General features: G+C 65.6%; 51 protein-coding genes, 1 tRNA gene and 1 pseudogene (1 of these 53 only partly in view). 20 read left to right on the top strand and 33 right to left on the bottom strand.

Features of this window, described 5'->3' with window-relative positions; genetic code table 11:
• A pseudogene (istA, locus tag AC2YJX_RS25250) lies at positions 1 to 672 on the top strand (IS21 family transposase) (it extends 854 nt beyond the left edge of the window).
• Positions 662 to 1465 carry an IS21-like element ISThsp10 family helper ATPase IstB gene (gene istB, locus AC2YJX_RS25245; RefSeq protein WP_116750439.1) on the top strand — a complete coding sequence of 268 codons (804 nt, stop codon included), beginning with the start codon at positions 662 to 664 and terminating at the stop codon, positions 1463 to 1465. Before istA ends, istB begins: the two are co-directional and overlap by 11 nt.
• A gap of 523 nt (positions 1466 to 1988) precedes the next feature.
• Here istB and AC2YJX_RS25240 read toward each other — a convergent pair.
• Positions 1989 to 2073 (bottom strand) — tRNA-Leu (locus AC2YJX_RS25240).
• A gap of 40 nt (positions 2074 to 2113) precedes the next feature.
• Here AC2YJX_RS25240 and cysM point away from each other — a divergent pair.
• From cysM to AC2YJX_RS25220, 4 genes are all read left to right on the top strand, one after another.
• A complete protein-coding gene (gene cysM, locus AC2YJX_RS25235) occupies positions 2114 to 3016 on the top strand; it encodes a cysteine synthase CysM (RefSeq protein WP_055401636.1) in 903 nt (300 codons plus the stop codon).
• A 98-nt stretch (positions 3017 to 3114) separates the two neighbouring features.
• A complete protein-coding gene (locus AC2YJX_RS25230) occupies positions 3115 to 3693 on the top strand; it encodes an NUDIX domain-containing protein (protein ID WP_055401638.1) in 579 nt (192 codons plus the stop codon).
• 5 nt (positions 3694 to 3698) lie between these two features.
• Positions 3699 to 3926, top strand: a complete 228-nt coding sequence (locus tag AC2YJX_RS25225; protein WP_010459874.1) for a sulfurtransferase TusA family protein — start codon at positions 3699 to 3701, stop codon at positions 3924 to 3926.
• Positions 3927 to 3956: 30 nt separating this feature from the next.
• Entirely contained in the window at positions 3957 to 4280 is a 324-nt protein-coding gene (locus AC2YJX_RS25220; protein WP_487257626.1) for a hypothetical protein, read from the top strand.
• 65 nt (positions 4281 to 4345) lie between these two features.
• On the opposite strand, the gene galU is transcribed toward AC2YJX_RS25220, so the two are convergent.
• Positions 4346 to 5233 (bottom strand): UTP--glucose-1-phosphate uridylyltransferase GalU, encoded by an 888-nt coding sequence (gene galU, locus AC2YJX_RS25215; protein ID WP_055401640.1) that lies wholly within the window; start codon positions 5231 to 5233, stop codon positions 4346 to 4348.
• A gap of 97 nt (positions 5234 to 5330) precedes the next feature.
• A complete protein-coding gene (locus AC2YJX_RS25210) occupies positions 5331 to 8228 on the bottom strand; it encodes a valine--tRNA ligase (protein ID WP_487257625.1) in 2898 nt (965 codons plus the stop codon).
• Positions 8229 to 8505: 277 nt separating this feature from the next.
• Between AC2YJX_RS25210 and AC2YJX_RS25205 the strand changes: the two genes are divergently transcribed.
• Positions 8506 to 10371, top strand: a complete 1866-nt coding sequence (locus tag AC2YJX_RS25205) for a M48 family metalloprotease (RefSeq protein ID WP_487257624.1) — start codon at positions 8506 to 8508, stop codon at positions 10369 to 10371.
• A 153-nt stretch (positions 10372 to 10524) separates the two neighbouring features.
• Here the strand turns inward: AC2YJX_RS25205 and AC2YJX_RS25200 are convergent, their stop codons facing one another.
• Positions 10525 to 11145 (bottom strand): VOC family protein, encoded by a 621-nt coding sequence (locus AC2YJX_RS25200; RefSeq protein WP_487257623.1) that lies wholly within the window; start codon positions 11143 to 11145, stop codon positions 10525 to 10527.
• A gap of 216 nt (positions 11146 to 11361) precedes the next feature.
• Here AC2YJX_RS25200 and AC2YJX_RS25195 point away from each other — a divergent pair, with 216 nt between their 5' ends.
• Positions 11362 to 13113 (top strand): ABC-F family ATP-binding cassette domain-containing protein, encoded by a 1752-nt coding sequence (locus AC2YJX_RS25195; protein ID WP_487257622.1) that lies wholly within the window; start codon positions 11362 to 11364, stop codon positions 13111 to 13113.
• Between the two features lie 126 nt (positions 13114 to 13239).
• Here the strand turns inward: AC2YJX_RS25195 and AC2YJX_RS25190 are convergent, their stop codons facing one another.
• The 7 genes from AC2YJX_RS25190 to hemC all read right to left on the bottom strand — a co-directional run bounded on the left by AC2YJX_RS25190 (position 13240) and on the right by hemC (position 19662).
• Positions 13240 to 13818, bottom strand: a complete 579-nt coding sequence (locus tag AC2YJX_RS25190) for a YceI family protein (protein ID WP_176888767.1) — start codon at positions 13816 to 13818, stop codon at positions 13240 to 13242.
• A gap of 84 nt (positions 13819 to 13902) precedes the next feature.
• A complete protein-coding gene (locus AC2YJX_RS25185; RefSeq protein WP_487257621.1) occupies positions 13903 to 14478 on the bottom strand; it encodes a YceI family protein in 576 nt (191 codons plus the stop codon).
• A 95-nt stretch (positions 14479 to 14573) separates the two neighbouring features.
• Positions 14574 to 15158: a cytochrome b gene (locus AC2YJX_RS25180; protein ID WP_228899929.1), complete on the bottom strand. Its 585-nt coding sequence runs from the start codon at positions 15156 to 15158 to the stop codon at positions 14574 to 14576.
• A gap of 338 nt (positions 15159 to 15496) precedes the next feature.
• Positions 15497 to 16774 carry a heme biosynthesis protein HemY gene (locus tag AC2YJX_RS25175; protein WP_431152271.1) on the bottom strand — a complete coding sequence of 426 codons (1278 nt, stop codon included), beginning with the start codon at positions 16772 to 16774 and terminating at the stop codon, positions 15497 to 15499.
• 13 nt (positions 16775 to 16787) lie between these two features.
• The gene (locus tag AC2YJX_RS25170) at positions 16788 to 17903 is read right to left on the bottom strand and encodes a uroporphyrinogen-III C-methyltransferase (RefSeq protein ID WP_487257620.1); all 1116 of its coding nucleotides are present in this window, start codon (positions 17901 to 17903) and stop codon (positions 16788 to 16790) included.
• On the bottom strand, positions 17900 to 18712 hold the full coding sequence (locus AC2YJX_RS25165) for a uroporphyrinogen-III synthase (RefSeq protein ID WP_487257619.1): 813 nt from the start codon (positions 18710 to 18712) through the stop codon (positions 17900 to 17902). Before AC2YJX_RS25165 ends, AC2YJX_RS25170 begins: the two co-directional genes overlap by 4 nt.
• Positions 18713 to 18723: 11 nt before the next feature.
• Complete coding sequence (gene hemC, locus AC2YJX_RS25160; protein WP_487257618.1) at positions 18724 to 19662, bottom strand: hydroxymethylbilane synthase; 939 nt, start codon at positions 19660 to 19662, stop codon at positions 18724 to 18726.
• A 133-nt stretch (positions 19663 to 19795) separates the two neighbouring features.
• Between hemC and ppc the strand changes: the two genes are divergently transcribed.
• On the top strand, positions 19796 to 22585 hold the full coding sequence (ppc, locus tag AC2YJX_RS25155; protein ID WP_487257617.1) for a phosphoenolpyruvate carboxylase: 2790 nt from the start codon (positions 19796 to 19798) through the stop codon (positions 22583 to 22585).
• 220 nt (positions 22586 to 22805) lie between these two features.
• Here ppc and AC2YJX_RS25150 read toward each other — a convergent pair whose 3' ends face one another.
• The 3 genes from AC2YJX_RS25150 to AC2YJX_RS25140 form a co-directional block, all read right to left on the bottom strand.
• On the bottom strand, positions 22806 to 23099 hold the full coding sequence (locus AC2YJX_RS25150) for a hypothetical protein (RefSeq protein WP_057271535.1): 294 nt from the start codon (positions 23097 to 23099) through the stop codon (positions 22806 to 22808).
• Positions 23100 to 23425: 326 nt separating this feature from the next.
• Positions 23426 to 24781 carry an AI-2E family transporter gene (locus AC2YJX_RS25145; RefSeq protein ID WP_487257616.1) on the bottom strand — a complete coding sequence of 452 codons (1356 nt, stop codon included), beginning with the start codon at positions 24779 to 24781 and terminating at the stop codon, positions 23426 to 23428.
• 165 nt (positions 24782 to 24946) lie between these two features.
• The gene (locus AC2YJX_RS25140) at positions 24947 to 26182 is read right to left on the bottom strand and encodes a spherulation-specific family 4 protein (RefSeq protein ID WP_487257615.1); all 1236 of its coding nucleotides are present in this window, start codon (positions 26180 to 26182) and stop codon (positions 24947 to 24949) included.
• Positions 26183 to 26324: 142 nt separating this feature from the next.
• On the opposite strand from AC2YJX_RS25140, the gene AC2YJX_RS25135 reads away from it, so the two are divergent.
• Entirely contained in the window at positions 26325 to 27062 is a 738-nt protein-coding gene (locus tag AC2YJX_RS25135; RefSeq protein WP_228899943.1) for a hypothetical protein, read from the top strand.
• Positions 27059 to 27655: a FlgO family outer membrane protein gene (locus AC2YJX_RS25130; protein WP_304505073.1), complete on the top strand. Its 597-nt coding sequence runs from the start codon at positions 27059 to 27061 to the stop codon at positions 27653 to 27655. Before AC2YJX_RS25135 ends, AC2YJX_RS25130 begins: the two co-directional genes overlap by 4 nt.
• Before the next feature lie 197 nt (positions 27656 to 27852).
• Here AC2YJX_RS25130 and flhC read toward each other — a convergent pair whose 3' ends face one another.
• The 5 genes from flhC to AC2YJX_RS25105 form a co-directional block, all read right to left on the bottom strand.
• Positions 27853 to 28413: a flagellar transcriptional regulator FlhC gene (flhC, locus tag AC2YJX_RS25125; RefSeq protein ID WP_487257614.1), complete on the bottom strand. Its 561-nt coding sequence runs from the start codon at positions 28411 to 28413 to the stop codon at positions 27853 to 27855.
• Positions 28414 to 28461: 48 nt separating this feature from the next.
• Positions 28462 to 28788: a flagellar transcriptional regulator FlhD gene (flhD, locus tag AC2YJX_RS25120; RefSeq protein ID WP_055400499.1), complete on the bottom strand. Its 327-nt coding sequence runs from the start codon at positions 28786 to 28788 to the stop codon at positions 28462 to 28464.
• Between the two features lie 317 nt (positions 28789 to 29105).
• The gene (locus AC2YJX_RS25115; protein ID WP_436130577.1) at positions 29106 to 30008 is read right to left on the bottom strand and encodes a sulfurtransferase; all 903 of its coding nucleotides are present in this window, start codon (positions 30006 to 30008) and stop codon (positions 29106 to 29108) included.
• Between the two features lie 102 nt (positions 30009 to 30110).
• Entirely contained in the window at positions 30111 to 31022 is a 912-nt protein-coding gene (locus AC2YJX_RS25110) for a DMT family transporter (protein WP_487257613.1), read from the bottom strand.
• 322 nt (positions 31023 to 31344) lie between these two features.
• On the bottom strand, positions 31345 to 32475 hold the full coding sequence (locus AC2YJX_RS25105) for an aromatic ring-hydroxylating oxygenase subunit alpha (RefSeq protein ID WP_228899947.1): 1131 nt from the start codon (positions 32473 to 32475) through the stop codon (positions 31345 to 31347).
• A gap of 277 nt (positions 32476 to 32752) precedes the next feature.
• Here AC2YJX_RS25105 and AC2YJX_RS25100 point away from each other — a divergent pair, with 277 nt between their 5' ends.
• The 4 genes from AC2YJX_RS25100 to AC2YJX_RS25085 all read left to right on the top strand — a co-directional run bounded on the left by AC2YJX_RS25100 (position 32753) and on the right by AC2YJX_RS25085 (position 37292).
• The gene (locus AC2YJX_RS25100; protein ID WP_055400508.1) at positions 32753 to 32995 is read left to right on the top strand and encodes an exodeoxyribonuclease VII small subunit; all 243 of its coding nucleotides are present in this window, start codon (positions 32753 to 32755) and stop codon (positions 32993 to 32995) included.
• A complete protein-coding gene (locus AC2YJX_RS25095; protein WP_487257612.1) occupies positions 32992 to 33957 on the top strand; it encodes a polyprenyl synthetase family protein in 966 nt (321 codons plus the stop codon). The genes AC2YJX_RS25100 and AC2YJX_RS25095 overlap by 4 nt, the downstream gene beginning before the upstream one ends.
• Before the next feature lie 115 nt (positions 33958 to 34072).
• Positions 34073 to 35977 carry a 1-deoxy-D-xylulose-5-phosphate synthase gene (gene dxs / locus AC2YJX_RS25090; protein ID WP_487257611.1) on the top strand — a complete coding sequence of 635 codons (1905 nt, stop codon included), beginning with the start codon at positions 34073 to 34075 and terminating at the stop codon, positions 35975 to 35977.
• A 232-nt stretch (positions 35978 to 36209) separates the two neighbouring features.
• Positions 36210 to 37292 (top strand): TRAP transporter substrate-binding protein, encoded by a 1083-nt coding sequence (locus AC2YJX_RS25085; protein ID WP_121419321.1) that lies wholly within the window; start codon positions 36210 to 36212, stop codon positions 37290 to 37292.
• 521 nt (positions 37293 to 37813) lie between these two features.
• On the opposite strand, the gene AC2YJX_RS25080 is transcribed toward AC2YJX_RS25085, so the two are convergent.
• From AC2YJX_RS25080 to AC2YJX_RS25070, 3 genes are all read right to left on the bottom strand, one after another.
• The gene (locus tag AC2YJX_RS25080; protein ID WP_228899951.1) at positions 37814 to 39586 is read right to left on the bottom strand and encodes a TRAP transporter large permease; all 1773 of its coding nucleotides are present in this window, start codon (positions 39584 to 39586) and stop codon (positions 37814 to 37816) included.
• 14 nt (positions 39587 to 39600) lie between these two features.
• The gene (locus AC2YJX_RS25075; RefSeq protein WP_218299121.1) at positions 39601 to 40221 is read right to left on the bottom strand and encodes a TRAP transporter small permease subunit; all 621 of its coding nucleotides are present in this window, start codon (positions 40219 to 40221) and stop codon (positions 39601 to 39603) included.
• Between the two features lie 181 nt (positions 40222 to 40402).
• Positions 40403 to 41530: a substrate-binding domain-containing protein gene (locus AC2YJX_RS25070; RefSeq protein WP_436130578.1), complete on the bottom strand. Its 1128-nt coding sequence runs from the start codon at positions 41528 to 41530 to the stop codon at positions 40403 to 40405.
• A 64-nt stretch (positions 41531 to 41594) separates the two neighbouring features.
• Here AC2YJX_RS25070 and AC2YJX_RS25065 point away from each other — a divergent pair, with 64 nt between their 5' ends.
• The 4 genes from AC2YJX_RS25065 (at position 41595) to AC2YJX_RS25050 (ending at position 44817) form a co-directional block, all read left to right on the top strand.
• On the top strand, positions 41595 to 42332 hold the full coding sequence (locus tag AC2YJX_RS25065; RefSeq protein WP_487257610.1) for an ABC transporter permease: 738 nt from the start codon (positions 41595 to 41597) through the stop codon (positions 42330 to 42332).
• Positions 42329 to 43057, top strand: a complete 729-nt coding sequence (locus AC2YJX_RS25060) for an ABC transporter ATP-binding protein (protein WP_436130580.1) — start codon at positions 42329 to 42331, stop codon at positions 43055 to 43057. The genes AC2YJX_RS25065 and AC2YJX_RS25060 overlap by 4 nt, the downstream gene beginning before the upstream one ends.
• 80 nt (positions 43058 to 43137) lie before the next feature.
• On the top strand, positions 43138 to 43974 hold the full coding sequence (locus AC2YJX_RS25055; protein WP_487257665.1) for an ABC transporter substrate-binding protein: 837 nt from the start codon (positions 43138 to 43140) through the stop codon (positions 43972 to 43974).
• A 9-nt stretch (positions 43975 to 43983) separates the two neighbouring features.
• Positions 43984 to 44817: a molybdate ABC transporter substrate-binding protein gene (locus tag AC2YJX_RS25050; protein ID WP_487257609.1), complete on the top strand. Its 834-nt coding sequence runs from the start codon at positions 43984 to 43986 to the stop codon at positions 44815 to 44817.
• A gap of 87 nt (positions 44818 to 44904) precedes the next feature.
• Here AC2YJX_RS25050 and AC2YJX_RS25045 read toward each other — a convergent pair whose 3' ends face one another.
• The 11 genes from AC2YJX_RS25045 to AC2YJX_RS24995 all read right to left on the bottom strand — a co-directional run bounded on the left by AC2YJX_RS25045 (position 44905) and on the right by AC2YJX_RS24995 (position 54423).
• Positions 44905 to 46602 carry an ABC1 kinase family protein gene (locus tag AC2YJX_RS25045; protein WP_487257608.1) on the bottom strand — a complete coding sequence of 566 codons (1698 nt, stop codon included), beginning with the start codon at positions 46600 to 46602 and terminating at the stop codon, positions 44905 to 44907.
• Positions 46603 to 46617: 15 nt separating this feature from the next.
• Entirely contained in the window at positions 46618 to 47112 is a 495-nt protein-coding gene (locus AC2YJX_RS25040) for a DUF2269 family protein (protein WP_487257607.1), read from the bottom strand.
• Positions 47109 to 47498, bottom strand: a complete 390-nt coding sequence (locus AC2YJX_RS25035; protein WP_436130583.1) for a DoxX-like family protein — start codon at positions 47496 to 47498, stop codon at positions 47109 to 47111. Before AC2YJX_RS25035 ends, AC2YJX_RS25040 begins: the two co-directional genes overlap by 4 nt.
• Positions 47495 to 48622 (bottom strand): saccharopine dehydrogenase family protein, encoded by a 1128-nt coding sequence (locus tag AC2YJX_RS25030; RefSeq protein WP_487257606.1) that lies wholly within the window; start codon positions 48620 to 48622, stop codon positions 47495 to 47497. Before AC2YJX_RS25030 ends, AC2YJX_RS25035 begins: the two co-directional genes overlap by 4 nt.
• Before the next feature lie 4 nt (positions 48623 to 48626).
• Positions 48627 to 50297 carry an EAL domain-containing protein gene (locus AC2YJX_RS25025; protein ID WP_487257605.1) on the bottom strand — a complete coding sequence of 557 codons (1671 nt, stop codon included), beginning with the start codon at positions 50295 to 50297 and terminating at the stop codon, positions 48627 to 48629.
• Positions 50298 to 50416: 119 nt separating this feature from the next.
• Positions 50417 to 51514, bottom strand: coding sequence for a molybdenum ABC transporter ATP-binding protein (gene modC / locus AC2YJX_RS25020; RefSeq protein ID WP_487257604.1), 1098 nt, complete (start codon positions 51512 to 51514; stop codon positions 50417 to 50419).
• Complete coding sequence (gene modB, locus AC2YJX_RS25015; RefSeq protein WP_487257603.1) at positions 51514 to 52197, bottom strand: molybdate ABC transporter permease subunit; 684 nt, start codon at positions 52195 to 52197, stop codon at positions 51514 to 51516. Before modB ends, modC begins: the two co-directional genes overlap by 1 nt.
• Positions 52198 to 52232: 35 nt before the next feature.
• Positions 52233 to 52979: a molybdate ABC transporter substrate-binding protein gene (gene modA, locus AC2YJX_RS25010; protein ID WP_487257602.1), complete on the bottom strand. Its 747-nt coding sequence runs from the start codon at positions 52977 to 52979 to the stop codon at positions 52233 to 52235.
• 103 nt (positions 52980 to 53082) lie between these two features.
• Positions 53083 to 53313 carry a DUF2798 domain-containing protein gene (locus AC2YJX_RS25005; RefSeq protein WP_218299129.1) on the bottom strand — a complete coding sequence of 77 codons (231 nt, stop codon included), beginning with the start codon at positions 53311 to 53313 and terminating at the stop codon, positions 53083 to 53085.
• Positions 53310 to 53909: a flavodoxin family protein gene (locus AC2YJX_RS25000; protein WP_487257601.1), complete on the bottom strand. Its 600-nt coding sequence runs from the start codon at positions 53907 to 53909 to the stop codon at positions 53310 to 53312. Before AC2YJX_RS25000 ends, AC2YJX_RS25005 begins: the two co-directional genes overlap by 4 nt.
• A 49-nt stretch (positions 53910 to 53958) precedes the next feature.
• Complete coding sequence (locus AC2YJX_RS24995) at positions 53959 to 54423, bottom strand: DUF2938 domain-containing protein (RefSeq protein WP_121419337.1); 465 nt, start codon at positions 54421 to 54423, stop codon at positions 53959 to 53961.
• A 116-nt stretch (positions 54424 to 54539) separates the two neighbouring features.
• On the opposite strand from AC2YJX_RS24995, the gene AC2YJX_RS24990 reads away from it, so the two are divergent.
• Complete coding sequence (locus AC2YJX_RS24990) at positions 54540 to 54983, top strand: helix-turn-helix domain-containing protein (protein WP_228899978.1); 444 nt, start codon at positions 54540 to 54542, stop codon at positions 54981 to 54983.
• The last annotated feature ends 7 nt before the right edge of the window (positions 54984 to 54990 follow it).

The following is a 54990-nucleotide window of genomic DNA, read 5'->3' as shown; positions in this document are numbered from 1 at the left end:
CGAGCACGGCAAGCTGCCGGGTACCGTTGCGGATGTCTGGGCCGCGGAGCGGGCTGCCTTGATGCCGGTACCGCGTCCCTTCGATGGCTTTGTTGAGCACACGAAGCGAGTCTCTCCCACCTGCCTGATCCACTTCGAGCGCAACCGCTACAGCGTGCCGGCGCCATTCGCCAACCGACCCGTGAGCCTGCGGGTCTACGCGGATCGCTTGGTGGTCGCGGCCGAAGGCCAGATCGTCTGTGAACACCAGCGGCTGATCGAGCGTAACCACCATGGTGCGGGACAGACAGTGTACGACTGGCGCCACTACCTGGCGGTGCTGCAGCGTAAGCCCGGGGCCTTGCGCAATGGCGCGCCGTTCCTGGAACTGCCAGCGGCCTTCAAGCGACTGCAGGCCACCTTGCTCAAGCAACCCGGCGGCGACCGGGAGATGGTGGAGGTACTGGCACTGGTGCTGCACCACGATGAACAGGCTGTGCTCGCTGCAGTGGAGTTGGCACTGGAGTCAGGGGCTGCCAGCAAGACGCACATCCTGAGCGTGCTGCACCGCTTGCTGGACGGCAAGCCCGCTCCAGCACCGGTCACATGCCGCAGGCCCTCAAGCTGGCGGTGGAACCCCAAGCCAATGTGCGTCGTTACGACCAATTGAGGGAGGTGCGCTATGCGTCATGACCCTGCCATCGCTTCTATCGTGATCATGCTGCGCGAGCTCAAGATGCACGGCATGGCCCAGGCTGTCGCTGAGCTGGCCGAGCAAGGTGCACCGGCCTTTGATGCAGCACAGCCCATCCTGTCCCAACTGCTCAAGGCCGAGACCGCCGAGCGGGAGGTGCGCTCGGTGGCCTACCAATTGAAGGTGGCCAGGTTCCCGGCGTACAGGGACCTGGCTGGGTTTGACTTCGGCCACAGTGAGGTGAACGAGGCGCTGGTGCGCCAGCTGCACCGCTGTGAATTCTTGGAGGACGCCAACAACGTGGTGCTGGTGGGTGGACCGGGGACGGGCAAGACCCACATCGCCACAGCCCTCGGGGTGCAAGCCATCGAGCACCATCACCGCAGGGTGCGGTTCTTCTCCACGGTGGAACTGGTCAATGCGTTGGAGGAGGAGAAGGCCAACGGCAAGCCCGGACAGTTGGCCCACCGGTTGGCCTATGCCGATCTGGTGATTCTGGACGAGCTGGGCTACCTGCCATTCAGTGCCTCTGGAGGAGCCTTGCTGTTCCACCTGCTGTCCAAACTGTACGAGCGCACGAGCGTCGTGATCACCACCAACCTGAGCTTCAGCGAGTGGGCCAATGTGTTCGGAGATGCGAAGATGACCACGGCACTGCTGGACCGGCTCACGCATCACTGCCATATTCTGGAAACCGGCAACGACAGCTACAGGTTCAAGAACAGCTCCGCACAGCAACCACCACAGACCACCAAGAAGGAGAAGGCGACCAAGAACTTATCCACAACGTGAGCGTGAAGTTCACGAACCAGGGTGGGTCAGATCGAGATGGAAATGGTGGGTTAGGTTTGCGTGGAAATCAACAATCCGATACCTCTATCGGGCTGCCATTGAATTTGCCTTGCTCTGGCTTCGTGCCATCCATTGGCACGCAGCCATAGAGGCGGCACAGGTGCAGGTCGTCGGCCTGGGCTCTGGTCAGAACCAGCTTTTGCGGAAGCGCGGCACCGTGCGCGCGTCAGTGTGCGCGGAATGCGTTTGTCGCGCGGCGGTGGATGTCTGCCATGCCTGGGCGGCAGGGTGGGAGGTCTACGATGTCCTGAGCTGCCATGCGGGGATTCTGTCGCAAAAAAAAGCTCGCAATCAGACTGCTAAATCGCGCACCACCTGCTGCGGATGGGGCCACGCAGCACCGTCGAGCAGGCCAAACAAAAAAGACCCCGAGGCTGACGCCTGGAGGTCTTTGTTTGTCATTTGCGGAACGTCACGGCGAACAAACGCGGAACATGCTGCAAATAACATAGCTAAAAAGCTATGGTGCCCGGGGCCGGAATCGAACCGGCACGCCTTGCGGCGGGGGATTTTGAGTCCCCTGCGTCTACCAATTTCACCACCCGGGCTGGAATTCGTGAAGCCCCAAATTATGGCACAGTAGGGCGCATGAAATATCCGACGATTGAAGATGCAGTGGGTAACACCCCTCTGGTCGCTTTGCAGCGCATTGGGGCCAAGGACAACGCGGCGCGCGGCAATGTGGTGCTGGGCAAGCTGGAGGGCAACAACCCTGCCGGGTCAGTCAAGGACAGGCCCGCGCTGTCGATGATCCGCCGGGCCGAGGAGCGTGGCGACATCCGCCCCGGCGACACGCTGATCGAGGCCACGTCGGGCAACACCGGCATTGCGCTGGCGATGGCGGCGGCCATCAAGGGTTACCGCATGGTGCTCGTGATGCCCGAAGACTTGTCCATCGAACGCGCACAGACCATGAAGGCCTTTGGTGCCGAACTTGTGCTCACGCCCAAGAGCGGCGGCATGGAGCACGCACGCGACCTGGCCGAGGCCATGCAAAAGCGCGGCGAGGGCAAGGTGCTCGACCAGTTCGGCAACCCCGACAACCCACGCATCCACTACGAAACCACCGGCCCGGAGATCTGGGAGCAGACGGGCGGGCGCATCACGCACTTTGTGAGCGCCATGGGGACCACGGGCACCATCACCGGCGTGTCGCGTTTCCTCAAAGAGAAGAACCCTGCCATCCAGATCATTGGAGCGCAGCCCGAAGAGGGTTCGCGCATCCCGGGCATCCGCAAGTGGCCGCAAGAGTACCTGCCCAAGATCTATGACCCGAGCACGGTGGACGAGCTGGTCTATGTGAACCAGGACAGCGCCGAAGACATGTGCCGCCGCCTCGCGCGCGAAGAGGGCATCTTTGCAGGCATCTCGGCCGCAGGCGCGTGCTGGGTGGCGCAGCAGATTGCGGCGCGCGACAGCAATGCCACCATCGTGTTCATCGTGTGCGACCGGGGTGACCGGTATCTGTCTACCGGTGTGTTCCCTGCGTGACAGGCGGCCGCCGGCTGCCGGGTTCGAAGGTTTTAATGAAATTGGCTGCTAGCGCTTGATGGATAAGCGCTAGCAGCTATAAAAATAATAGCTTTACTATGCACTACGAAGTCCGCCACTGCACCCACTGCGGTACCGCGCTACAGCCCATCACCCTGGCCGAAGACGGAGGCGACAAGGAGCGGCTGCGCTGCCCCGCCTGCGGCTGGACCCACTGGAACAACCCCACGCCAGTGCTGGCAGCGATTGTCGAGATCGACGGCAAGGTGCTGCTGGCGCGCAACGCGGCCTGGCCGGGCAAGATGTTCGCGCTGATCACCGGCTTCATGGAGGCAGGCGAGTCGCCCCAGGAAGGCATTGCGCGCGAGGTGAAGGAGGAAACCAACCTCGACGTGCAGTCCACCACCCTGGTGGGCGCCTATGAGTTCCTGCGCATGAACCAGATCATCATTGCCTACCATGTGGTGGCCACGGGGCAGGTTCAGTTATCGCCCGAGCTGGTGGATTACCGGCTGTACGATCTGGCAGACCTCAAATGCTGGCCGGCGGGCACGGGCTACGCGCTGGCCGACTGGCTGCGCACCAAGGGGCACGAGCCGGTGTTTTTTACCGCTGAAGAAAATGCAGAACGGCGGCGCGGCCTGGACGAACAACCGCCGCAGCCGCCAAAGGATTGATGACCATGGACATTCACAAAGAAATCGACACCCGGGGCCTGAACTGCCCCTTGCCCATCCTCAAGGCCAAGAAGGCACTGTCCGACATGGCCAGCGGCCAGTTGCTGAAGGTGGTGGCCACCGATGGCGGGTCGCTGCGGGATTTTCAGGCGTTTGCCAAGCAGACGGGCAACGAGCTGGTGGAGCAGCAGACGGTGGGCGAGGAATACATCCACATCCTGCGTCGGCGCTGACGGCATCGCGCCGGTCTCAAGGTCTTCGGGATGTCAAAGTCTTTCGACAAACTCTTTTGGCATGACGGCAATTTGACGGATGTTTCGTTCTCCGTAGATGCCAAAGGCAAATCTACAGTTCAGCTGCAGGCACTTTTCTACAAGGACGAGCAGGCGCCGCAGAGGCAGCCGTATCAAATCAGGTGCGAAGCAGTGTCCCGCTTTCAATGCACGCTGGACAGTGACGAACTCAAGCGAAACATGTTCGCGGGCAATATCTCAAACGGGTATCTGAAGGGCGATACCCTCTGGATCTACTTCACGGACGGCCTGCTGGAATTGCGGGCGCTGCGCTTTCGCCTGATGAAGTCTTGAGGCCATGCCGTGACAGCGCCTGGCGCTGACAGCCGAGGCAGGCCTTCTGTCTCGGCTGCCTTGGATCAGAGCGCCAAGGTCTTCAGATATTCCCGGAACTGCGCGCCCACCTGCGGGTGCTGCAAAGCCAGTTCCACCGTCGCTTCCAGAAACCCTTCCTTGCTGCCGCAGTCGTAGCGCTTGCCTTCGTACTGGAAGGCGTACACGGCTTCGTGCTGCATCAGGCGGGCGATACCGTCGGTGAGCTGGATCTCGCCGCCCACGCCGCGTGGCTGGTTGCGGATCTCGTCGAACACGCCGGGCGTGAGGATGTAGCGGCCGGCCACGCCCATGCGAGAGGGGGCTACGTCGGCCTTGGGCTTTTCGACGATGCGTTCAATGCGGATCAGCGGGCCGCCAGCGGGCTCGCCGGCCACGATGCCGTATTTGTGGACCTGGTCTTCCGGCACTTCCTGCACCGCGATGACCGAGCGGCCTTGCTGGCGGAAGGCGGTGGCCATCTGGGCCAGCACGGGCTGGCCGCCTGGGGGGCCCACCATCAGGTCGTCGGCCAGCAGCACGGCAAAGGGCTCCTTGCCCACCAGCGGCTCGGCGCACAGCACGGCGTGGCCCAGGCCCAGCGAGCGGGGCTGGCGCACGAACGCGCAGTCCATGTCGTCGGGCTGGATGGAGCGTACCAGCGCCAGCAGTTCCTTCTTGCCGGCGGCTTCGAGTTCGGCCTCCAGCTCATACGCCGTGTCGAAATGGTCTTCGATGGCGCGCTTGCTGCGGCCGGTCACGAAGATCATGTGGCGGATGCCAGCGGCATAAGCCTCTTCCACAGCATACTGAATCAGCGGCTTGTCAACCACGGGCAGCATTTCCTTCGGAGACGCCTTGGTGGCGGGCAGAAAACGGGTGCCCAGGCCAGCGACGGGAAATACGGCTTTGCGAACGGTGGTGGCAACAGTCATGAGACTCCTTGAGTGAAGACAGGGATTCGGGGTGTTGTGGTCGTCGTGGATATGCAAGTGTCAGGCCAGAGCTGCCCGGCCCTTCACTTTTGTTCTGTCAGCCCAGGCGACCCAGCTGGTCGCGCAGGCGGGTCAGCGTGGCGCCGAAGTCAGCGATGCGCTTCTTTTCCTGGTCGATCACGGCCGGTGGGGCCTTGGCCACAAAGGCTTCGTTCGAGAGCTTGTTGTTGGCCTTGGCGACTTCGCCTTCGATGCGGGCGATTTCCTTGGACAAGCGGGTCTTCTCGGCGGCCACGTCAATCTCCATGTACAGCGCCAGCCGTGCTTCGCCCACCACGGCCACAGGCGCTGCCTGCGCGGCAGCGGCCCAGGCGGCTTCGTCGTCAAACACCTTGACCTCGCTGAGCTTGGCCAGGGCCTGCAGCACCGGGCCTACACAGCGCATGAAGTCGGTGTCGCCCACGGTGTACAGCGGCAGGCGGGTGGACGGGGACACGTTCATTTCGCCACGCAATGCGCGGCAAGCGTCCACCAGGCCCTTCACGCGGCCCATGTGGGCAATCGCGGCCTCGTCGATCTTCTCGGGCTGGGCCTGGGGGTAGCGCGCAATGCTGACCGACTCGCCCGGGATGCCTGCCACAGGCGCCACCACCTGCCACAGGGCTTCGGTGATGAACGGGATGATGGGGTGCGCCAGGCGCAGGATGGCTTCGAGCGTGCGGATCAGCGTGCGGCGCGTGGCGCGTTGCTGCGCTTCGGTGCCGTTCTGGATCTGCACCTTGGCGATTTCCAGGTACCAGTCGCAGTACTCGTTCCAGACAAAGTCGTAGATCGTGTTGGCCACGTTGTCCAGGCGATATTCCTCAAAGCCCTTGGCGACTTCGGCCTCGGTCTTTTGCAGCAGCGAGCTGATCCAGCGGTCGGCCTGGCTGAACTGCATGTAGCCGTGGGCAGGGCCACCGGGCTGGCACTCTTCCTTGGTGTGCTCCTTCAGGCCGCAGTCCTGGCCTTCGCAGTTCATAAGCACAAAGCGGCTGGCGTTCCAGAGCTTGTTGCAGAAGTTGCGGTAGCCCTCGCAGCGCTTGCTGTCGAAGTTGATGCTGCGGCCCAGCGATGCGAGCGCGGCAAACGTAAAGCGCAGCGCATCGGCGCCATAGGCCGGGATGCCTTCGGGGAATTCCTTTTGCGTGTTCTTGCGCACGGTGGGTGCGGTCTCAGGCTTGCGCAGGCCGGTGGTGCGCTTGTCGAGCAGCGGCTCCAGGGCAATGCCGTCGATCAGGTCCACCGGGTCGAGCACGTTGCCTTCGGACTTGGACATCTTCTTGCCCTGCGCGTCGCGCACCAGGCCGTGGATGTACACGTGCTTGAACGGCACGCGGCCCGTGAAGTGCGTGGTCATCATGATCATCCGGGCAACCCAGAAGAAGATGATGTCGTAGCCCGTGACCAGCACGGTGCTGGGCAGGTACAGGTTGAAGTCGTCGGTTTCGGCGGTGCCTTGGTTCGGCCAGCCCATGGTGCTGAAGGGCACGAGCGCGGACGAGTACCAGGTGTCCAGCACGTCTTCATCGCGGCGCAGCGTCTTGCCCGGGGCCTTGGCCTGGGCTTCGGCTTCGTCGCGGGCCACGATCACGTTGCCGTCTTCGTCGTACCACGCCGGGATCTGGTGGCCCCACCACAGCTGGCGGCTGATGCACCAGTCCTGGATGTTGTTCATCCACTGGTTGTAGGTGTTCACCCAGTTCTCGGGCACAAAGGTCACTTCACCGCTGGCCACGGCGTCGATGGCCTTTTGCGCAATGCTCTTGCCGGTGGCGTCGCCTTCGCCCACCTTGCTCATCGCCACGAACCACTGGTCGGTCAGCATGGGCTCGATCACCTGTCCGGTGCGGGTGCAAATCGGCACCATGAGCTTGTGCTTCTTCACCTCGACCAGCGCGCCGATGGCTTCGAGGTCAGCCACCACGGCCTTGCGGGCCACGAAGCGGTCCATGCCCTGGTACTTGGCAGGCGCGTTCTCGTTGATGGTGGCCTGCAGCGTCAGCACCACGATCATGGGCAGCTTGTGGCGCTGGCCCACGGCGTAGTCGTTCTGGTCGTGCGCAGGCGTCACCTTGACCACGCCCGTGCCGAATTCCTTGTCCACGTACTCGTCGGCGATCACCGGAATCTGGCGGTCGCACAGCGGCAGGTTGACCATCTTGCCGATGAGGTGCGTGTAGCGCGCATCCTCGGGGTGCACCATCAGCGCCACGTCGCCCAGCATGGTCTCAGGCCGGGTGGTGGCCACCGTCAGGCTGCCCGATCCATCGGCCAGCGGGTAGGCGATGTGCCAGAGCGAGCCGTCTTTTTCTTCGCTCTCGACTTCCAGGTCGGACACGGCGGACTGCAGCTTCGGGTCCCAGTTCACCAGGCGCTTGCCACGGTAGATCAGGCCCTGCTCGTACAGCTTCACGAAGGTGTCGGTGACCACGGCGCTCAGCTTGTCGTCCATGGTGAAGTATTCGCGGCCCCAGTCCACGCTGTCGCCCATGCGGCGCATCTGCGTGGTGATGGTGTTGCCAGACTTTTCCTTCCACTCCCACACCTTGCTCACAAAGTTCTTGCGCGCCTCGGGCGGGGTAGGGCCCATGTCGTAGCGGCTGATGCCCTGCTCTTGCAGCTGGCGTTCCACGACGATCTGCGTGGCGATGCCGGCGTGGTCAGTGCCCGGCACCCACACGGTGTTGAAGCCACGCATGCGGTGGTAGCGCGTGAGGCTGTCCATGATCGTCTGGTTGAACGCATGGCCCATGTGCAGCGTGCCTGTCACGTTGGGCGGGGGCAGCTGGATGGAAAAGGCGGGCTCGCCCGCCTGGGGCTGGCCCGTGCCACGGTGGCCTGCGGTGCCATACCCGCGCTTTTCCCATTCAGGGCCCCAGTGGGCTTCCAGCGCGGCGGGTTCAAAGGACTTGGACAGGCTGTCGAGGCCGGGTTGTGCTTGGGGCGTGCTCATGGGGTTTGGCAGAAGGAAGAGGCAGGCACAGGGCGTGCCTCAACGGTCAAGAGGGTGGACCGGGCATTTTACGGGAGCGCCAGCCGGTCTTCCCCTGCGCTCGCATCCCACCGGCATTCCGTCTGTCGGGCATTTCTCGCCAATTGTTACCTTGTCGCTCGACCTGCCCGCCGTGGCGTCTTGATAATCCCGCCCGGTGGAGCGAGAGGGCCCCTGGAGAGGGGGCGGGCTCCACGCATTGCCCGGGTCAAAAACATACAACCAATCGTTCCCATCCATGCATCTTCCATCCGCACTCCGCGCGGGCCTTGCCAAGGTCTTTGTCTACGCGCTGCTGGCGCTTTTTCTCATCCCGGCGTTGACCTATGGGTTCACCGTCTACGCGCAGCGCGACCAGGACGCGAACTTTGTGGCCGGCATCAGCCAGCGCATCGACGCTGAAAAGGGCATGCCGCCCGCCGAGAAGCAGGCGCGCAAGGATTACTACCGCAGCAATCCGCCGTCCACCATTTGCAGCAGCCAAGACCCCGAGGCGCAGGACTACCGCGAAGCCCTGTGCGAGCGCTATTCCGACGTGTGGCAGTTCCACATGGCGCGAGCAGTGTCGTTCTGGACCCTGGTGGCCAGTGGCGTGCTGCTGGTGGCGGTGCTGGGCCTGGGCGCGCTGGCCTTTGCCGACCGCACGCTGCAGTACACCAGCTTTGTCGCGGGCTGGCGCCTGACCACCTGGGCCAGTGCCGCCGCGCTGGTGGTGCAGGGGGCGATGGCGGTGTGGCTGTCGTTCTGGGTCACGGCGTTCTTCTTTCACAAGTATTCGCCCAAGCTCATCATCGTCGTGGGGCTGGCCGTGGCGGTGGGTGTGTTTGTGGCGGTGGCGGGCATCTTCAAGCGCGTGCAGTCTGACAACCATGCCGTGGGCGAGCTGGTGTCCGAAGACGATGCGCCCCTGCTGTGGAAGCGCATCCGCCACATGGCCCAGCGCCTGAAGACCGAGCCTCCGCAGAACATCGTGGCGGGCATCGACGCCAACTTTTTCGTGACCGAGGCGCCGCTCACGGTGGGCAACCACACGCTCACGGGCCGCACGCTGTTTGTCAGCCTGCCCCTGCTGCGCATCCTCGACCAGGCCGAGGCCGACGCGGTGTTTGGCCACGAACTGGCCCACCTGCGCGGCGGCGACACCCAGAGCAGCGCCCGGCTGGGCCCGAAGCTGGTGCAGTTTGACCACTACCGCCATGCGATCCGCAGCGGGGGGCTCTCGGCCGTGGTGTCGCCAGTGCTGGACCTGTACCGCACCATCTTCGAAATTGCCCTGGCGCGCGACAGCCGCGAGCGCGAGTTCAAGGCCGACCGCATCGCTGCCAAGCTCATCTCGCCAGCGGCCATTGCGCAGTCGCTGGTCAAGATCGCGGCCTACGCGCAATACCGTTTCAAGATCGAGGACGAGCTGTTTGGGCGCAACGAGCGGCACGACACCACCACGCTGGGCATCGCCCGCTTTGTGGCCCAGGGGCTGGCGCCCTATGCGGCGTCCAGCGATTTTGTGGATGCGATGAAGACGGCCAATGTGCCGCACCCCTTTGACTCGCACCCCGCCATGCCCGAGCGCCTGCGCAACGTGGGCATGGCACTGAAAGAGCGGGACTACGGTGCCATCGCCGTGCGCGCGCCCGCTGCCACCTGGGTGCAGGAGATATTGACGGCGGACGCGATCGAGCAGCGCCTGTGGAGTGACTATGAACAGCAGTTTGCGCAAGACCATGAACGAAGCCTGGCCTACCGCTACGAGCCCGCCACCGACGAAGAGCGCGCGCTGGTGCTGCGCTACTTTCCACCCGTGGTGTTTGCGCTCAAGGGGGAGAACACGGTGGAGGTCAGCATCGACGGCATCCGCACCTCGGCCGACGAGACCACGGTGTTCTGGGACGCCATCAAGGCGCTGGAATTCAAGGAAAGCAGCTTCGGCAATGCACTGGTCGTGACGCACCCCGAGAAGAACGCCCTGGGCCTGGGCGCCAAGACCAGCAAGATCAAGCTGTCCGGCCTCACCAAGGAAAAGGACCAGTTCAACGCCGTGGTGGGGGCCTACTGGCAGCGCCACCAGATCATGCGCGCGCAGCAGCAACAGCCTCAAGAAGGGTGATTGCTACCGCTGGAGTGGTTGGTGGAATTTTGCTACTAAATAAATAGCTGTTAGCGCTTGTTGGTAAAGCGCTGGAGGCTATTTTTACCTGTATTTTTATCGCTGACGCCACGTTGCACGTTGGGTGTGCAACGTGGCGGCGCCAAAGGCTTGTCAGCCTTTGACGAACTCTGGCCGGTCGTTCTGCTGCGGCTTGAGCGGTTCCACCGCCTTGCCTTCAGCGCGCTCCTTGCGCCACTGCTCCTTGCGCGCCGTCCACTCGTTCAGGCGGGCGTGGGCCACGGTGCTGTCCTTGGCCATCTTTTCCTCGTCGGCCAGTTGGGCCGACAGCTCCAGGCGGATGCCGTTGGGGTCAAAGAAATAGATGCTGTGGAAGATGTGGTGGTCCGTTACGCCCAGCACCTCGATGCCGTGGGCTTCCAGGCGCTTCTTGGTGTTCTCCAGCTCCTGTACCGTGTCCACCCGAAAGGCAATGTGGTTGACCCACAGCGGCGTGTTGGGCGAGGGCTCTGCCTTCACGTCGTCGCCCAGGTCGAAGAAGGCGATGAAAGAGCCGTCCTTGAGGCGAAAGAAGAAGTGCGTGTAGGGGCAGTATTCGCCCGTGCTCGGCACGTAATCGCTCTGGATGATGTGGTACAGCGGCAGGCCCAGGATGTCCTCATAGAACTGGCGCGTTTCTTCAGCGTCACGAGCCTTGTAGGCGTAGTGGTGCAGCTGCTGGATGGGCGCGGGCGGGGGCAGGGTGGCCAGATCAGGTTTCAGGATGGCGTTCATGCAGAGTCTCCTCAAATCGGTTTTGCGATTCTACTATTCGTAATTGATTTACGTTAAGTTAATTTTTTGACAGCCGGGATTGCGGTACATTCCGCAGTCGTCCTTCTTTGCCCCTGAGGTATTCGTCCGATGCGCCTGTAAGCCCCTCAAGCCTTTCCTTCCTGCTTGCCCTTTGCCGGGCCGGGCGGTTGTATGTCTTGTCTGGAGTGCTTTTGCATGGCGACACCTTCAATGCCGGGCGATTCCGCCCATCGCAGTCGCGGCGCTGCTGCAGCCTCGACGGCTGCCTTCCCTCCTCGGCCCTCTATTGCCGCGCCCCGCAGTGCGGCTTCGTCTGCGGGTCCCGTTGTCCTTCAGTTCCACGACGTCACATTCAGCTTGCCTGACGGGCAGGCACTGTGGGCACGCCCGCTGAATGTGGCCCTGGGCCAAGGCGTGACCGGCTTGGTGGGCGCCAACGGCGTTGGCAAAAGCGTTTTCTTGCAGCTTGCGCAGCGCATGCTCCAGCCTGCAAGCGGTGTGGTGGCGGGTAGCCCGTCGCTGCACGCGGTGGCGCAGGAGGTCGGTGCAGCCCCTTCGGCCACCGTCGCCGATATTGCGGGCCTGGGCCCGGTTCTGGGTGCACTCGACCGACTGGAAGCGGGCCGGGGCACGCCCGACGATCTGCTTTTGGCCGACGGGCGGTGGGACCTGCCCTCGCAATGGCAGCAGGCGCTGCACGCGCTGGGGTTGGGCCACCTGCCGCCGGGACACGCGGCGCAGCACCTTAGCGGTGGCGAGCGCATGCGCGTGGCGCTGGCGGGGGCATTCCTGTCGGGCGCCGATCTGCTGGTGCTGGATGAGCCCACCAACCACCTGGACCGGCCGGGTCGGCGCTGGTTGATGGAGTCGCTGGCGCAGTGGCGCGGTGGCGTGCTGGTGGCCAGCCACGACCGCGAATTGCTGGGCATGGCGAACAACATGGTTGCGTTGTCTGCAGCGGGGCTGCAGCGCTACGGCGGAAACTGGTCCGTGTACCAGGCACAGCGCCAGGCCGAGGCTGCTGCTGCCCAGGCCGCGCTGGACCACGCGCGCACCGAGCGCGAGCGGGGCATGCGGGCGCTGCAGCGCGAGCACGATGCCCAGCAGAGCCGCGCCGCGCGGGGGCGCGAGGCCGGCCGCACTGCCAACCAGGCATCCGTCCTGCTGGACCGCAAGAAGAACAACGCCCAGGCCCACGCGGGTCGCGAGCACGAGCGGCAGCAGCAGGAGCGCCTGCGGCTGAACGATGCGGTGCGCGAGGCCGCTCAGCGTGTTCCTGCAGGGGGCGCTACGGCGCTGGTGCTGCCCCAAAGCGCCGTGCCTGCGGGCAAGCAGGTGCTGGCGTTCGAACAGGTCCATGTGCCGCATGCGCCGCCCGGCTTTCCTCCGCTCCATGGAGTCTGGAACGGGCCCATCCGCATCGCCATCACTGGGCCCAACGGCTGCGGCAAAAGCAGCCTGCTGCGCACCATTGCCAACCCTGCGTTGGCCACTGCGGGGCGGGTGTTGCGGGGTGTGCGGGCCGCCTGGCTGGACCAGCACAACGCCGACCTGCTTCCACCCCAGCACGGTGTGTTGGCGCGCCTGCAGGCGCTCGGCACACCCCTGCCCGAAGCGGCGCTGCGCACGCACCTGGCCCAGCTGGGCTTGGGTGCGGACAAAGTGCAGCGGCCTGCGGGCGTGCTCAGCGGTGGAGAGCGCATCAAGGCCGCCCTGGCCTGCGCCCTGTGGTCGGGCGAGCCCGCGCAAATGCTGCTGCTCGATGAGCCCACCAACCATCTCGATGTGGATGCCATCGAAGCGCTGCAGTCCGCCTTGCAAGCCTTCACGGGCGCGCTGGCCGTGGTGTCGCACGACGTCACCTTCCTGCGTGCGCTTGGGCCTCATGTGGTGTGGTCCTGGCAGCCGCAAGGCTGGAACCTGGATGCCACGCTGGACGCCGCCTGACACGCGCGGCGAAGTGCGCGTGCATGAAAAAGCCACCCGCTGCGTGAACGCAGGGGTGGCCCGTGGGTTTGGCGCGCAGCAGCCGCCCTTCAGGGGCGAGCAGCCCGCGTGCCTGCCGATGGTGGATTACTGCTTCACAGCTTCGATCTGCACCACCAGGCGCACGTTCTTGGGGAAGCCCCATTCCACGCCGTAGTTCATGCCCCACTGGGTGCGGTCGATGGTGGTTTCAAAGTCGCCACCGCACACTTCGCGCTTGAGCATGGGGCTGTCGTAGCAGTTGAACTGCGTGGCCTTGAGGGTGACGGGCGCGGTCTTGCCCAGCAGCGTGAGCTGGCCGGTCACTTCGCTGACCTTGTCGCCGTTGAAGCTGAACTTGTCGGACACGAACTTGATCGTGGGGTGCTTGGCGGCGTCAAACAGGTCGGCGCTTTGCAGGTGCTTGTCAAAGGGAGGCGTGCCGGTGTTCACCGAGGTGGTGTCGATGGTGATGTCCACCTTGCCGGTCTTGGCGGCGCGGTCAAATTCCACAGTGCCTTGCTTCTTGTCGAAGCGGCCACGGTTGGTGGATGCGCCGAAGTGACCGATCTCGAACGTCACGAAGGTGTGCGTGGGGTCGATGGCGTAGTTGGCGGCCTGGGCAGCGCCAGCGGTCATTGCGGTGGCAGCGGCCACGGCGAGCAGGGAGAAGAGGGACTTGCGCATGGAAAAGACTCCTTGAAAAGAGGAACTACGAAACGAACCAGGGGAAAGTGGGGTGAAAGGGGCGGGGCTGCCGTTGGCAACCGGTCAAAGCTTGTTCACGCCCGTCAGTGCGAGCTTGAACTTCACGGTCACGTCGTCGGCCACCATCGAGGTGTCGGCCCACTCGTTCTCGCCAATCTTGAAAGCCAGCCGCTTGATGGGCAGCGTGCCGGTGGCCGTGGTGGTGGGGCCGCTCTGGGTCAACGTCACCGGCACTACCACGTTCTGCGCGGTGCCCTTGATGGTGAGCTTGCCCGCCACCTCAAACTTGCCGCCGCCCAGCGCCTTGATGGCCGTGGATTCGAACTGCGCCTGCGGGAACTTGGGCACGTTGAACCAGGTGGGCTTGGGCAGCTCGGCATCGGTTTCGCGCGAGCCCAGCGTGGCGCTGCCGGTGTCTACGGTGAAGGCGATCTTGCTCGTGGCCAGCTTGGCGGGGTCAAACGCCACCTGGGCGCTGAACTTCTTGAAATGGCCATCCAGCGGCACGCCCATCTGGCGCGCGGTGAACTGCACCTCGCTCTGGGCGGGGACCAGTTGCTGCTGGGCCAGTGCGGCCTGCGCGCTCAAGGCTACGGCGGCCACCAGGAGGGTGCGAGACAGGTGGGAAGACAGGTTCATGCAAAAAACTCCGTTCAAAAGACAGAAAGTGAAAACCAGATCCATGATCTGGAGGGCGGTGCGTTGCCCCGCCATGCACGCGACTCAGGGGTGTTTCATCTGCCCGGCAGCATGCGGGCGATGAGCCCATCGCGGTCCACGATCTGGTGCTTGAGCGCGCCTGCGATGTGCAGCAGCACCAGGCCCGCCATCGCAAAGGCGGTGTATTGGTGCCAGGGTTTGATCGCCTCGGCCAGCTCCTTGCTCACGGGCACGAAGTCGGGCAACTGCCAAAGGCCCAGAAACACGATGGGAAAGCCTGCTGCCGAGCTGTAGGCCCAGCCAATCAACGGCACGGCGAAAAACAGCGTGTACAGCAGCCCGTGCGTGGCGTGGTGCGCCAGCTTTTGCCAGCCCGGCATGGCGTTTTCGATGGCTGGCGGCAGCGCGGGAGGGCGGTGCGTGGCGCGCCACAGCAGGCGCAGCACCGACAGCACGAGGATGGTGACCCCCGCCCACTTGTGCCAGTTGTAGAGCTTGAGCCGCTGCGGCGAGAACGGCAGCCCGGTCATGTAAATACCCACGCCAAACAGGCCGATCAGTGCCAGGCCCAGCACCCAGTGCAAAAGCATGGCGGTGCGCGTATAGCGGCGGGGCGGGGCGTCTGCAGCGGTGCGGGTGGCGGTGGCTGAAGCAGTCATGAAGAGAGGAAACGGGGGGCTGTTGGACGGAGCGCCGGGCGGGGTCGCCAGCCCGTTCGGGGCTGACATCCGTCAAGCGATGGGGCAGTGTAGGAAGCCGTTGCCGCATTCGGCTTCAGGCAGATTGATGCTTCAATTCAAAAAAAATGAATTGATAAGGCCTGAGCGCTCAAAGTTCCCCAATGCTGTGCACGTTGCACCAGCGTGTATCCGATGGGGTGTGAGGGCGGCGGATTCACCAGGGATGCCCTGGTTCGGTGCGGCCCAGAGCGCTGCGGCCCGGGCTTTTTTACGCAAAGGGCTGCGCCTGGAAGGCGCAGCCTTGCAAAGAAGGCCGTTTACCGGCCGAGCGCGGCCTTCTTCCAGGCCTCGGCGGCGGCGCTGTCGTCGCCGCGTTTTTCTGCCAGCTCGGCCAGATGGCGCCAGGCGCTGGCCCGCAGGCTGGTGTCGCCCAGTTGCTGCGCCGCCTGTGTGAGCAACTGCTGGGCCTTGCCCCACAGCTGGCGCTTGAGGCAGGCCATGCCCGCCAGGTACTGCAGGCGTGCGTCGCGGGGATTTCCCTGGTAGGCCGATTCGATGCGCGCCAGCCAGGGGGCGTCGAGGTCGTCCAGCCCGGCTTCGAGTGCGCGCACCAGCTTCAGCGCATGGTGTTCGGCCAGCGCGTCGGGCAGGTCCACCATGCGGTCCCACACGGGCAGCAGCCAGGCGCGTACCTGCGTCGCGTCGCCGCCCAGGGCTGCCAGCCGCTGCGCGGCGTGGATGGCCAGCTCGGGCATGCTGCGCTCGGACGATTCCAGCGACATCCAGGTCTGCTGCAGCTGCGCGGTGTCGTGTGCGCTGTTGATGAGTTCAATGGCCAGGCCCCGCACGATGCTCTGGGCCGCAGCGGGCGAGAAGGCGCGGTGCTTGCCCAGCAGGCGTGCGGTGTCCAGCGCCTCCTGCGTCTGGCGTGCCAGGCGCGTGGCCTTGAGCTTGATGCGCAGCGACAGCGTGCGCCGGGCGGCACCCTGCGGCAGGGCGGCCAGGCGGTCGAGCGCAGCGTTGGCATCGCGGTCGTCCAGCGACCAGCGGGCGGCACGCATCTGGGCGCCCTCGCGCATTTCCTGCTCGTTCACGGTGCCGCGCAGCGGTGCCTCTTGCAGGGCGTCCTGCAGATGGCTTTCGCGCGTGGCGCTGTCTTGCAGCGCGTGCGAGGCCTCGGCCGCAATCATGTGGGCCAGGGCGCGCAACTGGCGGCCGTGGGGCACGGCCTCGCCAGCGGTGGCCAGCGCGTTTTCTTGCGACAGCGCAGCCACCGCGGCCTTGCGCGAGCGGATGAAGCGCCCGCCCAGCATGTGCGTCAGGGCGTCCAGCAAGGCCGCATGCATGGCGCGCTCCTTTTGCTGCACGCGCCAGCGCCGGGCCTGGTGGGGCAGCTCCAGCAGCGCCGCCAGGGCGCGCAGCGCGGCGTACACGGTGACAAACCCGCCCACCAGCAACAGCACGACCAGGTTCAGCGACAGGTCGATGCGGTACGGCGGCCAGTACAGGGTGACGGTGCCCTGGTTGTTGCCCGCAAACAGCGCGGCGGCCACGGCCACGCCAAACAACGCCAAAAGCCAGAGTGCTGCACGCATGCGTACCGCTCCCTTACCGGCCGGCTGCAGCTGTTGCCAGCGCAGAGAGCGTTTCGTCCAGGCGCGGCTGCTCGGCCGCTTTCATGCTGGCCTGGGCGGTCTGCAGCGTGCTGGCAGCGTTCTGCGTGCGGCGCGATGCCGGGTCAAAGTATTTGTTGAGCGCAGCGTTGGCGGCGGCCAGGTCGGCGCGGGCCGATTCGAACTGGCGCGCCAGCACGCCCAGGCGGGCGTTGAGCAGCTTGAGCTTGAGGTTCTCGCGCAGGAAGAAGGTCTGCTCGGGCGCCAGCAAGATGGCCTCGGGCTGGTCGATGCGGCTCACGCGCACCAGGCCCCGGGCCTCGTCGCGCACCACTTCCCAGCTGCGCTGCAAGGCTGCCTGCCACCAGGCCAGGTCGCCCTGGTTGAGCGGTGGCGTGTTTGTGGGCGCGGGTGTGGCTGCCAGGCGGCGTGTGGCGGCGGCCTGGGCCACGGCGTTCAGCACGGGCAGCTCGTCCACCTGGCGCACCAGGTCGTCCAGGCGCGCCAGCAGGCCGGCGGTGTCGGTCACGGTGGCGCGGGTCAGGCGGTCCAGGTCGCGGCCAATGGCGCGCTGCACGGGCGCCAGGCGGGGCTGGGCGGCGCGTTCGATGCGCTGGTTGGCGCTTTTGAGCGCGGCCACCAGGGGCTCCAGGCTGCCGGTGAGCTGCGCTTGTTGCTGCGCCAGGCGGATGGCCGATTCGATGTCCACCACCAGGTTCTCGTCGCGCGAGCGCGACAGGCTTTGCATGAGTTCTTCGAGCTGGCTGCGCTGCAGCGCCACTTCGCTCACCCGCGCTTCTGCCACCGACAGGCGCGCGGCTGTCTCGCGCACCAGTTCTTCGGCCTGGCGGGCCATGGTGCGGGCCTCGATGGCCTGCGCGCCCGAGTCTGCGGACTGACGGGCCAGTTGCTCTTGAATGGCGCTGAGCTTTTGCCACAGCATGCCGCTGCTGACCAGCGCGGCAGCGGCCACCGCGCCCAGGAGCAGCGTGACGGCGCCACCCCGGCCCGGGGTAGGTGCTGGAGGTGCGCCCACGGATGCCGCGGCAGGTACCGCCATGGGCGCTGCGGTGGGTGCGGGGGGCAGATCGTTGGGGGGCACGGAACTCATGCGGCCGATTCTATCGAGGCCACCACATCCTCCAGCGCCGGACGGCATTCCCGCACGGTGCCAAAGCCCGCTGCGCGGGCCGCTTCGGCGATGCGCGGGTGGGTGGCCAGCGCGTGCGCGGCGCCCCAGTGCTGGCCGGGCAGGGCTTCGGCCAGGTGGGCTACGGCTTCAGAGCTGCTCAGCAGCCAGATGGAGCCATCGCACGCCGCCTGTTGCGCCAGCGCCACCTCGTGCGCTGAAAAATGCGGTGCGCCGCGTTGGTAGGCCACCACAAACTCCACCGTGCCGCCCGCTGCCTCGATCTGGCGCGCCAGCCAGTCGCGGCCGTTGCCTAGGCTTTCATGCACACCCTGGGGCGTGGAGGACCTCCCTCGCACGATCAGCACGCAGTCGCCGGGCCGGATCTGCCCAGAGACCTGCTGCCACAGCGCTTCCGAGTCGAACTGGGGGGCATCCGGTGCCGGGCCGTCGATGCAGCCAGGCGGCACACCGGCCTGCTCCAGCGCACGCGCCGTGCCGGGGCCCGGAGCCCATGCTCTTGTTTTGATAGCTGCTAGCGCTTGTCCATCAAGCGCTAGGGCCTCATTTGGCTCAAAAAAATGAAACACCGCATTGCCACTGACAAACATCAGGGCCCGGTACTGCGCAAGCCGCGCATGCGCCTGGGTGAGTGCTTGCTCTGCCGCTGCGTCACGGCAGGGGCCGATGGCGATGAGCGGCAGGGCCACGGCATCCACACCACGCGCGCCCAGCAGCTTGACCCAGTGCGCAGCCTCGCGGGCGGGCCGCGTGACGATCACCCGGGGCATGGCATGCGCGTTCAAACCAGGGGTTCGGCGCCCCGGGCACCACCGGCACGCAGGCGCTGCGCAATCGCGTCGCCCAGCGCTTCGGCCTGCGCCAGCGTGGAGACGGCGGCGTTGGCCGCTGCGCGCACCAGGGGGGCCTGCGCGTCCACGTCGCCCCAGGCGGCATCGAGCTGCAGCACGCCATCGGTGAACGTGCCGTGCGCGGCCAGCGGCATGGAGCAGCTGCCGCCCATGGCGCGGCTCACGGCGCGCTCTGCGGCCACGGTCAGCCAAGTGGGCTGGTGGGCCAGCGGGGCCAGTGCTGCGATCAGGTCTTGCCGGTCGCTGCGCACTTCAATGCCCAAGGCACCCTGGCCCGCTGCGGGCAGCATGGCCGTGGGCGCAAACGTGGCGCGGATGCGGGATTCCAGCCCCAGGCGCTGCAGGCCCGCAGCCGCCAGCACGATGGCGTCGTACTGGCCTTCGTCCAGCTTGCGCAGGCGGGTGTCGAGGTTGCCACGCAGGGGTTCGATCTTGAGGTCGGGCCGCAGGGCCTGCAGCAGCACCTGGCGGCGCAGACTGGAGGTGCCCACCACCGCGCCCTGGGGCAGGGCATCAATGTTCGGGTAGTTGGGCGAGACAAACGCATCGCGCGGGTCTTCGCGCTCCATCACGCAGGCCAGGGCAAAACCCTCGGGCAGCTCCATGGGCACGTCCTTGAGCGAATGCACGGCAATGTGCGCGCGGCCTTCTTCCAGCGCCACCTCCAGCTCTTTCACAAACAGGCCCTTGCCGCCCACCTTGCTGAGCGAGCGGTCCAGGATCTGGTCGCCCTTGGTGGTCATGCCCAGCAGCTCCACCGTGTGGCCCTGTGCGCGCAAAAGAGCCTGTACATGCTCGGCCTGCCACAGCGCCAGGCGGCTCTCTCGGGTGGCAATGACGATGGAAAGGGGGGAATGGGCGAGGCTCAAGTTCGTAACCTGTTTGTAATCATTCAGGGGCGGGCGATGCTAGCATGCGCCCGCACTGGGGCCGGTGCGCCCCGGGGGACGCGGGGGGCAGGCGGCGCCAGGTCACCTACCCACCTCCGGAGACCCACGCACCATGAAACGATCCGACAAGGACCAGCCCCTGATTGACGACATCCGCCTGCTCGGCCGCATTCTGGGCGATGTGATCCGGGACCAGGAGGGCGTGGCCGCCTACGAATTGGTCGAGCAGGTGCGCAAGCTTTCGGTGGCCTTCCGCCGCGATGCCGACCAGGAGGCCGACCGCGCGCTCAAGAAGCTGCTCAAGTCCCTGTCGGGCGACCAGACGGTGAGCGTGATCCGCGCCTTCACCTACTTCAGTCACCTGGCCAACCTGGCCGAAGACCGCCACCACATCCGCCGCCGCGCCGTGCACGAACGCGCGGGCGACACGCAAGAGGGCAGCATCGAAGTCGCCCTGTCGCGACTGCGCTGGGCTGGCATTGCGCCCAAGACCATCTCGCAGACGCTGGCAGGCAGCTACGTGGCCCCCGTGCTCACCGCCCACCCCACCGAGGTGCAGCGCAAGAGCATTCTGGATGCCGAGCGCGACATCGCCCAGTTGCTGGCCACGCGCGACGACATCCAGGTGCGCGCCCAGCTCTACAACAGCGCCAAAGACGCACTCACCCCCCGCGAGCTGGCCGCCAACGAAGCCCTGCTGCGGGCCCGCGTGGCGCAGTTGTGGCAGACGCGCCTGCTGCGCTACAGCAAGCTCACGGTGGCTGACGAGATCGAAAACGCGCTTTCTTATTACGAAGCCACCTTTCTGCGTGAGATCCCCAAGATCTATGCGGACCTGGAAAACGAGCTGGGCCAGTACCCTGTGCACAGCTTCTTGCGCATGGGCCAGTGGATTGGTGGCGACCGTGACGGCAATCCCAACGTCACCGCGCAGACCTTGCAATATGCCCTGAGCCGCCAGGCCGAAGTGGCACTGCGCCACTACCTGACCGAGGTGCATTACCTGGGCGGCGAGCTGTCGCTGTCGGCCCGCTTGGTGCAGGTGTCGGCCGAGATGGAGGCCCTGGCCCAGCGCTCGCCCGACACCAACGAACACCGCGTGGACGAGCCCTACCGCCGCGCCCTCACCGGCATCTACGCGCGCCTGGCTGCGTCGCTCAAGGACCTGACCGGTGGTGAGGCCGCCCGCCATGCCGTGGCCCCACAAAACGCCTACGCCAGCGCCGAAGAGTTCCTGGCCGACCTGCGCGTGATCGAAGCTTCATTGAAGTCGCACCACGGCGAAGCCCTGGCCGCAGAGCGCCTGCACCCGCTGATCCGCGCCGTGCAGGTGTTCGGCTTCCATCTGGCCACGGTGGATCTGCGCCAAAGCTCCGACAAACACGAAGAAGTGGTGGCCGAGCTGCTGGCCAAGGCCCGTATCGAGCCCAACTATGCGGGCCTGCAGGAGGCCGCCAAGCGTGCCCTGCTGATCAAGCTGCTGAACGACGCACGCCCGCTGCGCGTGGTGGGTGCCGAATACTCTGCCCATGCCAAGGGCGAGCTGGCCATCTTCGAAACCGCCCGCGTCATGCGCGAGCGCTTCGGCCACGAGGCTATCCGCCACTACATCATCAGCCACACCGAAACCGTGAGCGACCTGCTCGAAGTGCTGCTGCTGCAAAAGGAAGTGGGCTTGATGAATGGAACCTTGGACACCGAGTCCAAGAACCACCTCATCGTGGTGCCGCTGTTCGAAACCATTGAAGACCTGCGCAACGCCGCGCCCATCATGCGCGAGTTCTATGCACTGCCCGGCGTGGCGGCGCTGGTGCAGCGCAGCGGTGGCGAGCAGGACATCATGCTCGGCTACAGCGACAGCAACAAAGACGGCGGCATCTTCACCAGCAACTGGGAGCTGTACCGCGCAGAGATCGCCCTCGTCGAACTCTTCGACGAACTCGCCACCAGCCACGGCATCCAGCTGCGCATGTTCCACGGCCGGGGCGGCACTGTGGGCCGGGGCGGCGGCCCCAGCTACCAGGCCATCCTGGCGCAACCCCCCGGCACTGTGCGCGGCCAGATCCGCCTGACGGAGCAGGGCGAAGTCATCGCCTCCAAATACGCCAACCCCGAGATCGGCCGCCGCAACCTCGAAACCCTGGTGGCCGCCACGCTCGAAGCCACGCTGCTGCAGCCCACCAAGCCCGCCACCAAGGCGTTTCTGGACGCCGCCGCGCAGCTCTCGCTGGCCAGCATGGGCAGCTACCGCGCGCTGGTGTACGAGACGCCCGGCTTCACCGAGTATTTCTTCAACTCCACGCCCATCCGCGAGATCGCCGAGCTCAACATCGGCTCCCGTCCCGCCAGCCGCAAGGCCAGCCAGAAGATCGAAGACCTGCGCGCCATCCCCTGGGGCTTCAGCTGGGGCCAGTGCCGCCTTACGCTGCCCGGCTGGTACGGCTTTGGCTCGGCGGTGGACGCCTTTGTGAACACCGAGGGCAAAGACCCCAAGACCCAGCTGGCCCTGCTGCAAAAGATGTACCGCCAATGGCCGTTCTTCCGCACCCTGCTGTCCAACATGGACATGGTGCTGGCCAAAAGCGATCTGGCCCTGGCCTCACGCTACAGCGAACTCGTCACCGACGCCCGCCTGCGCAAAAAGGTGTTCACCAGCATCGAGGCCGAATGGCACCGCACGGCAGAGGCCCTGACCCGCATCACCGGCGACAAACAGCGCCTCACGCACAACACGGCCCTGGCCCGCTCCATCAAGCACCGCTTTCCGTACATCGACCCGCTGCACCACCTGCAGGTCGAGCTGGTTCGCCGCTGGCGCGCAGGGCAGGGGGATGAACGGGTGCAGACGGGGATTCACATTTCCATTAATGGGATTGCTGCGGGGTTGCGGAATACCGGCTGAGTGGCGGACAGCGCAGCGCGATTCGAACCTGCGCATCGCGGCCTGTTTTGATCGCAGGCACCCATAACAAAAAGGGCTCCCGAAGGGAGCCCGATCTGCCTGCCCGCCCCTGCGGTTCAGTTAACACTCCCCATGGCAGCGCCACCCGCAAATGCAAAGTGCCACCACCATGGGAAGTCCCGCAACTGCTTCAACCAAACTCAAGCAGTTGGTCTACCAGTTACATGGCGCTGAATTCGCCCGAAGGGATCTTGCCGGTGCGCAGGGCTTCCGCAGCCTGGGCACGCACGGCAGCGCGGTCAGCGGTGGAGGTGTAGGTCACCACACGCGAACCAGCAGGTTCCTGGCTGCGGGTCTGGGCGACGGTTGCGGCTTCAGCGGCCACTTCAGCGCGGGTGCGGTTCGTTTCGAACTTCAGGGCGAATTGCGAGCTGTCGGCTTCGTCAGCATGGGCGCCAAAGGAAGCGAAAGCGGCAACAGCAGCGACGGAGAGGAAACGGGCGGTCTTGTTCATGATGAAAATCCTTGAAGGTTAAAAAGCGTCTCAAAAAAGCCGGGTCAAAAACCATTCCTGAACCGGGTTCGGTGAGTCGCCTTGCGGGTTCGGCTCATCGATGGGATGAACTGTACGCCGATGGTGTTCACGGAAAAACTACCTGGTCGCGAACTAACTGTTCCAGTATTGGAAACAATCTTTGAGGCCGCCTTGACCTCCTGGGCCACGCCGGTGCGCCGTGATGGCGAGCGATATGGGTGGCGTGGGTGAGGTGGGGGCTGAGATGGCATCGCCCCGCAGCGTGGCGGGGGAGGCATCTGCCGGTTTGCGGCAGATGCCGGGTATCAGTCCCCCAGCAATTCGCCCACGGCCTTCAGGTCTTCGACCCGGTCGCACACGGCCTTCACGGCCATCATCACCGGGATGCCCAGCAGCAGGCCCCACAGGCCCCACAGCCAGCCCCAGGCGAGTACGCTGACGAACACGGCCACGGGGCTCATGCTGCTGGTGCGGCTGGTGAGCCAAGGGGTGAGCAGGTTGCCCACCAGGGTGTGGATGACCAGCGATGCACCGCCGATGGCCAGGGCCATGTCCAGGGTGCCGAACTGCAGGAAGGCCACCAGGGCCGATGCGCCGGTGACCAGGGCCGAGCCGATGTAGGGCGCGAGGTTGAGCACTCCGGCCGCCACACCCCACACGGCGGCGTTCTCCAGGCCCAGGGCCCAGTAGGCAAGGCCGGTGGCCACGCCCACCAGCACGCTGGTGAACACCTGCACCATCAGGTAGCGCTGGATCTGGTTGGTGATGTCTTCCAGCACGTGGATGGTGACCTTGCGCCGCTCCAGGCTGGTGCCCGCGATGCGCAGCAGCTTGTTGCGGAAGAGGTTGCCCGATGCCAGCGCAAAGTAGGTAAGGAACACCACCACCGTGAGCTGCCCCAGCGCGGACATGAGCCCCATGGTGCCGCTCCACAGGTAGTCGCGGATGTTGAAGGGCGGGCGCTCTACCACCACGCGCTGCACGCCGCGCCGAGGTGGGCTGGCGGTGGCGCTGTTTTCGTTGGCGGCCTGTTCGATCTGCGTGGCGGCCTTTTGCATGGTGTCGAGCGGGCTGCTGGCGCCGGTGCGCGCCTTGAGGCTGTCGCGCACCTTCTTGGCGGCCACGGGCAGCGAGTCCACCAGTTGCGCGGCGCCGTCGCTCAGCGACCAGGCGGCGCTGGCCAGGCTCAGAACGATGGCGATCAACAGCACACCGGCCCCCAGCCAGCGGGGCACGTAGCAGCGCCGCAAGACTTCCACCAAGGGCCGCAGCGCCGTGGTGAGCAGCAGGCTGAGCATGATGGGGATGAACACGGCGCTGGCCCAGTGCAGCAGGGCCACGCTGGCAAACAGCGCCAGCAGCGCGAGCGAGAGGTTGCGCACGTCCACGGGCATGTGGAGCATGAGCGGGCCGGGGAGGGATGCGGTGGCTGCGGGCGCGCCGCTTGGTGGTTGCGCAGGCGGTGGGGGGCTGTCGGGGGTTGACCGGGATTGGGCGGGTGGGGCCGCTTCGTCCGCTTGGGCCACTTGGGCCACTGGTGCGGGGCTGTCCGCCACAGGCGCGTGGGGGGGCAAAGTCGGGGCTGCGTCAGCGGCGGGGCTGTCTGGCTGTGGGGGCTCGGCAGCGGAGGCGGGCGGGGATGCAGGGGTGGGCTCGGTCATCATGCGCGGATTGTGATGGGACTCGGGCCTGCTGGGTTGTAGGTCGGGCTGACATGCAGCGTGTCGGCGGGGGGATGTGGCGATTCGGAAGCTCTGGCGGGTGGTTTGCCCGGCGACCCGCCAGCGGTGCCTGTGTGGCAGGGTTCGGCGCCCTGCCCGTTGGCATCAGCACAGCGGCAGCGGGCGCTTCTTGTTGAGAGCATCCACCGTGCCCAGCAGCTGCTGCCAGTAGGTGGGCAGTGATGACCACGAGGCGCCGATGGCCAGGTTGGTGGCATAGACCATGCCGGTGTTCAGGCGGGGCCGGTGGGCGTGCTTCACGGCAGCCTGCATGTCGGTGCAGGTGCTGGCGGTGTGGACCAGCATGGCCTGGGCGGTGTTGTCCTTGGCGTAGACCCAGGTGCTGGCGGGCTGGGGGTCTGTGGCCTGGTAGGCGGCGGCATTGCCAGCGTAGGTGACCAGCGTGTCGGCCACACCCGCATAGGCCGCTACGGGGTAGGTGCCTGGGTTGCCGATCACCGTGGGTGCGTTGGGCGGCGTGGCGCCTTTGCTCATGCCCGAGGCCCGGGCCTTGGCGTAGTTGTAGACGTCCTGAAAGTACGCCAGCCGTGCGCTGTCGGTGGCCATGCCGTCCAGGAAGAAGCCGTCGAGCTGGTCGGGGTAGAGGCGGATGTAGTTGTCGATGGTGGCCTTCACGTCGGCCACCGAGCGCGACCCGCCGCTGCCCGAGGTGGCCACGTAGGCGACGACTTTGTTGGTGGTGCCCGCCACGGCCTTGAAGTCTTTGATGGCCGTGAGCAGGTCGTCGTCAACCTCGGAGTCCGCGGTCAGCACGCCGTCGCTGGCGCTGGCCACGGCGGTGATCTGCACGTCCGGGTAGCTGGCTGCGCCGCTGGTGAGGGTGGCCCAGGGCGATGAGGTGCCGCTGGCGCTGAAATACGCGGGCACCAGCACCTGCAGGTTTTTGTGGGTGGGGCGCACGTAGTACGTGAGGCTGTCGCCCGCCGTGTTGGCGCTGCTGGTGGCCGTGGCGCTGACCTGGAAGGTGGCGCTGGGCGGCAGGCTGCTCACGGTGAGCGTGGTGCTGGCCACGCTGGCCACGGTGGTGGGCGCCACGGGAGAGAAGGTGGCGGCTGCGGAGGGGTTGACGGTAAAGGTGACCACCGTGCCGTTGGGGGCTGCGCCGCCGTTGACGGTAACGTCGGCCGCCAGCGGCTCGGATGCGCCGGGTTCGAGCACGTTCTCGGTGGGCTGCACGAAATGCAGCGTGACGGGCGCGCTCGCGGGTGGCGGTGGGGCTGTCGTGTTGTTGTCCTTTTCCGTGGCGCCGCCGCAGCCCGCCAGAGCCGCAGTGAGGGCCATCAATGACGCGAGGCGGTGGGTGCGGGTTGTGGTGAGCATGGTCTTCACGGAGGGTTGGTATGAATGGGTTGATTGTGAAGGCTTGCGCCAGCAGCTCCAAGGGCTGAAACGGCCGCTTTGGCCGGGAAAAACGGCCTTGTTGCGCCGATTACCGCAGGCGGTCGCCAGTACCATGGCCCACATGCCATCTTTCCTTCACCGCATTCCGGCCGCCGCAGCAGCCTTGCTGTGCGCAGCGCTGCTGGTCGGCTGCGGCACGCTGGACGTGCCGCGTGCCGACAACTACCCCGCCACCGGCCAGAAGAAAGCCCGCGCCGTGCACCACTGGGATGTGCTGGCGGGCGATGTGGCCGGGCGCGTGGCCGAAAAGATCGCATCCTGGCCCGAGGGCGAATACCCGCTGTACGTCACGGTGGCAGACAACTCCAGTTTCAACCAGAGCTTTCTCAAGTTGCTCAAGGTGCACCTGCTGAACCGGGGCGTGGCGGTGTCCACGGTACCCACGGCGGTGGAGCTGGAGGTGCAGACGCAACTGGTGCAGCACGGGTCTGGCTCACCGCGCGGCTTGCCCGTGCCCATGGCCGGCACCATCATCGGCACTGGCGTGGGCGTGTGGCGCGACTGGGCGGTGCACTATTCCGACCGCACCCTGTTGCCGGGTGTGGCCACGGCCCTGGGCGTGGGGGCAGGGGTGGCGCTGGACATGGCCCAGCTCTACACCCAGGGCGCCGCCGCAGGCGGACCCACGCGCACCGAGGTGCTGATCACATCCACGCTCAAGTCGCGCGACCGGTACCTGGCCGGAACGGCCGATCTGTATTACATCGAGGGGGCCGATGCAGTGCTGTATCAGCCCGAGCGGCCGCCCGCGCCTGCACCGATGACGCCCGTCAAGACCTGGCGGGTGGTGGCGCCATGAAGGGCTTGTGGACGCCGCAACAAGTTCCCCGGGGCGCACGCGCCGCCAGCTGGTGGGCGGCTGCCGCCCTTGCGCTGGCGGGCCTGCAGGGCTGCGAGACCACCAACCCCATGCACAGCTACTACTACGGTGACCGGGCGGGCGGAATATCGCGCTCCAACCTCATCGAGCTGAATGAACGCGCCACCGATGCGCTGCTGCAGACCGCACCGCTGGATGCCAACCAGCCCGTGCTGGTGGCCACGCTGGTCAATGTGGACCGGCTCACTGAATCGTCGCGGCTGGGCCGCATCTTCTCGGAGCAGATCGCGGGCCGCATGGTGCACCGGGGTCTGAAGGTGACCGAGGTGAAACTGCGCGAGAACCTGCTGCTGCAGCGCGACCAGGGTGAGCTGCTGCTGTCGCGCGAAGTGCGCGAGGTGAGCCAGTCGCAGAACGCGCAGGCCGTGGTGGTGGGCACGTATGCGGTTTCCACGTCGGTGGTGTACATCAGCCTCAAGCTGGTGAACCCGGTAGGCAACACCGTGGTGGCGGCGCACAACTATGCCGTGCCAATGGATGAAAACGTGCGCGCGCTGCTGGCTGGGAGATAGATGACATCCCCCTGAGCGGCTTCGCCGCTTCCCCCTTCTCTCGCGCTACGCGCGGGAAGGGGGACGCCGCCAGCGCGGCGGGGCGGCCCTTGCGCGGCGGCCCTGGCGGGTGCAGCGCCCATTTTTTCGGTCGGGGTGGGAATCAGGCTAGCGCGCCCGTTTGGTCGGTGCAAAAAGCTAATGCTTTGATATCCATCTCAGTGCAGCATCAGTGCGCCAGCCGTCTTGCTTTTACCGGCGCGGGCGGGTGGATTGCACAGGCCGCAGGTGAAGTGGCGGTTCTCATACAGCTCGGTCACGAACTGGCCGCTGCACTGGCTGCACTTGGTGCGCGTCAGCATGCCGGCGTCCACAAATTTCACCAGGCGCCAGGCGCGCGTGAAGGAGAGCAGGGGTTCGATCTCGGCCGTGGCGACCTGTTCGTTGTACAGGCGGTAGGCTTTGGTCAGCAGCTCCACCGAATCCAGGTTCACGCCCTTGGACAGGTATTCGTAGATGTTCAGGAACAGTGAGCTGTGGATGTTCTCTTGCCAGGTCAGGAACCAGTCGGTGGAGAAGGGCAGCTGGCCTTTCGAGGGTGACTTGCCCGCGATCTCTTTGTACAGCCGGATCAGGCGTTCATACGACAGCGTGGTTTCCGATTCAAGCACCTGCATGCGGGCGCCCATCTGGATCAGCATGGCCGCGCGTTCGATCTGCTTGGATTCGTTCAGCACGCTCTTGGCGGGGGCTTTGGCAGCGGGTGCGTTGGTGGACATGGCGGGCTTTCGGTGGAGACTGGGGGAAGAGGGCTGCGGGCAAATGCGTCAGAGCACTTCCGACACGCGGCTGGCCATCAGGATGTTGGCGTGCAGCGTGTTGGTGGCTTCGTTGCCCACCTTCTTGGCCGAGTGGTTGGTGAGCAAGCTCCACACCAGGTTGTCGTCCACGCGGAAGCTGCAAAGAAGCGTGTTGCGGGAGGCCAGTTTCATCACTTGCGCTGGCGACAGCGATGCCAGAATGTCGGCAGACTCTTCGTTCATGCCCAAGCGGAACACGGCTTCGGCCTTGTCCTGACGGATCAGGGTTTGGGCCAACATCAGGTAGGTGAGGTTGGCTTCGCGGATTTCAGCGAGGATTTGTTCGTTGGTCATGGCAGCTTCCTTTTTTCCAGTACCGGGTCTTGCGTTGCCTGCTGATTGCAGGTTTTGCGTGATCCGTTGAAATGGATTGTGAAACCGCCCCAATCAGAAATTAAGTCGGGGTTTGGCTGTGCCGCGTGTCTGGTTCTGCGGTGGGCCGTGTAGGAATTTGCCCTACACGCACATCAGGTGCAGGCTGGCATTTCAGGCGATGGCCGCTGCTGTGGCAGTTGGCCCCGGTTGCCCACTTCTGTTCATGGTTTTGATAGCACCCTCAAAACCATCTTTTTTGCACTTTTACAACCTGCGCTGCCGTGCTGGACGCTGGATCAGCCTTTTTCGACCGGGCGCGTGGGGTCTGAACACCACTCGCTCCAGCTGCCAGCAAACAATGCCGTCGGGCCGAGGCCGGCTATCTCCATGCCCAGCAGATTGGGCACGGCGCTCACGCCGCTGCCGCACTGGTGCACCACGGTGGCGGGGTCGCGGCCGCCCAGCAGCGCTACAAATTCAGCGCGCAGCACGTCAGCAGGCTTGAAGCGGCCATCCGCGCCGATGTTTTCGGCAAATGGGCGGTTCAGCGCGCCCGGAATGTGGCCCGCCACGGGGTCCAGAGGCTCCACTTCGCCCCGGTAGCGGGCACCTGCACGGGCGTCGATCACGGTCTGGCCGGGCTGCTGCAGGCGCGCAAGCACCTCGCTGGCCGTGGCCAGCTGGCGCAAGGGGGCGCCCAGCTGGAAGTTGGTCTGGAAGTGCGCGGGCTCTTCGCCGCTGTTCACCGCCCCACCGGCGGCCTGCCAGGCTTGCAGCCCACCGTCGAGCACGGCCACGGCATCGTGCCCCGCCCACTTGAGCATCCACCACAGGCGGCCACAGTAGTTGGCGCCCTGGCGGTCGTACACCACGGCCTGCATGCCGTTGGCAAAACCCACGCTGGACAGCCACATGGCAAAACGCTCGCGGCTGGGCAGGGGGTGGCGCCCACCGGATGCCGGCTGGTCGGCTTCCTGGGCGGTCAGCGTGCCGTGAGCGCCGGGGGCACCGTGTTTGGCGCTGAGGTCGTTGTCAAGGTTGGCGTACACCGCGCCGGGGATGTGCGCCTGTGCGTACTGCTGGGCACCGGCCGTGGGTTGCATCAGTTCGAAGCTGCAGTCAAACACCATCAGCGGCGCACCGCTGGCGATCAGGGATTGCAGGTCGGGGGCAGAGATGAGCGTGGTGTAGGTGGTCATCGGCAGAAAATGGGCAAAGTGACGGAGTGCGTCGAAAGGGGCTCCATTGTGGCCATCCCGGTGGCGCGTGTCCTCGTGTGGCCGTATCTGTTTTTGTATCCGTCAGTGTTCTTCGGCAGGTGCCCCGGGCGCAGCCCGCGCGCGCAGGATGGTGGCCACAATGCCGCTGCCCACGATGAGGGCCATGCCGAACCAGCCGATGGGCGGGATCTTGTCGCCAAACAGCAGCACGCTGTAGACGGCGGCAAACACGATGCCCGAATACTGCAGGTTGGCCACCACCAGCGTGCCGCGCTGGGTCTTGGCGCTGGCGTAAGCCTTGGTCATGCACAGCTGGCCGCCCGCAGCCAGCACACCGATGGGCAGCAGCCACAGCGCCTGCCAGCCCGGCCAGTCCGACACGCCGGTAAACAGCATGGCCCCGCCCCCCGCCACCGCAGAGCCCACGGCAAAGTAGAAAACAGTGCGCGATTCGGGCTCGCCCAGGCGCGACAGCGCCACCACTTGCATGTAGGCAAATGCGGCGGTCAGGCCGGACATCAGGCCGATCATCCCGGCAAAGGCCTGGTTCTGGTCCAGGCTGGGGCGCAGCATCAGCACCACGCCCACGAATCCGGTGAGTACGGTGAGAATCAGCGGCCCTTGCAGGGCGGGCCGTGGCGATGCCGCAGAAGGGCGCCAGGCCAGCAGCGTGCCGCCGACCAGGAAGGCGGCGATCCACACGCTGCTCATGTAGTTGAGCGTCATGGCCGTGGCCAGCGGCAGGTGGGCAATGGCGTAGAACCATGCGCCCAGCGACGCCACTCCCACCAGGCTGCGCCAGGCGTGCATGCCGGGGTATTTCGTGGCCAGCGTCACTTTTTGAGAGCGTGCCAGCAGCCACAGGATGGCCATGCCGATCAGGCCCCGGTAGCACACCAGTTCGGCCGAGTTGAAGAAGTCCGATGCGATCTTGACGCACACCCCCATGCTGGCAAACAAGAACGCGGCCAACACCATCCAGAGGGCTTGCATCGTGACGTGATCCTGTGAAAGGCCGCGCGCCGCACGTGGGGCATAGGATTGCACGGCTTGAAATAAAAATAGCTGCCAGCGCTTGCGGATCAAGCGGTGGCAGCTATTGTAATGAGAGCGGTCAGGGTAGTCGTCGCGAATGGATAGCGTTTACCTCGCTGTTCGAGACTTCACGGATCGACGGCACAGACTCAGGTTGGGGCCTCTCAAAACTGGCGGTGCTCAGGCCAGTGCCCCCGCGCGAGGGCCGCCAAGCCGCGGATGCGGCACTTCGCTTGCGTACGCCGGGGGGCGTCCCCCGTGGGGGAAGACGCGAAGTGGCTCAGGGGGGGCTTCCCATGACTTGGCGGTACCACTCGTGGAAGTGCTGCATGCCATCTTCCATAGGGCTCTGGTAGGGGCCGACCTCGTTGTCGCCGCGCGCCAGCAGGGCCTTGCGGCCTGCGTCCATGCGCTCGCCGATTTCGTCGTCCTCGATGCAGGTCTCCATGTAGGCGGCCTTCTGCGCCTCGACGAATTCGCGCTCGAAGGCGGCGATCTCCTCCGGGTAGTAGAACTCCACCATGTTCAGCGTCTTGGTGGGGCTGATGGGGTGCAGCGTGGACACGGTGAGTACATGCGGGTACCACTCGATCATGATGTGCGGGTACAGCGTGAGCCAGATGGCGCCGTACTTCGGCGGCTTGCCTTCGCGGTAGTCCAGCAGCGCCTTGTGCCAGCGCTCGTACACCGGGCTGCCGGCTTTGCCCAGGCGGTTGGCCACACCCACGGTTTGTACGGAGTAGTTCTTGCCGAACTCCCAGCGCAGGTCGTCACACGTCACAAAGCTGCCCAGGCCCGGATGGAAGGGGCCAACGTGGTAGTCCTCCAGATAGACCTCGATGAAGGTCTTCCAGTTGTAGTTGCACTCGTGCAGCTCCACATGGTCGAGCACGTAGCCGTCAAAGTCCAGGTCGGCACGCGGGCCCATCTGGGCCAGGTCGGCGGCCACATCGTAGCCGTTGTCTTCAAACAGCAGGCCGTTCCACTCGCGCAGCTTGTAGTTGTTGAGGTTCAGGCACGGGTCATGCGCAAAGTGGGGTGCGCCCAGCAGCTCGCCCTGGGGGCTGTACGTCCAGCGGTGCAATGGGCACACGATGTTGCCGCCCGCGCTGCCCTTTTGCTGGGTGTTCAGCGAGCCTTTGCCCTTGAGCATGACGGCCTGGCGGTGGCGGCACACGTTGGACACCAGCTCAATGCCGCCTTGGGCGTTGCGCACCAAGGCGCGGCCCTCGCCCTCCTGGGGCAGTGCGTAGTAGTCGCCCGTGTTGGGCACCGCCAATTGGTGCCCCACATAGCGGGGCCCGCGCTGGAAGATGGTGTCCAGCTCGCGCTGGAACAGCGCATCGTCAAAGTAGCTTGAAACTGGTAGTTGGCTTGCGGCCTGCTGCAGTTGAAGACTTAAATCAGACATGGGTGACCTGACCTAAAGACTCCCCACAGGGAGAAAGTGCGGGAGGTGCGCCGGGGAATGCGCATCTGGAAAAAAGGAAACCGGCTAGGGTGGCTAGCCGGCTCGACTGGAATGGGATTATAGGCGGTGGGGTTATTCCCGCACCCCCGCTACGTGAATAGAAAACATCGCTTTCTGAAAATAGAGCGGCGTCACGCATCGGACCGCGTCTCACACGAAGGGCGTACCGGTGCGCCTAAAATCATCGGTTTTTCACCCGCGCTCTGCCGCCCCCTCCATGCCCAAGGCCCCTGCAACCCCCGCTCCTCCCGCCGAACCCGCCAGCTACGAGGCGGCCCTGGAAGAGCTGGAGCAACTCGTGGCCCGCATCGAGTCGGGCCAGTTGCCGCTGGACCAGATGCTGGCCGGCTACCAGCGCGGCGCCACGTTGCTGGCGTTTTGCCGCCAGCGGCTCGAAGCCGTGCAGGACCAGATCAAGGTGCTGGATGAAGGGCAACTGCAACCATGGAACCAGGAATGAGCGCGGTGCCAATGAATTTCGAGAGCCAGCCGCTGGACATGAACCTCTGGAGCCAGAACCACCTGGCCCGGGTGGAGCAGGCCCTGTCGCAATGGGTGGGCGATGGCGCACCCGCCGGGCTGGGCGACGCCATGCGTTATGCCGTGCTCGATGGCGGCAAGCGGCTGCGGCCCCTGCTGGTGCTGGCGGCCTATGAGGCGGTCTGCAGTGGCGCACCGGCCTCTGCGGTGGTTGACGATGCCGCGCTGCGCGCTGGCCTGGACGAGGCGGCCCTGCGGGCCGCGTGCTCGGTGGAACTCATTCACGCCTACTCGCTGGTGCACGACGACATGCCCTGCATGGACAACGACGTGCTGCGCCGTGGCAAGCCCACCGTGCATGTGCAGTTTGGCGAGGCCCAGGCGCTGTTGGCGGGCGATGCCTTGCAGGCCTTTGCATTTGAGCTGCTCACGCCCGACAACACCCTCATCCCCGCCGCCACGCAGGCCACGCTGTGCAGGCTGCTGGCGCGGGCCGCCGGATCGGCCGGCATGGCGGGCGGGCAGGCCATCGACCTGGCCAGCGTGGGTGTGGCGTTGACCGAAGACCAGTTGCGCCAGATGCACCGGCTCAAGACCGGCGCGCTGCTGCAGGGCAGTGTGCTCGTGGGGGCGGCGTGCGGCCACGCCGTGGGCGCGGCCTACCAGGCGCTGTCCGACTACGGGGCCGCCATGGGCCTTGCGTTCCAGGTGGTGGATGACATCCTGGACGTGGTGGCCGATTCGGCCACGCTGGGCAAGACGGCCGGCAAGGATGCTGCGGCCGACAAGCCCACCTATGTGTCTTTGCTGGGGCTAGCGCGGGCGCAGGCCTATGCCCAGGAGCTGCTGGCCGAGGCCCATGCGGCCCTGGCCCGCAGTGGCCTGCCCGATACCCGCGCGCTGGCGGCCCTGGCGGACATGGTGGTGCGACGCTCGCATTGAGCCTGGCCCGATGATCCGTGCTGCACCCTGTTCATGCCCGTTGCAGTGAAATCAATGCCAAATTGGCCTCCAGCGCTTTCCTGTAAAGCGCTGGCAGCTATGAAAAGAATAGTAAATGTCCACGATGTCCTTTCCCCTGCTGCAGACCATCAATGACCCGGCCGACCTGCGCCAGCTTTCGCGCGCAGATCTCAAGGCCCTGGCGACCGAGTTGCGCGGGTTCGTGATCGAAAGTGTTGCGCGCACGGGTGGGCACCTCAGCTCCAACCTGGGCACGGTGGAACTGACGATCGCGCTGCACCACGTCTTCAACACCCCCGAAGACCGCCTGGTGTGGGACGTGGGCCACCAGACCTATCCGCACAAGATCCTGACCGGCCGCCGCGACCGCATGCACACGTTGCGCCAGTTGGGCGGCATCTCGGGCTTTCCGCAGCGGGCCGAGAGCATTTACGACACCTTTGGCACGGCGCATTCGAGCACCAGCATCTCGGCCGCGCTGGGCATGGCGCTGGCCGCCAAGCGCAAGGGCGAAAACCGCCACGCCGTGGCGATCATCGGCGATGGCGCCATGAGTGCGGGCATGGCGTTCGAGGCGCTGAACAACGGCGGTGTGGCCGATGCCAACCTGCTCGTGGTGCTGAACGACAACGACATGAGCATCAGCCCGCCTGTGGGCGCGCTCAATCGCTACCTCGCTCAGCTCATGAGCGGGCAGTTCTACGCCGCTGCCAAGAACGTGGGCAAGACCGTGCTGCGGCCCGTGCCGCCCTTGCTGGAGCTGGCCAAGCGCTTTGAGCAGCAGGCCAAGGGCATGGTGGTGCCTGCCACGCTGTTCGAGAAGTTCGGCTTCAACTACATCGGCCCCATCGATGGACACGACCTCGATTCGCTGATCCCCACGCTGGAGAACATCAAGGGCCTCAAAGGCCCGCAGTTCCTGCACGTGGTCACCAAAAAGGGCCAGGGCTACAAGCTGGCCGAGGCCGACCCCGTGGCCTACCATGGCCCCGGCAAGTTCGACCCCTCCGTGGGCCTCACCAAGCCCGCCACGCCGCCCAAGCAGACGTTCACGCAGGTGTTTGGCCAGTGGCTGTGCGACATGGCCGCACACGACTCTCGCCTGGTGGGCATCACGCCCGCCATGCGCGAGGGCTCGGGCATGGTGGAGTTTGAAAAACGTTTTCCGGACCGCTACTACGACGTGGGCATTGCCGAGCAGCATGCCGTAACCTTTGCCGCCGGCATGGCCTGCGAAGGCGTCAAGCCGGTGGTGGCGATTTACTCCACCTTCTTGCAGCGCGGCTATGACCAACTGATCCACGACGTGGCCCTGCAAAACCTGCCCGTGGTGTTTGCGCTGGACCGCGCGGGCCTGGTGGGCGCAGACGGTGCCACGCATGCAGGCGCGTACGACATCCCATTTGTGCGCTGTATTCCCAACATGAGCATGGCCTGCCCGGCTGACGAGCGCGAATGCCGCCAACTGCTCAGCAGCGCCTTCGAGCAGGACCACCCCGTGGCCGTGCGTTACCCGCGTGGCAGCGGCGCCGGTGTGGCACCGCTGGCGGCGTTGGATGGCCTGCCTTTTGGCAAAGGCGAGATCCGTCGCGAGCGCCAGGGCACCGATGCCAAGGCGCCGCGCATCGCGATCCTGTCGTTTGGCACGTTGCTGTACCCCGCGCTGGAAGCGGCCGAGGCTCTGGACGCCACGGTGGTCAACATGCGCTGGGCCAAACCCATCGACGAGGCCTTGTTGCGCGAGGTGGCCGAGCGCCACGATGGACTGGTCACGCTGGAAGAGGGCGCGATCATGGGCGGTGCGGGCAGCGCCGTGACCGAGGCGCTCAACAGCATGGGCATCGTGCGGCCCGTGCTGCAGCTGGGCCTGCCGGACGTGTTCATCGAGCATGGCGACCCGGCCAAGCTGCTTGCTTTGCAGGGACTCGATGCCGAGGGAATCCGCCTTGCGATCGAGCGGCGGTTTTTGCCCGCGCTGCAGTCTGTGCGGGCTGCCTGATCTGCCAGGGTGGTCTGCCGCAGTCCCGTTTTGCAGCGGGGTGTGTGCGGCTGTCCCCAAGATGCTTGCAGAAGCCTGAAGCCATGTGCAAGGGCAGGGATTTTCGCGGGAAAACCCGCAAAAGTCTGAGGGGGCATGTTTCTACAATGAACCCGGCTCAAACAAGTCCTTGACGGCGCCGTGCACAACGCGTGCGCCCAAGTTTCGCAATCACTATATCGGAGAGAACCTCATGGATCGTCGTTCAATCATCAAGCAGGCTGGCATCGCTGGCGTGCTGGCTGCAGGCGTTGCGCCTGCTGTCCACGCCCAGGCTGCCATTCGTTGGCGTCTGGCTTCCAGCTTCCCCAAGTCGCTGGACACCATCTATGGCGGCGCTGATGTGTTCTCCAAGGCCGTCAAGGCCATGTCGGGTGGCAAGTTTGAAATCTCCGTGCACGCTGGTGGCGAGTTGATGCCCCCCTTTGGCGTGATGGACGGCGTGCAGCAGGGCACCGTGGAGATGTGCCACACCGTGCCTTACTACTTCTACGGCAAGAACCCTGCCTTCGCGCTGGGTTCGGCAGTGCCCTTCGGCTTCAATGCCCGCCAGATGAATGCCTGGATGCTGCATGGCAATGGCCGCAAGCTGATGAACGAGTTCTACGCGAACTACAACGCGATCAGCTTCGCTGGCGGCAACACCGGCACCCAGATGGGTGGCTGGTTCCGCAAGGAGATCAAGTCGCCGGATGATTTCAAGGGCATGAAGATGCGCCTGGGCGGTGGTCTGGTCGGTGAAGTGATGCAGAAGCTGGGCGCTGTGCCCCAGAGCATCCCTGGCGGCGAAATCTACCAGGCCCTCGAAAAGGGCACGCTGGACGCTGCTGAATGGGTGGGTCCGTACGACGACCAGAAGCTGGGCTTCAACAAGGTGGCTCCGTTCTACTACTACCCCGGCTGGTGGGAAGGTGGCCCGGAAGTGGACTTCTTCGTCAACCAGAAGGCCTTCGACGGCCTGTCTGCCGAGAACAAGGCCATCATCGAAGCCGCAACCAACGTGGCCCACATCGACATGCTGGCCAAGTACGACGCGCTGAACCCCACGGCCCTCAAGCAACTGGTGGCTGCCAAGACCAAGGTGCTGCCGTTCTCGCAAGCCGTGATGGACGCTTCGTTCAAGGCCTCCATGGAAGTCTTCGCTGCCAACGACGCGAAAAGCCCCGAGTGGAAGAAGATCTACGCCGACATGCGTGCATTCCAGCGCGACCAGGTGCTCTGGTTCCGTTTTGCCGAAGCCCGCTACGACTCGTTCATGTCTTCGCAGAAGCTCTGATCCCGAGTGGCTCTGGAATGGCGGCGCAAGCTGCCATGCCAAGGTCTGCAAAACCCGTCCTCTCCCGGACGGGTTTTTTTTCGTCCCTGTGTTTTGTGAGGCGGCACCTTGCTGTGGCCATGCGGCCCCCTCAACCGCATGAACGTGGGCGAGGTCCCAAGCCCCCAAGCCCCCAAGCCCCCAAGCCCCCAAGCCCAGCCCGACCAGGCTGCTTGACTCTCGATGCCTTGGAGTGCGCGGCCGGTGCCTGTTTCCTGCTGAAGCCTCTCGATTCGTGAAGAGGCTTCCTTGGGGCTGTTCGCCACCAAGAAAGGGGGTAGGGGATCAAGAGTCTCGTCTGCTTGCGCGATGTGCCAAAGTCGATGCCCCACCGCTACCTCCATGATCCATGGCGCACCGGACCCCCTCCGCGTCTGCTCCATAAAAAAACCTCCGCAGAGGTTTCCCATCTGCGGAGGTTTGAGGACCAGGGCGCGGGGCCCGGGTCAGACTGAATCACGGTCGTCTTGCAAGCGGTGTGCTCACTTCTTGTCGGTGGACATGGAGTCTTGCAGTGCCTTCAGGGGGTCGTCTGCTGCAGGAGCAGGCGCGGGGTCCGCAGCGCCTGCCATGCCGGCAGTCGGATCGGCCGCTTCGGCGCTAGCGTCGGGCATGGCGGCTTCCATTTCCATGCGGACCTTGTCGAGGTCATAGACCTGCTTCTCGTCGAGCCCGCTGGAGACAATGCCCGGGAAGGCGATCACCAGAGCCACCATCAGCAGCTGGATGCACAGGAAGGGAATGGCACCCCAGTAGATCTGGGGGGTGGTGACCGGCGCAATCATCTTCTTGGTGACCTTGTCCATGTACTCCTTCGCCGGGGCCACGCTGCGCAGGTAGAACAGCGCAAAGCCGAACGGCGGGTGCATGAACGACGTCTGCATGTTGATGGCCAGCAGCACGCCAAACCAGATCAGGTCAATGCCCAGCTTGTCGGCCACGGGGGCCAGCAGGGGCACGACGATGAAGGACAGTTCAAAGAAGTCCAGGAAGAACGCCAGGAAGAACACCATGACGTTCACGACGATCAGGAAGCCCAGCTGGCCCCCTGGCAAGCCGGTCATCAGGTGCTCCACCCACAGCGGGCCGTCCACGCCCTGGAAGGTCAGGCCGAATATCGTGGCGCCCACCAGGATGAACACCACAAAACACGACAGCTTGGTGGTGGTGGTGACAGCCTGGCGCAGCAGCGACATCGTGAGGCGGCCGCGGAGGACGGCCATGATGCCGGCGCCCAGTGCGCCCATGGCGCCGCCTTCGGTGGGGGTTGCAACGCCCAGGAAGATGGTGCCCAGCACCAGGAAGATCAGCAGCAGCGGAGGGATCAGCACGAAGGTCACGCGTTCTGCTGCCCGCGAGAGCAGGCCCATCCGGGTGATCTTGTTGATGCTGGCAGCCACGAAGGCCAGTGCCACGCCAAAACACATGGACACCACGATGGTTTCGTCCAGCGCCACGCGGTCCACGGCTTCACCGGACCACCAGGTGTGCAGGGCAGGCATGTTCTTGGCCACATAGATGGATGCCGCCACGCAGATGCCGGTCAGCACCAGCAGCGAAGTCACACCGCTCTTGCCATTGTCGTCCCGCAGCGTGCGCGCTTCGGGCGGGATGGCGGGCACCCACTGGGGCTTGAAGATGGCCAGCAGAATCACGTAGAGCGCATAGAAGCCGGTGAGCATCAGGCCGGGCACGAAGGCGCCCTTGTACATGTCGCCCACGCTGCGGCCCATCTGGTCGGCAATGATGATGAGCACCAGAGAGGGGGGAATGATCTGCGCCAGCGTGCCGGAGGCCGCAATCACCCCCGCAGCCAGTCGCCGGTCATAGCCATAGCGCAGCATGATGGGCAGCGAGATCAGGCCCATCGAGATCACCGATGCAGCCACCACGCCCGTGGTGGCTGCCAGCAGCGCACCCACGAAGATCACGGCCAGTGCCAGGCCGCCACGGATGGGGCCGAACAGCTGTCCGATGGTGTCGAGCAGGTCCTCCGCCATCCCGCTTCGCTCCAGTATGAGCCCCATGAGCGTGAAGAACGGAATGGCCAGCAGGGTGTCGTTCTGCATGATGCCGAAGATGCGCAGCGGCACGGCTTGCAGCAGGGCTTCGGGCAGCACGTTCAATTCAATGCCGATGAAGGCGAAGAAAAGTCCGCAGGCGCCCAGGCTGAAGGCGACCGGGAAGCCCACCAGCAAAAAGCAGATGAGCCCCGCGAACATGATGGGTGCGAGGTTATGGGCGAGAAATTCCATGGTGTGTGCTCCGCTCAGGCGGCCTCGCTCTTGTTCTTGCCGTTGCCCTTGGCGGCTTCGGCCAGGTTGCGGATGGATTCGGCCAGTTCTTCTTCAGCCGTTTTTTCAATCTTCTTGACCGTGGGGTCTTCGATGAGGCCCTGCAGGAACCCCAGGCGCTTGATGAGTTCGGAGATGCCTTGCAACCACAGCAGGGTGAAGCCCAGCGGCATCATCAGGTACACAGGCCAACGGATCAGCCCGCCAGCGTTGTTCGACATTTCGCCCGACGCGAGGGCGCGGGTGAAGAAGGGAATGCCATACCAGAGCACCGCCAGGCACATGGGCGTGAGGAAGACGATGTAGCCGAACACGTCGATCCAGATCTGGGTGCGCTTGGAAAAGCGGCTGGAGATCACGTCCACCTTCACGTGTTCGCCCTGGAGCAGCGTGTATCCGGCGGCCAGCAGGAACGACGCGGCAAACAGGTACCACTGGATTTCCAGAAAACCGTTGGAGCTGATGTTGAACGCTTTGCGGACCACGGCGTTCACACCGCTGATGACTGTGGAGGCCAGGATGAGCCAAACCACATATTTACCGACCTGGGTGTTAAGCCAGTCGATCCCCCTTGATAACTTCAGTAGAGCCTGCATGGTGTCTCCAATAAAAAGGCTTTGCGTGCGATATGCCGACCCACGCGCCGGTAAGCGCAACGATTCGACAAACTTTTACAACGGCGCGATTCTACGGAGCACTGTAGGCCCAGGCTGACGGCAGCGTGACGGTGTTATCCCGCAGCCGGTACTCATTCTGTAGCTATAAAAAAAGTAGCAATTAGGGTTTCTTCCTAGGCTCGGAAGTGCGCTTTTTGCGGGTGAACTGCCACCACGGCAGCACCGTGTTCATGGCCTGCACCTCGCCGCACTGCCAGGGGCTGTAGCCCGGCAAGGTGGCCATCTGGGCCAGCCATGCGGGGGTTTGCAGCAAGTTGCGCAGGGCCAGCGTGGCGGGTTGGTCCAGGCTGGCTTTCAGGCAGGCCAGGTGGTAGCGCTCGTGCACCAGCGGCACAAAATCCAGCCCACGCGCCCGGGCTGCCACTTCAATACCCATGCCCACATCGGCCGCGCCCGCAGCCACGGCCTGGGCAATGGCGGTGTGAGACGGTTCGTTGAGCGCATAGCCACGAATGGCCTGGGCCTCCACGCCGGCCTGGGCCAGCAGGTCGTCGAGCAGCACGCGGGTGCCGGTGCCCAGTGGCCGGTTGAGAAATCGGGCGCTGGTGCGGGCCACGTCGGCCAGACTGCCCAGCCCAAGCGGGTTGCCCGGTACCACGATGAGGCCCTGGGTGCGCTGGGCAAAGCCGATGATCTTGTGCAACCCGGGCTGCAGCAGGGGCTTGTAGGTGCGCGCAGTCAATGAATCGGCTGCGGGGTGCTCCACCGTGTGAAAACCCGCCAGCGTGCAACGCCCCTCATTCAGCGCACGGATCGCATCCACACTGCCGGTGAAGCGGATATCGAGGTGTAGCGCGCCCGCATCGGCCTGCGCGGCGGCGTGGGTGCGCAGCGCCACCAGCGCATCGTCATGGCTGGCGTACAGGGTGAGTACGTGGGCGTTGGGGTCAAAGGCCACGGCAAACGCGCGCTCCAGGTCGGCATGCAGCGCGGCGATCTGCGGGGCCAGCCGCGCCTGGGCCTGGCGCTCGGCCCACAGCAGCTTGGTGCCGAACTCGCTGAGCTGCGCCGACTGCCCCTTGCCCCAGATGATCAGCTCGCCGCCCAATTGCTCCTCCCAGCGCTTGAGGGCGCCCCAGACATGGCGGTAGGACAGGTCCAGCGCGCGCGCCGCGCCCGAGATGGAGCCCTGCTCGGCCACGGCCTGCAGCAGTTCGGGCAGTGGGTTGCGGATCAGCGCATTGCCTGCATCGCGGCTGAGCGTGTAGTGAAGTTGGACCCTATGCACGGACGTTCATATCGCTGGATATTGGTGAGGTGCCTACGATAGCTGAACCCGATCACAAGGCCCCATGTCCACCCTCACCGAAAGCGCGAGCACAGCGCTGCAACTCACCCTCTCCTCCGACCCCGTCCTGTGGACCATCGTGGGCCGCTCCTTGTCCGTCAGCGCCACCGCATGCCTGATCGCCTGTGGCGTGGGCCTGGTGCTGGGCGCCTGGCTCGGCGTCGCCCGCTTTGCCGGGCGCGGTGCCGTGCTGGCGGTACTCAACACCTTGCTGGCGGTACCGTCGGTGGTGGTGGGGCTCGTGGTGTACCTGGTGCTGTCACGCAGCGGGCCCCTGGGCTCGCTGGGCTGGCTGTTCAGCTTCAAGGCCATGGTACTGGCGCAGGCCATTTTGGTGCTGCCGGTGGTCACTGCGCTCACACGCCAGACGGTGGAAGACGCCGAGCGCGCGCATGGCGAGCAGTTGCGGTCGATGGGCGCGGGCCCGCTGCTGCGCGCCCTGCTGTTGGCCTGGGACGAGCGTTATGCGCTGCTCACGGTGCTGCTGGCCTCGTTTGGCCGTGCGATCTCCGAGGTGGGTGCGGTGATGATCGTGGGCGGCAACATCGACGGCTTCACGCGTGTGATGACCACCGCCATTGCGCTGGAGACCAGCAAGGGTGACCTGCCCCTGGCGCTGGCGCTGGGCATCATCCTGCTGGCCGTGGTGCTGGCGCTCAACGTGCTGATCGCGCTGGTGCGCCGCTGGCGCGAACGGGTGGATGGCTCTGCGTCCAGCACGCCGGTGGGGGTGGCCGCGTGAACGCGCCGTTGGCCCCTTCGTGGGTGGATCTGCGCCAGGTGTCCGTGCGCTACGGCCGCGTGCAGGCGCTGGACCTGGTCTCGCTGTGCATCGCGCCCGGCGAGCGTGTGGCACTGGTGGGCGCCAATGGCAGTGGCAAAAGCACGCTGCTGCGCGTGCTGCACGGCTTGGCGGATGCGGCGGGCGGAGGCTTTCAGTGCGATGCCACCTTGCAGCAGGCCATGCTGTTCCAGCGCCCGCACATGCTGCGCACCAGCGCGCAGAACAACGTGGCGCTGGCGCTGTGGCTGCGCGGCACGCGCTGGCGCGATGCGCGGCTTCAGGCCCTCACGGCACTGCAGCGCGTGGGCCTGGCCGACATCGCCGCGCAGAACGCGCGCACCCTATCGGGCGGGCAGCAGCAGCGTGTGGCGCTGGCCCGCGCCTGGGCGCTGCGGCCCGATGTGCTGCTGCTGGACGAACCCACCGCCAGCCTCGATCCCCATGCCAAGCGCGAGGTTGAGGCCCTGATGGCCGACTTTGCCGCCAGCCACAGCGCAGCAGGCCCGGCCCACCCCGTGACCATGGTCTTCAGCAGCCACAACCTGGGCCAGGTCAAGCGTCTGGCCAGCCGCGTGATCTATCTGGAGCACGGCCGCCTGGTGGCCGACCTGCCCGTGCACGACTTTTTCAACGGCCCCTTGCCGGAGGCCGCCCGTCTGTTTGTCAAAGGAGAACTGGTATGACAAGAATTGACCCCCACGCTCCCCACTTCGTGGGGTCGCTGCCCCGCCAGGGGGCTTTTTCATCTTGGGGCGGCCCGGTGATGAAAAATTTCAAGCCTTTTTATGGCCTAGCGCTTATCCATAAAGCGCTAGCAGCTATCATATTTGTAGTATCCGGCCCGGTGCTTGCGCAGAGCATCACCATGGCGTCCACCACATCTACGGAGCAGTCCGGGCTGTTCGGCCACCTGATGCCTGAATTCAAGAAGGCCAGTGGGTTGGACGTGAAAGTGGTGGCGCTGGGCACCGGCCAGGCGCTCGATATGGCGCGCCGCGGCGATGCCGACGTGCTGTTTGTGCACGACCAGGTGGCCGAAGAAAAGTTTGTGGCCGATGGCTGGGGCGTGAAGCGCTACCCGGTGATGTACAACGACTTCATCCTCATCGGTCCCAAGAACGACCCGGTAGGCACCAAAGGCAAGGACATCGTGCAGGCCCTGCAGAAGCTGTCGGCCGCCAATGGCAACTTCATCTCGCGCGGCGACAAGAGCGGCACCCACGCGGCCGAGCTGCGCTACTGGAAGCTCGCCGGTGCCGATGCCGCAAATACCTCAAAAGGCAGCGGCTACAAGGAGTGTGGCTGCGGCATGGGCCCTGCGCTCAACATTGCGGCATCGAGCGGGGCCTATGTGCTGGCCGACCGTGGCACCTGGCTCAACTTCAAGAACCGCGCGGACCTGGCCATTCTGGTGGAGGGCGACACCAAGCTCTTCAACCAATACGGTGTGATGGTGGTGAACCCCGCCAAGCACCCGCATGTGAAGACGCAAGACGCGCAGAAGTTTGTGGACTGGGTGGTGTCGCCCGCCGGCCAGCAGGCCATTGCGGGCTACAAGATCGGCGGCGAGCAGCTGTTCTTCCCGAACGCAGCGCAGTGAGCGGCCTCCATGGCAACCCGTTCACAGGCAGCCGTAGCCGCTGCGGCCACCGGTCTGGCCTTGGCCCTGGCCGGTTGTGCGGTGGCGCCCGCCAAGGCTCCCATGGCTGACGCTGCTCCCGTGCAGGTGTATGCCGCTGGCAGCCTGCGCGAGGCTTTCACTGAGATCGCGCGCGACCACGAGGCCCGCACGGGCCAGAAGGTGGCGCTGACCTTCGGCGCCTCAGGCCTGTTGCGCGAGCGCATCGAAAAGGGCGAGCCCGCACAGGTCTTTGCTTCGGCCGACACCGACCACCCGCAGCGCCTGGCGGCCCGGGGCGGTTGGCAAGCGCCTGTGGTGTTCACGCGCAATGCGCTGTGTGCGCTGACCAGCGAGCAGATCAGCGCCACCCCTGACACCTTGCTGGCCACTATGCTGCGCAGCGATGTGCGCGTGGGCACATCCACGCCCAAGGCCGACCCGTCGGGCGACTACGCTTGGGCGCTGTTTCGCCAAGCCGACAAGATTCAGCCGGGTGCCTACGCGCAGCTGGATGCCAAGGCCCTGAAGCTCACGGGTGGCGCGGATTCGCCCAAGCCGCCTGCAGGCCGCGGCACCTATGCCTGGGTGATGGACCAGCGCCAGGCCGATGTGTTTTTGACCTACTGCACCAACGCGGTAGCGGCCCAGGCCGAGGTGCCGCGCCTGCGCGTGGTGCAGCTGCCTGCAGCGCTGCAGGTGGGCGCTGCGTATGGCCTGACCGTACGCGCCGACGCGCCCGCTGCGGCGCAGGTGTTTGCCAGTGCGCTGCGCCAACCGGCCGCCCAGGCCGTGCTGCAGCGGATGGGGTTTGGGCAACCCTGACCGAGTTGCAGTCCGTTGACGTGCTGCGGGCTTGCACACCCGCGGCTCCCCACCTGGTGGGGAGCCGCGGCGTGTTTTTTGCAGCGCTCAGTCGTCATCGCGGTGGTGGCTGCTGCGCCAGATGGCCCGCACCAGCCACAGGCCACACACCACGGCACCAAAGAACCCCAGGAAGCCAAACGCTGGTAGGCCAAACAGCGTAGGCCCACCCTTCACGGTCATCACGATGGACGAGCCGATGATCAGCGCCGCAATCACCAGCGCCATGGCCAGCCGGTTGGCCGACCGGTCGATCTGATCGCCCACACGCTTAAGGTGCGCCAGCTCGATGCCCACCTGCAGGTGCCCGCGCCGCGCATTGCGCAGCAGCCGCCCGATGTCGTCGGGCAACTGCTCCACCGTGGCCAGTGCACGCCGCAGGGTGCTCCACGCGCGCCCGGCCAGCACCTTGGGCTCGTAGCGCTCGCGCACCACTTGCTTGAGCAGCGGCAGGGCTTCGGTGGCCATATGAAAGTCCGGGTCCAGGTTGCGTCCCATGCCTTCGAGCGAGATGAAGGCCTTGATGAGCAGCGCCAGGTCGGATGGCAGGCCCAGGTGGTGCTCGCGCAGGATGGCCGTCACGTCGGCCAGCATCTGGCCCAGGCTCAGCTGTGCCAGCGGCACGCCGTGGTACTGGTCCACAAAGGCCTCGATCTCGGTTTCGAGCTGGCCCAGGTTCAGTCCCTGCGCGTCGCCCGTCCAGTCCAGCAGCACGTCGGCCACGGCCTGAGGCTGGTGTTCGACCAGGCCCAGCAGCAGCTGCAGCAGCTCGTCGCGCCGGCGCTGCGACAGGCGGCCCACCATGCCAAAGTCAATGAAGGCAATGCGGTTGCCGGGCAGGTAGAACACGTTACCGGGGTGCGGATCGGCGTGGAAAACGCCGTCCTTCACGATCATCTGCAGCACGGCCTGCGCGCCCCGCTGCGCCAGCACGGTGCGGTCAAACCCGGCCTCGGGCGTCAGCGCCGCCAGGGCTCCGCCGGGTGTGCCGTCAATGAAGTCCTGCACGTTGATGCGCTCGCGCGTGTAGGCCCAGTGCACGCGCGGGATCACGATGTGGGGCAGCGCGGCCATGTTGGTGGCAATGCGCTCGGCCTGGCGGCATTCGCCGGCCAGGTCCAGCTCGCGGCGCAATGAGCGCGCGAACTCGCGCACCAGTTGCTGGGGCCGGTAGGGCTTGAGCGCGGGCAGCTCGGCCTCGGCCAGCGCGGCCAGGCGCTGCAGCAGGCGCAGGTCGGCCTGGATGGTGTCCGCAATGCCGGGGCGGCGGATCTTGACGATGACTTCGCTGCCGTCCTGCAGGCGCGCGCGGTGCACTTGCGCAATCGATGCGGCGGCCAGCGGTGTCGTGTCAAACCAGGCAAAGACGGCTTCGGGATCGGCGCCCAGGTCTTCGCGCAGTTGCGGGCGCAGCGCATCGATGGGCACAGCGGGCACCTGGCTGTGCAGTTTCTCGAATTCTGCAATCCACTCCGGGCCAAACAGGTCAGCCCGGCCCGCGAGGATCTGGCCAAACTTGACGAACGCGGGGCCCAGCTCTTCGAGCGCCAGGCGCACCTGCACGGGCGGCTCCACGCGGGCCAGGTCTGCTGCGTGGGTCCAGTTCAGTGCCTGGCCCGCGCGCTCCAGCCGGTCGGCCAGGCCCAGGCGGCGCACGGTGTCGCCAAACCCGTGGCGCACCATCACGCCCAGGATTTCCTTCAGGCGCCCCAGGTCGCGGGCAGTGTCCAGGGTCTCGATCAGCATGGGGCGATGATAGGTTCAGAAGTTCAGGGTGGGTTTGTTCACCATCAGGTAGAACACCACGGCCATGGCCACAAAGGCCGGGTAGCCCAGTGCCTCCCACCAGCGGGCGTAGCGCCAGTACAAGGGCGGCAGCACGCCGCCGCCTTGTGCGGACTGCGCCGCCTCTGCAGTCTCTTTCGCCATGTCGCGCATGCGCAGCTGCAGCCACACCACAGGCAGCCAGCAGGCACCGGCCACCAGGTACAGCGCCATAGACACCGCGAGCCACGGCGTGCTCCAGGGCAGGCCCGCCATCGCAGCCATGGCCAGCCCCGTGGCGGGCTGGAGGAACACCGTGGGCGTGGTGAACCACCAGTCAGCCCGCACCACCAGGCGCGTGACCACCGCCTGCGCCTGCACATTGCCGCTGCGGTTGGTAAAGAACATGTAGAACGCCGAGCCCAGCCCTGTGCCCACCAGCAGCACGCTGGAGATGATGTGCAGCCATTTGAGGGTGAGGTACAGGCTCATGGCTTGGGTGGTGTCGTCGTCGCGTCTTGCAGCAGCACAAGCAGGATGGCGGCGATGGGCAGGTTTTTAGTCAGCGGGCCCAGCGGGTGCAGCCACCAGGACGGATCAACGAAAGTGGCCAACAGCGTCATGACCCCCATGAGCAGCAGCGCCGCCAAGTAGACGGCCCTGCGGGGGCGCCAGGCCATCCACAGGCCGATGACGGCGTCGGCGGTGGCACCCGCAAGGATCAGAAAGTGAGCCAGTCCTGGGGTACTCCAGGCTGGGGGCAGGCTGACCAGCAGTGCGCGGCTTTGTCCATTCAACTCCACCACGCTGACGATGGCCGTGGCCAGCCACACAAACACCAGGCTCCAGCGCAGCAAGGCATAGGTGGCAGGGGTCATGGCTCCTCCACGATGTCCGTCACCATGCCCCACTTCGCAAACTCGGGTGCAAAGGCCGACAGCGGCAGCAGGCTGGTGCTGGTGTGTGCGCCGGTGGGCAAGGGTTGTCCAACAGCCAGTTGGCGCGCCAGCAGGATGGCGGCCATGCAGGGGATCTCGGGGCCATGGTCGTGGTCGGCTGCAATGTGCCAGGCGCGGCGGCGGGGCTGGCCTTGCGCACCGGTGCCCGCCACGCGCACCACCATGCCGCCCAGTGGCGTGCCCAGAAAGTCCAGCGCGCCGCCCGCGTGGTGTATCAGCCAGGCCAGCTTTTCGGGGTGGGGCAGCACGCCCCAATGGCGCAGCGCTGCAAGGGTGGCGAAGGCTCTCTGTGCCAGGCCCACCTCCAGCGCTGCGCGGAAGGTGACGCGGTCGCGGGCTTTGTAATGGGCCGGGAAAATTTCCAGATCCGGGATGTCGCAGACCGCCCCCAGGCGCGGTTGCAGCCGCTGGAACTGGACCGGCGTGGGCTGCGCCCAGCCCCGTTTCGGCTGCCAGCGGCCGTCTTGCCACACATCGATGGCCAGGCCACAGTAGCTCAGCACGGCCGCCAGCGTGGCCTGTCCGCGTGGCGCGCGTTGCGCGGGGGCGATGCAGATGTCGATGCTGTCAATGCACTGCCAGTCCGCGCACAGGTGGTCGATGACGGCCGAGGACAGCGCGGGCACGGTGCTGGCGCCAGCGATGGCGGTGCGTCCGGCGGCGGTAAACGCGGCCTGCATGGCAGCTGGAAAGTCGCACACAAAACGGCGGCCATCGGCCAGGTCGATGTAGTGCGCGCCCGCCTCAGCGGCGGCCTGGGCCACGCTGTAACCCTGCGCCTGAAAAGGCCCCGCAGTGTGGATGACCAGATCCACGCCCCATTCGCGCAAGGTGGCAGCAAGGCCCGGGGCCTGGTGGTCGAGGGCCACGCCCTGGACGCCGTGGCCCAGTGTGTTCGCCAAGGCCTGGGCGCGGGATGCGTCGCGGCCCGCCACCAGCAGGGCGATGTGGTGGCGCGTGGCCGCGTCGCCTGCCAGCGCGCGGCAGATGCGTGCGCCAAAGTTGCCGTACCCGCCCAGGACCAGTGTTTTGAGTGTTGCCATGGGTTCAGAGTCCGGGGGCGGGCGGGAGTGCTGAAAACGGTGTGGAACCCGCCGGGCGCAGCAAGGCCTGCAGCGCTGCGCGCTGGGGCTGCATGTGGGTGTGGTGCCAGTCGGGTACGTGGGCTGCTGGAATGGGTTTGCTGAACACGTAGCCCTGGATGCAGTGCAGCCCAATGGCGGCCAGCGTCTGCAGCTCCTCCACGGTCTCCACGCCTTCCACCACCACAGACAGGCCGAACTCGCCGGCCAGCGCGCTGATATGCCGCAGCAGCATCTGCCGCCGGCTGTCCTGCGGCAGCTTTCGCACAAAGAGCCGGTCGCATTTGATGCCTGCAATCGGCAGGTCGGCCAGCATGCCCAGCGACGAGTAGCCGGCGCCAAAGTCGTCCATCCACACCACAACACCCATGGCGCTGAGTGTGTGGATGGCTGCCACCATCTCCGTGCCCAGCGCAATGATGGCGTGTTCGGTCATTTCGAGTTTGAGGGTGCGCGGCGGCAGGCCGCGCAGGGCCAGTTCTTCACGCAGCCACGGGGCAAAGCGGTCGTCCAGCAGCGTGATGGGGGCCACGTTCACGCTGATGGTCGTGCCGTTCAGGCCCTGGGCTTGCCAGGCCTTGGCACTGTCGAGTGCGTTGCGCAGGATCATCCGGTCCACTTCGGGCGTCTTGCCCTGCAGCTCGCACACCAGCAGGAAGGTTTCAGGATTGATGGCGCCCAGGGTCTTGTCGGTCATGCGCAGCAGGGCTTCGAACTGCACGCCACGCTGCTGAAAATCGACGATGGGCTGAAAGTGCAGCGCCAGGTTTTCCGGGTGCAGAAGCCGGTGCAAATGGTCCGCAATGAGCGACAGCTGCATGTCGCGCTGGGCGTTTTGCGCCGTGGCCGATGACCGCATCATCGACAGCCCGCGTCGCAAGAGCTGCTGGCGGCCAGCGTCCGAGCGCATGTTGCTCATCTGTTCCAACGCTACGGCAATGGCAAAGACCAGCACGGTGACCAGCAGCGCAATGCCGTCGGACTCACCGCTCGGGTCGCCCAGGTGCAGTGCAAAGGTGTTGACCAGCATCCAGTGCAGCACCAGGATGGCGGCGCCGCACAGAACCTTGTCTTCCCAGGTTTGTGCGCGGTAGCGGGGCGTGAGCATGCTGAGCTTGGCCGAGCGGTGCCGGATTGCGGTGCACGCCGCAAGGGCCACGGCCGTGGCCATGGACGCCATGATCGCCAGCACATTGACCTGCGAAAAACTCTGCACGTGGCCCCAGGTGATCGCAAAGTGCCCCGTCAGCATGCCAGCCGCCAGCCACACACCGGCCACCACAATGCGCGCCTTGCTGGCGCTGGTGCTGAGTGTCGGAATGGTGAGTCGCGCACTCACCGCCATGATCAGCAGGCCACTGAGGGCGGGCACCAGCTCCAGCACGTGGTGCGCCAGCTCGGCATACATGAACAGACCCACCACATCCAGGGCCCAGACAATGCAGCCAATGCACAGGGCAGCTTGCGAGGCGCTGATGCGGCGGCTCGATGGATCGACCGAAAACGCCGTGTGTTCGACCAGACGCTGGCACACATGCACCACCAGCGACGCGAAGATCCAGAACAGCAGGCTTTGGAGCAGCGGCGGAAACCCCACTGCAAACGCCATGGTGGCGTCGTGCCAGATTGAAACCATTTCCACCCCTTGTTCCCACCCTTGTTTTTTGACGGTCATCATACGACCGATGGGAGGCCGTGGTGGCCACTGGGTTCGCCTGTGGGGCCTTCGGAGGGAGGCCCGGATTGCGCTGCCCATCAGTTCACGATGGCAATGCCCTTCACCTGTGCAAATACGGGTTGGCCGGGCGCCAGCGCCAGCGCCTGGGCCGAGCGTTGCGTGACCCGCGCCAGCAGCCGTATGGTGCCTGCATCCAGGGCCACCATCATTTGCCCGGGGCTGTCTTCGCCCAGCGCCACCACCGTGGCTGGAAGCACATTGAGGATGCTGGTGTCGCAGGGTGCGGTGAGTGCCAGGCTTACATCACGCGCCTGCACCCGCAGCCGGATGGGCTCGCCCGTGGCGTGTGCCCTGGGGCTGACCAGCATCAGGTGCCCACCGCTGAATGCCACGGTCGTGATGTGGTCCTGCGGGTCGTGCTGTTGCACCGTGCCTTCGATCACCGTGGCGGCAGTGTCGCCATGGGCCAGGGGCAGGTCCAGCCGCACGATCAGTTCGTTGGTGCGGCCCTGGGCCAGTACACGGCCCTCACGCAACAGCACCATGTGCTCGGCCAGACTTGCCACCTCGTCGATGGCGTGGCTCACATACAGCATGGGGATGTCGAGGGTGTGTTGTAACCGTTCCAGATAGGGCAGGACCTCTGCCTTGCGCTGGGCGTCCAGCGCAGCCAGGGGCTCGTCCATCAGCAGCAGGCGGGGGCTGGTGGCCAGCGCACGGGCGATGGCCACGCGCTGGCGCTCGCCGCCCGACAAGGCCTGGGGCTTGCGGTCCATCAGGGGGGCGATGCCCAGCAAGTCCACCGCCTGCTCCAGCGCCACCTTGCGGCGTGCGGGGGGCGTGCGCTTCAGGCCGTAGTCGATGTTTCCACGCACGCTCAGGTGGTCGAACAGACTGGCCTCCTGGAACACATAGCCCAGGCCCCGCTCGTGTGTGGCGCGCCAGATGGTCTGTGCATCGTCCTGCCACACCTCGCCGTTGACCTCCACACGCCCAGGTTGCGCGCGCTCCAGACCGGCAATCGTGCGAAGGCAGGTGGTCTTGCCGCAGCCCGAGGGGCCGAAGAGGGCGGTCACACCCCGGCCGGGCAATTGCAGGTCCACATTCAGCGTAAACCCGGGGCGGGTCAGCGTCAGTTGCGCGGTGATCTGTGCCGAAGATGCAGTGGTGGTCATCACTGCACCATCGACAAGGTTTTGCGGCGGGTGAGGTTCAGCCCCAGCAGCACTACAAACGAAAACAGCACCATGCCGCCCGCCAGCCAGTGCGCCTGGGTGTATTCCAGCGCCTCGACGTGGTCGTAAATCTGCACAGACACCACGCGCGTGACACCCGGGATGTTGCCGCCCAGCATGAGCACCACACCAAACTCGCCCACCGTGTGCGCAAAGCTCAGGATCGCGGCGGTGATGAGCCCGGGGCGCGCTAGCGGCAGCGCTACGGTGAAGAAACGGTCCAGCGGCCCTGCGCCCAGCGTGGCCGCAGCCTCCAGCGGGCGCCGGCCGATGGCTTCAAAAGCGTGCTGCAGAGGCTGCACCGCAAAAGGCAGCGAATAGATGAGCGAGCCCACCACCAACCCCCAGAAGGTAAAGGGCAGGGTGCCGAGCCCCAACCACTGCGTGAACTGCCCCAGGGGGCCGTTGGGGCCGAGCGTGACCAGCAGGTAAAAGCCGATCACCGTGGGCGGCAGCACCAGCGGCAGCGCCACCACGGCCGACACCGGGCCGCGCCAGCGCGACGGCGTGTGCGCCAGCCACCAGGCCAGCGGCGTGCACAGCACCAGCAGCAGCACCATGGTGGTGCCCGCTAGCCGCAGCGTGAGGCCGATGGCAGCCAGATCAGCGCTGGAAAATGGCATGAAGATGGGCGATCCGTCGATGGGGCTATAGGCGGTCAGAAACTATAGCCGTACGATTGAATGATTGCGCGTGCATTGCTGCCGCGAAGGTAGGTCAGCAGTGCGCTGGCCGCGGCGCTGTCCTTGCCTGGCATCAGCAGCACGGCATCTTGCCGGATGGGTTCGTGCAGGCTCGCCGGCACCTGCCAGGCCGAGCCACTGCGGATCTTCCCATCGGCCATCACCTGCGACAGCGCCACAAAGCCCAGTTGTGCATTGCCGGTGGAGACAAACTGGAAGGTCTGGGCGATGTTCTCGCCTTGCACCAGGCGCGGCTGCAGGGCCGTCGCCACGCCCAGCTTTTCCATCACCTGCAGGGCCGCCGCGCCATAGGGCGCCAGCTTGGGGTTGGCAATGGCCAGGTGCTTGAAATCACCCGACTTGAGCACATCGCCCTTGGCATCCACGGTGCCGGGTTGTGCGCTCCACAGCACCAGCGTGCCGATGGCATAGGTAAAGCGCGAGTGGGCTACGGCCTTGCCCTCGCGCTCCAGCCGGGCAGGCGTGGTGTCGTCGGCCGACAGCAGCACCTGAAACGGCGCCCCGTGGGTGATCTGCGCGTAAAACTTGCCGGTGGCACCGAACGAGAGCTCGGCCTTGTGGCCCGTGTCGGCCTCAAAAGCTGCGGCGATCTTCTGCATGGGTGCCGTGAAATTGGCGGCCACCGCGACCGAGACGGTGTCGGCATGTGCCACCCCTAGCATGGCCCATGCAACACCAGCACGGGCGAGGGTGCGGATCATGGATGCGGCGAGGTGGGGCATGGTGGCTGGCGCAAAAGCGCTATTCGTTTATGGAATAGCGAGAGTATAGGCAAGGTCGTGCGTTTTCCCTGCCTGCCTCTGTCTATCCATCACGCGCGACGACCCGCGCCACCAGCTTGCGGGCCAGCGGCGCTGCCAGCATGACCGCCGGGAAGGCGAACAGCCACCCCGTGAGCCACGCGCCCGCCCAGAGGCCTAGAAACCCCTGGTCCACCTGCGCGGCTCGAAAGGTGGAGATGCCGGACACCAGCAGCGACATCACGCCCGACAGGATGAAGCTGAACAGCACGGGGCCGTAGCGGGCGGGGATCATGCAGCCACCGCCTCAGCGGGTTGGTGTGCCGCCACACCGCCCAGGCGCTGCAAGGTCTCGGCGAAATGCCGCCCAAACATGCGGGCGGTCTTGGTATCGCCTGGCACAAACGCATCCGCTGCCGCCCCATGGCCTGCCTGCGCCATCAGGCCCGACCAGGATCCCAGCCGGTTGGCTGCTTCGTCATACGGAACCCCGGTGTGCTGCTCGGGCAGGATGGGGTTGCCCACCCACACCATGCCGTGCTGCATGGCAAACACCCACATCGACAGCAGTGTGGACTGCTTGTCGCCCGCTGGCAGCGACGACACGGTGAAGCCCGCCGCGAGCTTGTTCTTGAGCTGCTGCGTTTTCCACAGACGGCCGGTGGCGTCCATGAAGGTCTTGAACGGACCGGAGACTCCGCCCAGGTAGGTGGGCGAGCCCAGGATGAAGCCGTCGTAGTGCAACAGGCAGTCGGGTGCATGGGCCAGGTCTTCGGCTTGGCGTAACTCGGCATGGATGCCGGAAACGCCCTGGGCGCCCTCCAGAACGTGGCGGGCGATGTGTGCGGTGTGCCCGTGGGCGCTGTGATAAATGATGGCGATGGTTTTCATGGCATGGGTTCCAAACAAGTGATTTCGAGGGGAAAAATGCGCAGAACCGTCATCGAGAAATCAGTGCGATGGCGAGCGCAGACAGGTACAGGCCGAAGCCAAAGACGGTGTGGTTGGCCAAGCTGCGCAGGCAGTTCTTGAGCGGCGTGGGCGTGCGCGATGCCGCAAAGCCCGAGCCCATGGCGGGCTGCATCACCAGCAGCGGCGCCGCCACGGTGCAGACGCCCACGGCCAACGCGGGCAGCAGGGTGGGGCTGCGTACCCAGTCGGCGCCCTGGAGGCCGACCAGCACGGTGGCAAACGCCATGCCCACGGCGTAGTGCGTGAGCCAGCCCCAGGCCAATTCCCCCCGGATGGGCACCGCCTTGGCGATGGCGGCATGGGCAAACTGGCCCCGAAACAGATGGCCCACCCAGCGGCCGATGAAGGCGAAGTTGAGGGTGGGGACGCCCAGATGCTTGAGCAGCAAAAGCCATGCGTCCATGACGGCGGTGGCGCCGATGCCGATCAGCATCGCGAGGGGAAATTCTTGCAGTGGGAGTGTCATCAAAGCACCTCGAAAAGTTGACGGAAGGAGGTTTTGAAGGGAATATAGAAGTTCAAGTCAACTTGAAGTCAAGGGGTTTTTTGATGGACATTGCCGAAGTCGCCAAACGCTCCGGGCTGCGGGCCTCCACGCTGCGGTATTACGAGGAAAAGGGGTTGATCCACTCTGTAGGCCAACCTGGCGAGCGCCGTCGTTTTGCGCCGGGCGTGCTGGACCAGCTGGCGCTGATTGCGCTAGGACAATCGGCCGGGTTCTCGCTGGACGACATCCGTGCCATGTTTTTGCCCAGCGGCGAGCCCAGCATTGACCGGCAACTGCTGTCGGCCAAGGCCGATGAACTCGATGCCATGGTCAAACGCCTCAAGGCCATGAGCAACGGTCTGCGGCATGCGGCAGCCTGCCCGGCCGAGAGCCATGCGCAGTGCCCCTCCTTTCAGCGGCTGCTGAAGGCAGCAGCGACTGGCGCGCTGGAGCGCCAGCAGAAGCTGGCAAAGCCTGTCACGGGGCTGCGCCGCAAGGCGGCGTGAAGGGAGA

The sequence above is a fragment of the Acidovorax sp. SRI_002 genome, from assembly GCF_057586455.1.
The sequence above is the reverse complement of the archived record's forward strand: the minus strand, read 5'-3'. Positions and strand labels throughout refer to the sequence as shown.

What these genes read in the sequence shown, in the direction of transcription:
- istB (WP_116750439.1), top strand. Translation starts at nt 662, where the DNA reads ATGCGTCATGACCCTGCCATCGCTTCTATCGTGATCATGCTGCGCGAG.
- cysM (WP_055401636.1), top strand. Translation starts at nt 2,114, where the DNA reads ATGAAATATCCGACGATTGAAGATGCAGTGGGTAACACCCCTCTGGTC.
- AC2YJX_RS25230 (WP_055401638.1), top strand. Translation starts at nt 3,115, where the DNA reads ATGCACTACGAAGTCCGCCACTGCACCCACTGCGGTACCGCGCTACAG.
- AC2YJX_RS25225 (WP_010459874.1), top strand. Translation starts at nt 3,699, where the DNA reads ATGGACATTCACAAAGAAATCGACACCCGGGGCCTGAACTGCCCCTTG.
- AC2YJX_RS25220 (WP_487257626.1), top strand. Translation starts at nt 3,957, where the DNA reads ATGTCAAAGTCTTTCGACAAACTCTTTTGGCATGACGGCAATTTGACG.
- galU (WP_055401640.1), bottom strand. Translation starts at nt 5,233, where the DNA reads ATGACTGTTGCCACCACCGTTCGCAAAGCCGTATTTCCCGTCGCTGGC.
- AC2YJX_RS25210 (WP_487257625.1), bottom strand. Translation starts at nt 8,228, where the DNA reads ATGAGCACGCCCCAAGCACAACCCGGCCTCGACAGCCTGTCCAAGTCC.
- AC2YJX_RS25205 (WP_487257624.1), top strand. Translation starts at nt 8,506, where the DNA reads ATGCATCTTCCATCCGCACTCCGCGCGGGCCTTGCCAAGGTCTTTGTC.
- AC2YJX_RS25200 (WP_487257623.1), bottom strand. Translation starts at nt 11,145, where the DNA reads ATGAACGCCATCCTGAAACCTGATCTGGCCACCCTGCCCCCGCCCGCG.
- AC2YJX_RS25195 (WP_487257622.1), top strand. Translation starts at nt 11,362, where the DNA reads ATGGCGACACCTTCAATGCCGGGCGATTCCGCCCATCGCAGTCGCGGC.
- AC2YJX_RS25190 (WP_176888767.1), bottom strand. Translation starts at nt 13,818, where the DNA reads ATGCGCAAGTCCCTCTTCTCCCTGCTCGCCGTGGCCGCTGCCACCGCA.
- AC2YJX_RS25185 (WP_487257621.1), bottom strand. Translation starts at nt 14,478, where the DNA reads ATGAACCTGTCTTCCCACCTGTCTCGCACCCTCCTGGTGGCCGCCGTA.
- AC2YJX_RS25180 (WP_228899929.1), bottom strand. Translation starts at nt 15,158, where the DNA reads ATGACTGCTTCAGCCACCGCCACCCGCACCGCTGCAGACGCCCCGCCC.
- AC2YJX_RS25175 (WP_431152271.1), bottom strand. Translation starts at nt 16,774, where the DNA reads ATGCGTGCAGCACTCTGGCTTTTGGCGTTGTTTGGCGTGGCCGTGGCC.
- AC2YJX_RS25170 (WP_487257620.1), bottom strand. Translation starts at nt 17,903, where the DNA reads ATGAGTTCCGTGCCCCCCAACGATCTGCCCCCCGCACCCACCGCAGCG.
- AC2YJX_RS25165 (WP_487257619.1), bottom strand. Translation starts at nt 18,712, where the DNA reads ATGCCCCGGGTGATCGTCACGCGGCCCGCCCGCGAGGCTGCGCACTGG.
- ppc (WP_487257617.1), top strand. Translation starts at nt 19,796, where the DNA reads ATGAAACGATCCGACAAGGACCAGCCCCTGATTGACGACATCCGCCTG.
- AC2YJX_RS25150 (WP_057271535.1), bottom strand. Translation starts at nt 23,099, where the DNA reads ATGAACAAGACCGCCCGTTTCCTCTCCGTCGCTGCTGTTGCCGCTTTC.
- AC2YJX_RS25145 (WP_487257616.1), bottom strand. Translation starts at nt 24,781, where the DNA reads ATGACCGAGCCCACCCCTGCATCCCCGCCCGCCTCCGCTGCCGAGCCC.
- AC2YJX_RS25140 (WP_487257615.1), bottom strand. Translation starts at nt 26,182, where the DNA reads ATGCTCACCACAACCCGCACCCACCGCCTCGCGTCATTGATGGCCCTC.
- AC2YJX_RS25135 (WP_228899943.1), top strand. Translation starts at nt 26,325, where the DNA reads ATGCCATCTTTCCTTCACCGCATTCCGGCCGCCGCAGCAGCCTTGCTG.
- AC2YJX_RS25130 (WP_304505073.1), top strand. Translation starts at nt 27,059, where the DNA reads ATGAAGGGCTTGTGGACGCCGCAACAAGTTCCCCGGGGCGCACGCGCC.
- flhC (WP_487257614.1), bottom strand. Translation starts at nt 28,413, where the DNA reads ATGTCCACCAACGCACCCGCTGCCAAAGCCCCCGCCAAGAGCGTGCTG.
- flhD (WP_055400499.1), bottom strand. Translation starts at nt 28,788, where the DNA reads ATGACCAACGAACAAATCCTCGCTGAAATCCGCGAAGCCAACCTCACC.
- AC2YJX_RS25115 (WP_436130577.1), bottom strand. Translation starts at nt 30,008, where the DNA reads ATGACCACCTACACCACGCTCATCTCTGCCCCCGACCTGCAATCCCTG.
- AC2YJX_RS25110 (WP_487257613.1), bottom strand. Translation starts at nt 31,022, where the DNA reads ATGCAAGCCCTCTGGATGGTGTTGGCCGCGTTCTTGTTTGCCAGCATG.
- AC2YJX_RS25105 (WP_228899947.1), bottom strand. Translation starts at nt 32,475, where the DNA reads ATGTCTGATTTAAGTCTTCAACTGCAGCAGGCCGCAAGCCAACTACCA.
- AC2YJX_RS25100 (WP_055400508.1), top strand. Translation starts at nt 32,753, where the DNA reads ATGCCCAAGGCCCCTGCAACCCCCGCTCCTCCCGCCGAACCCGCCAGC.
- AC2YJX_RS25095 (WP_487257612.1), top strand. Translation starts at nt 32,992, where the DNA reads ATGAGCGCGGTGCCAATGAATTTCGAGAGCCAGCCGCTGGACATGAAC.
- dxs (WP_487257611.1), top strand. Translation starts at nt 34,073, where the DNA reads ATGTCCACGATGTCCTTTCCCCTGCTGCAGACCATCAATGACCCGGCC.
- AC2YJX_RS25085 (WP_121419321.1), top strand. Translation starts at nt 36,210, where the DNA reads ATGGATCGTCGTTCAATCATCAAGCAGGCTGGCATCGCTGGCGTGCTG.
- AC2YJX_RS25080 (WP_228899951.1), bottom strand. Translation starts at nt 39,586, where the DNA reads ATGGAATTTCTCGCCCATAACCTCGCACCCATCATGTTCGCGGGGCTC.
- AC2YJX_RS25075 (WP_218299121.1), bottom strand. Translation starts at nt 40,221, where the DNA reads ATGCAGGCTCTACTGAAGTTATCAAGGGGGATCGACTGGCTTAACACC.
- AC2YJX_RS25065 (WP_487257610.1), top strand. Translation starts at nt 41,595, where the DNA reads ATGTCCACCCTCACCGAAAGCGCGAGCACAGCGCTGCAACTCACCCTC.
- AC2YJX_RS25055 (WP_487257665.1), top strand. Translation starts at nt 43,138, where the DNA reads ATGAAAAATTTCAAGCCTTTTTATGGCCTAGCGCTTATCCATAAAGCG.
- AC2YJX_RS25050 (WP_487257609.1), top strand. Translation starts at nt 43,984, where the DNA reads ATGGCAACCCGTTCACAGGCAGCCGTAGCCGCTGCGGCCACCGGTCTG.
- AC2YJX_RS25045 (WP_487257608.1), bottom strand. Translation starts at nt 46,602, where the DNA reads ATGCTGATCGAGACCCTGGACACTGCCCGCGACCTGGGGCGCCTGAAG.
- AC2YJX_RS25040 (WP_487257607.1), bottom strand. Translation starts at nt 47,112, where the DNA reads ATGAGCCTGTACCTCACCCTCAAATGGCTGCACATCATCTCCAGCGTG.
- AC2YJX_RS25035 (WP_436130583.1), bottom strand. Translation starts at nt 47,498, where the DNA reads ATGACCCCTGCCACCTATGCCTTGCTGCGCTGGAGCCTGGTGTTTGTG.
- AC2YJX_RS25030 (WP_487257606.1), bottom strand. Translation starts at nt 48,622, where the DNA reads ATGGCAACACTCAAAACACTGGTCCTGGGCGGGTACGGCAACTTTGGC.
- AC2YJX_RS25025 (WP_487257605.1), bottom strand. Translation starts at nt 50,297, where the DNA reads ATGGTTTCAATCTGGCACGACGCCACCATGGCGTTTGCAGTGGGGTTT.
- modC (WP_487257604.1), bottom strand. Translation starts at nt 51,514, where the DNA reads ATGACCACCACTGCATCTTCGGCACAGATCACCGCGCAACTGACGCTG.
- modB (WP_487257603.1), bottom strand. Translation starts at nt 52,197, where the DNA reads ATGCCATTTTCCAGCGCTGATCTGGCTGCCATCGGCCTCACGCTGCGG.
- modA (WP_487257602.1), bottom strand. Translation starts at nt 52,979, where the DNA reads ATGATCCGCACCCTCGCCCGTGCTGGTGTTGCATGGGCCATGCTAGGG.
- AC2YJX_RS25005 (WP_218299129.1), bottom strand. Translation starts at nt 53,313, where the DNA reads ATGATCCCCGCCCGCTACGGCCCCGTGCTGTTCAGCTTCATCCTGTCG.
- AC2YJX_RS25000 (WP_487257601.1), bottom strand. Translation starts at nt 53,909, where the DNA reads ATGAAAACCATCGCCATCATTTATCACAGCGCCCACGGGCACACCGCA.
- AC2YJX_RS24995 (WP_121419337.1), bottom strand. Translation starts at nt 54,423, where the DNA reads ATGCTGATCGGCATCGGCGCCACCGCCGTCATGGACGCATGGCTTTTG.
- AC2YJX_RS24990 (WP_228899978.1), top strand. Translation starts at nt 54,540, where the DNA reads ATGGACATTGCCGAAGTCGCCAAACGCTCCGGGCTGCGGGCCTCCACG.